Raw genomic sequence first — 56,798 nt, 5'->3', positions numbered from 1 at the left:
TGCTGCCCATCGGCACCGAAGGGCGCGAACCCGATTGGCTGATGGCCGCCCGCGATGCACTCGAAGACGTCCTGCAGGATAGCTTTGACGAACTGGATCAAGCGCCTTGGGTGGCGCAGTTTTTCTGCCAGGACGACAATGACTTCACCCCCTACCTAACCCAGCTAACTGGCTATATTCGGGACAGCGCGCGAGGCACGGTTTTCACCGAAGCGTACCTGGAACTTACTCGCCGTCATCTGAAGACCATCGCCAAGCCAGGAGGGCTGTTCGAGGACAAGACAGTCATGCGCCTGCCCTGGCGGGGCAACAACCGCCGGGTGCGCCTGGTGGTCTATCGTTGGCTCGAGTCTGATGCTGAGGAGACCGGACTTATCCCAGTGCAAGCCCTGCATCAGGCTTGCGAACGTATCGCGGCTTCGTTGCAAGCGTGTGGGGTGAAATCGACGCGAGTCGATGGCCGAGGCTTGTATGCCTGGTTGCTGCCTTGGTTCAATCCAGCCCCCAAGCTCACCGATGAATCGCCCGAAGATTTCTACCACCAAGTGGCCTATCCGGAGTCGGGCGACGGTGAGTCGCTGGAACTGCCCTTCGATCACGACTTTGCCGAGCGTCTGTTCTTCAACGAACCGCATTCGGATGTGCAGCGCGGACTCTGGTTTTTCGATGGTCAGCCCCATCGGGTCATGGTGGTGGACAAGCTGCGGCGGGCTCCCTTAATTGGCCAACTCACTGGCGAAACCCGCAAGGGTGACGCGGTGAATGCCCTATTCGACCAGTTGCCCGAAGGCACGGTGATGAGCCTGACCTTGGTGGTCAAACCCCAAGATGCGCTCGAGGAGCAGTTGAACCGTCTGGCGCGCAAAGCCATCGGTGAAAACCTGGCCTCGACCCAAACCCGTCAGGATGTCGAAGAGGCTCGCGCGATCATCGGCCGCCAGCACAAGCTGTACCGAGGCACCCTGGCGTTTTACGTGCGCGGTCACGATGAGCAACAATTGCACCAGCGCTCGGTCAGCCTGGCCAACGCTCTGCTTGGTGCGGGACTGCAACCGGTGCGCGAAGGCGATGAAGTCGCCGCCTGCAACAGTTACCTGCGTTGGCTGCCGATGGCTTACAACCCGGCCCGCGACACACGCAACTGGTACACCCGCCTGATGTTCACCCAGCACCTGGCAAACCTGGTTCCGGTGTGGGGCCGTAGCACCGGCACCGGCCACCCGGGTATCACTCTATTCAATCGTGGTGGCTCGCCGTTGAGCTTTGATCCGTTGTCTCGACTAGACCGGGCCATGAACGGACATTTGCTGCTGTTTGGCCCGACCGGCGCCGGTAAGTCGGCCACCTTGGTCACCCTGCTGATGCAAGTCATGGCGGTGTACCGCCCTCGCCTGTTTATCGTCGAGGCCGGTAACTCATTCGGCTTGCAGGGCGACTACTTCGCAACCCAGGGCCTGTCGGTCAATAAGGTCCAATTGAAACCAGGCTCCTCGGTCAGTCTTGCCCCCTTTGCCGATGCCTGGCGCCTGGTCGAGCAACCGGATCAGGTGGCGAGTCTGTCGATCGACGAGTGGGACGATGAGGCGATAGCCAGTCGTGAGGACCAGCGCGATGTTCTCGGCGAGTTGGAAATCACTGCCCGACTGATGATCACCGGTGGCGAGGCCAAGGAAGAAGCCCGCCTGAGTCGAGCCGATCGCAGCTTAATCCGCGAGTGCATTCTCGATGCGGCACAGATCTGTGCCGCGGCGATTCGCCAGGTACTGACCCGCGACGTGCGCGACGCGTTGCTGCGAGTCGCCGCCGACACGCACTTGCCGGAGAAGCGTCGAGAGCGTGCCCAGGAAATGGGAGAGTCCATCGACCTGTTTTGCCAGGGTTTCGAGGGTGAACTGTTCGATCGCGAAGGCACACCTTGGCCCGAAAGCGATGTGACCATTGTTGATCTCGCCACTTACGCTCGCGAAGGCTACGAGGCGCAGATGTCCATCAGCTACATCAGCCTGATGAACACCGTGAACAACCTTGCCGAGCGCGACCAGTACCTGGGCCGACCGATCATCATGGTCACCGACGAGGGCCATATCATCACCAAGAACCCGTTGCTGGCGCCGTTCGTGGTCAAGGGCACGAAGATGTGGCGCAAGCTCGGCGCTTGGTTCTGGCTGGCGACGCAAAACCTTGCCGATTTCCCCTCTGCCGCGCAGACCATGCTCAACATGATCGAGTGGTGGATTTGCTTGAATATGCCGCCCGCGGAAATCGAAGAGATCGCACGATTCAAGAAACTCACGCCGGCACAGAAAGCCTTGCTGCTCTCCGCCAGCAAGGAGCCGGGAAAGTACACCGAAGGGGTCGTACTATCGAAGAAGCTCGAAACGCTGTTTCGGGCCGTGCCGCCGAGTCTTTATCTCGCCCTTGCCATGACGGAGCCCGAGGAAAAAGCCGAGCGCTGGACATTGATGCAGGAGAACGGCTGCTCAGAGTTGGAAGCGGCTTACCGGGTAGCTGAACGGATCGATAGAGCACGAGGAATAAAATCAACATAGGAATAGCTATTCAGTTACTGCTCTTTCAGAGATTGAACTCCGAAACTGCATCGCAGCTGACCAGGCGCTTGCACGACAACTGAAAAGCCGATTGTATTCGTATTCTACACTTTGCAGGCCGGTCTGTTACTGGCCACCGCGCGCGGGGCGTTTTCAGCATTTTTAATATCTGTCAGTTCAATATAAATTTTCCGCCGTTAATAATGAGACCCTGGCTGCACTCTTGCTTTCGCAGCCTTCTTCACTTCTGATTCCAAGCTGTTTATCAAATAACTCAGATCATGCTTCGAGATACGCTTCGGTCTGGCTATACGTACTGGGTCATTAATTCGCATCTTTGTTTTATTCGAAAGCGCGCGATCTAGGCAAGTAGAAAACTCAATTTCATCGTCAAATATCGCTTCTACTTTTCGTGCCTCATCGTGAATCAAAAGCGCCCTTAGAGGACAGCTCTTAATGGCTTTTAACAAACCATCATCAAGCGTGGTTACAACAGGAATCATGAACTGATTACCCTTCCTTTCTGTCATCAGCGTTTCACAATGTCGAAACATATAAAGATCCCACGCAAGCGCAGAAATCCTGTCAGTCGAATCCGCGTTTGGGTTCCGCAACGCGGGCTCGTCAAAGATGGGCATTCTAGTCTGCTTATCAGCGAATCCGCTCAGAGCCTTCCAGCCAAAGTAAAGCTCCTTCAAGGGCATGGCGTCAAAATTATCAAGACAGAAATCCACTAGGCAGCGAATACCATCATCTACGCTTCGACCATTCCAGCACTCCAGCAGCGCACGTAACATTATCGATTGCATCATATCTCGCCGTTGGATGCAGGCCCATACTTCCCGATTGGTCAGGAATGAATCCCACATTTCCTCAGCTGCGGATATGTAATCTTGAATCTGCTCAGCGTGCCCCTTTAGCACCCTTTCCCTGACCTCAGGGACATGCATCATGGCATCAAACATCTTTGCAGCCGCAACTTTCTGGTACGGCCATGGATTATTAGGCTTTACCACTTCACGTAGGTTTTCCAACGATGCAAACATCCAATCGAAACCGCGTCCGCCCTGATCTCCAATAAACTGTAGGGTGGCCCGCACCTTTTCGCGGTGCTTCGAATTCTCATGACGAAAAAAGCCTGGTAATTCGGTAAGAAAATTTGTATCCAGTAATGAGAAGAATGGAAACTCCAACGGCGCACTACCGCTGCTCATTTGCTTCTCGATAGCATCGGAAAATGCAAAAATTCCCTTTCCAGCAAATAGAGGAACCACGGGCACATTTGGATTATCTGACCGGCCCAAACCTTGCAATGGAACCCCTCCCTCATCGCTCGCGAACAACACACGAATGCCCGAGAACGCTTCACGATCAGAAGCGACGATGTCTAAGAGGGAGTCACCTGGTGAGCGACCGAGAATGGCAGTTTTTACGCGTAGCATCTTTTTCATTTCAAAATGCAAATCGAGCTTGTTTACCATCGTGTTGTGCCCTCTTGAAGATATGCTGGTGCGGTTGCCGCGCGGAAAATAAGAGAAATCGGTGGATTGCTCCCATATGTGGACTAATTGCGTAACCCCATACCCACTCGCTTTCGTCGAGGGCAGCGCGAGTCTCAGAGCAAACATCGGACAAAGACGCTGCACCTAAAAACCAAAAGTGATTCAGGACCGCATCCTGCTGGCCTATTCCAAGCGATAGGACAGGCTAAATGCAAACGGGTAGTCAAGTCGATACAGGTATCCGTGTACCGCGCTGAAGCCGCTGCTGAATCCTCAACAAGAATCCGGCTTCAAAAGCATCCTGGCAGTCACCGACAGGAAAGGTCTTGCGTGTTTGGGCCAGCTCCCACCACAGGGGAATCTCGCCGGGCGTATCGAGCCAAGCCTGGGCGCATTGCACGCCACGCTCGATCATTGGGGCAAATTCGTTGCCCCAAGGTGTCAGAAGACTTGGGCAACCATCCGCCGCAGGAATTGAAACGTAATTTTCGGTCATAGACACCTTAGCTTTCGATTATTTATTAACGCTGGGTCTGTTCAAGCAGCATAGAAACAAAATTGACACTCGGCTTAAGCATAAAAAAAGCCCGAATCAAAGCCAATGTAGACTATATCCCGTGGATTGAGAGTCCCTCAAGGCGCAGTTTGCGCGCATGACTCAAGACTTCGAACAGCTCCGTCTGCAACTTGCGGAAAACATCCGCTCGATGCGACGCGTGAAGAACCTTACCCAGGAGCAATTGGCGCTCATGGCCGAGGTGGATCGTACGTACGTGAGTCAAATCGAGCGAGGGGTAGGCAACCCGTCGCTATTGGTTCTCTGCAAACTCGCCAACATTTTCGAGATCAAAACGGATCAGTTGCTCATCGAATCTGACGCGCTTGCTCGTACACAGAACGCTTAATGACCATCTGCCGATTTAGAAGGTCGCTGTAAACCGACGATCCCGCGCTCGGCTTTCTCACTGACACCCCTCTCTCGATTGTTGAACCTGTCCAGGCCATACACCCAGAGCCTGGATCATGTCTGCTGCCTGCCCGCACATTTCGCCCCAGAAATTACATCCGTTGGTGCTGAGCATTCTGCTGGCATCCGGGTCAAGCGTAGCGCTGGATACCGGCAACATTACCGCCTCCGTACTTTCTCCAGACTGCCTCGAGTACAGAGTCGTCGGCATCTGCTTTTGGTTGCTCTGCACCCCCTTCGGCTGCACGGTTAAAACCTCAACCAAGGTTCGTCACTTCATTCCTGAGCTGGTGGTCTCGAGCTATGCCACCACCGGTGCCAATCCTTGGACCGAGATGGCCGCCCTATCCTCTCCTATCAGTGGTGCGGAAGGAGGCGGTAACCTGATCACGCCGAACACTCAGCGCGATAACCTGCCTCGTTTCAAAAATGTTGATGGCATTGGCCATCCCGGCGGCTGGGCCGCCACGCAACTTGCCTCGCAATCCGGCTACGCCTGCGCCAGCGGCGCCACTGCGTTCATGCCCTACTACCTGAGCACTTTGGACTCACTGGCCTGGCGTCATGGCATCCCGGAAAGCCTTTACCCCGAGTCGCTCCTGCCGGGAGTCCGTGAGATCGGACGTCAGCTCACGGGAAACATGTGGGGCAATGTCTATCCCCGGCAAGGATTTTTGGTGCAACCCGACGATTTCAAAGCCGCTGCGGTGATGGCGCAGCGAGCGGGTGACGTCATTACCCGCAACTGGCAACCGCACGTGTATGTCCCGCTCACACCCGTACCACGCGATGGTTATTGGCCGCCTGGCCCAATCGTTGAAAACGACGCTTCGACCCACAAATGGCAATTGCTCTCCCCCGGGGTTCAACCCAAATGTGCCATCTTCCCCAGTGAACCGGTGCAGAGCGTGGATGGCGGCTACTCCTGGTCGCTGTGGCGTCCCTATAGCTGCTGCAAGCGTGAGGGACAGACCTTCCTGTTCAGCATCGACTTCGAAGGTGGTACGTCATGAGTCGACTTCTCGCAGGATCATGGTTGGGCCCGATGAGTTTTTTGTTCTGCGGGCTGCTCGCCGTGGTCACGCATACCCATGCCGCCGAGGACGATTACCGTCTAGGCACTCAAGGCGAAGTGCTCGACGACCGGGTGATGTACACCATCGGTGGCGGCTCGGCAGCGGGCTCGCCGAGCTCGCTCTATCGCCCCAACGGGCTCGGCGTCGGCGGCTCATGGCAAGCCAACATGATGTGCGGAAACATGAGCCTCACCAACACCCTGCAAAACCAGCTAAACGGCGTTACCGAAGGTTTCCAGCAGATTATGGGCAGCATTGTGCAGAACGCGACCCAAGCCGTGATGTCGCTGCCAGCATTGATCATCCAGCGCGCCAATCCCGGTCTCTACGAGTTGTTGAGTAACGGGGTGATGCAAGGACGTATTGACTTCGACCGCTCCAAACTGACCTGCCAGGCCATGGCCGAGAAGATGGCTGACAAGGTCGGCCAAGCCGGCTGGGGCGCATTGGCCAAGAACCAGGAGATGCAGGGCAACCTCGAACAAACCGGCGGTGATGCGGTGGCCGCGGTGAAAAACACCGAGGCCCGTAACGGCAATAATGGGGTGTCATGGGTCGGCGGGCAGAAGGCTGGAGGTAACGGACAAACACCCATCCGGGCAACCTCCGATGTGGTGCGCGCGGGCTACAACCTGCTGCATAACCGGTCCGTGGATGACAGCGCCTCGATCAGTAGCAGTGATTGCCTGGGCGGCGCTATTTGCCAGGCATGGACCTCACCCCAAGAGGAATCCGAATGGGCTGTTCGCGTGTTGGGCGAGACCGAAGTCGCAACCTGCGACACCTGCGAGACTCTGCGGGCTACCGCTGGCAGCGGACTGACGTCGCTGATCCAGGAGGCGTACAGCGAACGTCTCAAGGCCCTGCAAGGATTGCTGTCCGGCTCTCTGCCGCCTACCCCTGACAATCTGAGCAAAGCCTCCAGCCCGATGCTGCCAGTGACCCGTGGTGTGATCGAAGCCCTGCGCGACGATCCTGATCAGGAACTCCTAGCGCGGCGCCTGGCTAGTGAGACGGCCCTGTCCAGCGTGCTCGACAAAGCGCTCCTGCTATTGCGCACGCTGCTGGCAGGCAGCCACGAACCTAACGTCGCTTCCGCCGAACCGGCCCAAACGGCCTTGACGAAAAACATCGACACACTGGAGCGCGAGATACGCCTGCTGCAGACCGAGTTGCAGGTCCGGCAGATGCTCACCACCAATACCGCCAGCCTCGTGCTCGATCGACATGCCGGAGGTGCCGATGCGTCGCGCACCGTCGAGCAAGGCGACCCTGAACCTGGCCGACTCAACGACGCTGACGCCAGGCGCAAGTGAGCCATGAAACGCTCACTGCTATTCACTTTGCTTTCAAGTCTCTGGATTGCAGCAGTGATGATCCTGACCGCCGCACTGGTCGCCTGGATCGGCCGCACTGCGCTGGGCAGTTTCGAGGTCTGGCAGCAAACCTTGGAATCGATACGGCCTTATCTGCGGTGGTGGCGCGCCCTGCTCTACTGCGTCCTCTTTGCGCTCTGGTGGGACCTGCAAAGGCGCTACCGACATCGACCGCAGGACCGACTGCGCGTGAAACGCGCCGGGACATTAGGGCTCTTACTCTTTACCTGCGTCGAGCTCACTCGATTGTGAGGTCACCACCATGCTCATGAGCACCAACAGCTACCTGGAGTTTTACCTCTCCCTGCTGGCATGGATCATCAACAACGGTATCTGGAACGTCCTATCCGATACTGGGCTGTTCGCCGCGCCCTTTGGTGCAATCATCTTGCAAGAATGGTTGTCGGCCCGTCAGCAAGGCGCGGATGAAGGCAACAAAGGATTGCTCTCTGTACCGCGGATAGAGAACCGGCTGTGGCTGGCCTACATCGTCGTCTTGTTCGGCTGCGCGCCGGTCTTTCCATTGAGCCTCACGTCAATGACGTTCGATGATGCAGCGAGCCAGCGCTGCGGTATCAGTGTGGCTAAGCCAGCAGAAACCGCCTGGGGGATCACCTTCAATACCATCGGCGAACGCTCCGCCAACGTGCCAATTTGGTGGTTTCTGGTGCACGCCTTGAGCAAAGGGGTGACGGCGGCGGCAACCGCCTCCATTCCCTGCGCACCGGATATCCGGCAGATGCGCATGGAGATCGACAGTTCGCGCATCGATAACCAGGTATTGCTGCAGGAAGTCGCCGACTTCACTCGTGACTGCTACGGCTATTCCCGCTCTCGGCTGTTCACCAATCGTCCGCAGCTGGATAAGGCGCAAAGTCATGATGCGTCCTGGATCGGCTCAAGCTATTTTCTCGACACTCCCGGCTACTACGACACCGATCGCTCACGGACACCGCGAGTCAGCTGGCCCTATGATGAAACCCGCGATATATCCTTGCCACGGCTGGAGAGTGGTGCAGGCTATCCCACCTGCAAACAGTGGTGGAGCGACAGTGGTGTCGGGTTGCGCGAGCGCTTGATCAAGCAGGTCGATCCTTCGCTGCTGACTCAGCTAAAAGATTGGTTGACTGGCCGTTCGAGTAACGAGATTGAGGATGCCACCCTGCGCGAACTGGTCAGCCCGCGCCAACAATCGATGTCTATGTCGCCCGGACAGGTGTACCAGGACTATGGCTCCAGTGCTCGCGGTGGGTCGATCAATCAGGGGCTTAATAACCTGGCCACCAACACTGGGCTGGCTCTCGGCTCCTTCAGCAATTTCCCAGCGATGAACGCGCTACGCGCCGCTCTGCCGATGGTGCAGGCTTTCCTGATCATGGGCGTCATCATCAGCTTGCCGCTGATCCTGCTGGTCAGTACCTACCAATTGAAAACCGTCATGACGGTGACGTTCGCGCTGTTCACGCTGCACATGCTGACCTTCTGGTGGGAGTTAGCCCGCTGGGTCGACTCTAGCATGCTCGATACCTTGTACAACCAAGTGTCTGCGTCCAATCAGGTGCTGCTGTCGCTGCCAACATCCGGTTTTATGGACGGAACCGTCACGGCACAGGTGATTGAGTATGTGATGGGGGCGATGTTCATCGTACTGCCGATGGTCTTTCTAGCCGCTATGAGCTGGGCTGGGTATAGCGTAGGTTCAGGTGTAGAAGGAATGCTCAGCCGTGGAACCCAGGCTGCGCAGACAGCGAGTTCTAACGGGACCTCTCAGTTGATGAGCGGAGCAAGAATGGTTTCAGGTAAATCGGGCTCAAAGTAACCAGGGAGGTTACTTCAGTGAACCCCATTTATCGTACCGCTCAGGCCAAGACGCTCTGTGAATTGGATCATCGAGATCATCAATATCTGGAGTGTCTGGACCTTGAACTGGGATAGCTGCTAATGCGACGAATGTGCACACCAGCAGAAACAACCAAAAGCTAACAAAAAGAAGTGCACCGAACAGGGCCACCTGGGCAAGCAGAAAGATCCCGCGAACAAGTAAATTCCCCGCAGGCAAACCTGCCGTCACTGCACGCTTGGCCACACGAGACTCAAACCCTTTCAACCTGCGATAACCACGTTTGGCGAACATACCGCATGCATATGCCCAGCGGTGTGCGCGGGAGATTTGAAGTGGCTGCTGAGCCGGCATGATTGCGCCCTCTTCTGAGCGTATTCCTGTAGAAATCGAGATTACAGCCTACTACTGAAAACCGCCCATGCTTAACCGTTTATCAGCTTGTTCGGTCGAAAACTCTTCACTGGAAGGCAAAAGACGCACCTCGTACAACAGCGCTTCTCTGGCCGTTGACCCATCCAAATCATCCAGCTACATAGAGGATACGGATCGCTGTTATCGACAGCACCTTCCCAGGTAGCCAGAGCCTTTGAGGCTACGTCACTCCAGTGATGGTTCCCCCCAAGTGCGATTAGCGTTCGGTAGCTCGCACGATCACCGTTTCTACGGTGGTGAACGCCTACTGCTCTTTCCGAGCGCCGTTCGAGCTCAGCTCGTCCCAAACCCTCTTGTTTTTCTTCAACCCACTGCGGGGAAACACTTTCCCCAATGGGACAGGTTTCTTCGCGCTATCAACGGAGGCACACCATGTCCGACTCACTTACAAGCGAAGCACTGAACACTCTGCGCTTGTCCGTTGTGTTCACTCCAGAGGCGTGGCAACACGCAGTACTGCTCGATGGTTCAAATCATCCTGAAAAACTGCAGCTCGACAGGCTGAGCAACATCGTACGCGCAGCCTTCAAAGCTCACCTGGCCGATCCAAACGCACCCTACGTGGTGTTTGAAGTAGCCAAGTTCGTCTCAGCGAGTGATGCAGATCATGAACCATTGCTGCGACTGAGCCTCAGCCTACTTCAGGCATCAGACCAACCTAACGCGTTACTGATAGCGCTTGCGGAAGAACAGCAACGCTAAACGCAAACGGCCATACCCGGCCACTGATCCAACTCAGGCTATACGCAGTCCTGCACCAATCCAACCAATACCCACCGGGGAACCCTCCCCGACGGGCAAGGCGTTCCTCCGGTTTTTCGAGGAAAATGCCATGCGCAATATCTACCAAGACGTGACTGACAAGATCGTTACCGCGTTAGACCAAGGCGTAGCGCCCTGGATCAAACCCTGGTCCTCAAATGGCTCAACTGACGTCGCTCATCACCAACCCTACCCGATCAACGCCATCACGCAGCGTCCCTATTCAGGCATCAATTTACCGTTGCTCTGGGCCGAGGCCAGGTTGCAGGGGTTCACTCAAGATTGTTGGCTGACCTTCAACCAAGCCAAAAAAGCCGGCGGGCACATCCGTAAGGGTGAGCACAGCACCCTGGCGGTGCTCTACAAACCGATGGAGCGCGAGGAACAGAACGAATCAGGCCAACCCGTACTCGATGAAAACGGCCAGCCCAAGGTCGCTCACTTTGGCATCCTCAGGACGCACTTTCTGTTCAACATCGAGCAAACGGAGGGGCTCGAAACGCTCAACGAAAACTCACTCGAGACGGAACCGAGCGATCCCTTCTTCCCCAACAGCGCGGCGGAAAATCTATTGTTAAGTTCGGGCGCAAACATCATTCATCGAATTGCCGACGAAGCTTTTTACCACCCGATCAGGGATCTCATCCAACTGCCAACAAAAGCGCAATTCCACGATCAAGGTGGATACTACGCCACCGCACTTCACGAGCTGACGCACTGGACCGGGCACCACTCTCGATTGCAGCGCGAAGGCGTGACCTCTCCGTGTCCATTTGGCTCGCCAGGCTATGCATTTGAAGAGTTGATCGCCGAAATGGGCGCCGCTTTTTTATGTGCCTACGCCGGTATACGGGGAGAGCTTCGGCACGAAGGCTATATCGACTCCTGGCTCGGCCTGCTCAAGGCTGACAACCGCGCGATTTTCCGCGCCAGTGGCCAGGCCCGATGCGCTTCGGAGTATGTGCTCAACCTGGAGCAGCAACGGAAGCAGACGGTAATGGATGACTCGCGATGCATGAACGATGGAGCTTGATCGTTACCTCACTGCTGCAAGCGCTTCACAGGGTCCAACACGAGTTGGACCCTTTTTCTATACCCAGGACAATCCCCACACTGCGGAGCTCTGACGCAAAGAACATGAGGTAATCCCGTAACCGCAGTACGCCGTTACGTATCCAGATTCTCAGCCAGGTAATCCACCAGCTCGAGTGGACTTCGGCTGTCGATCACCTTGTAGATCAGATCGCGTTTGCTGCGCGGCAACTTCTTGACCACGCTCTTCGCCGAGGCCCTGACGGCTTCGTCTGTTCCATGGATACGTGCCGCGAGCAGCAGTATGAGCGTGGCGTCAGTGAGGTTCATGGCAAGACCCAATAAAATTCGCACCGCAGTGTACCGACACTTTCCTTTTTCGTACCAGCATGCGCATCCAACAAAACGGCGCCAGGACAAATCGATATTCCGATTGCCGCACAAAGGGAAACGCGTCAAAAGGACCGGTAAGGGTTGGAAGGGAATGGGGAGTCAAGGGTAAGAGCCCTATCCGAAAAGGCTAAAAGGTCACTGACTCTGCCAGTTCCCGGGAGGACGATGATGCTCAGTCTGTTTCGGCACAAAAGGCAAAAGCCTCCTCCGCCACCAACCGTAAACGTCGCCGATGGGTACCTGCCCATCGAATCGTCCCAGAGCTTGTTAGCAGCCGAGCATCGCCGCCAGTTGCTTGATCGCATTTGGCAGTACACCGCCCTCTCCCATCCGCAATTCAGCCAGCTCTATTTAAATCCGATCCATCGATACGCCGAGCTGGTCCAGCAGCTTCCAGCCAGCGAGACGCACCACCATGCTTATCTTGGCGGCATGCTCGACCATGGCCTCGAGCTGGTTGCTTGCAGTTTGAAATTGCGTCAGTCGTATCTGCTTCCCACCGGCGCCGCACCCGAAGACCAAGCAGCCCAGACCGACGCTTGGTCCGCTGGCATCGCCTATGGTGCATTGCTGCATGACATCGGCAAGATCGCCGTGGACCTGCTGGTCGAACGCCAGGATGGCCGTGTCTGGCATCCCTGGCAGGGCCCCCTGGATCAGCCTTACCGTTTTCGCTACTTCAAGGATCGTGACTACCACCTGCACGGCGCAGCCGCGGGCTTGCTCTACACCCAGATTCTCGACCGCTCAATCCTCGACTGGCTCAGTGGATTTCCATCGCTCTGGGCCAACCTACTGTATGTCCTAGCAGGTCAGTATGAACGTGCCGGCGTGCTCGGTGAGCTGGTAATGCAGGCAGACCGTGTTTCCACCGCGCAGAACATCGGTGGTAACCCGAGCAAGGCACTGCAAGCACCGATTCATTCGCTGCAACATCACTTGATCAGCGGACTGCGTCATCTGGTTCAGCACGAGCTCAAACTTAACCAGCCGGGGGCCGCGGGATGGCTGACCCCGGACGCGCTCTGGCTGGTCAGCAAGACGGTCACGGACAAGCTGCGGGCCTATCTGCTGTCGCAATCGATTGAAGGCATTCCCTCGTCCAATCTCGCGGTGTTTGACGAGCTGCAGTCACATGGATTGGTTGAGTCCACGCCGGAAGGCAAAGCCATCTGGACTGCGCTTGTCGCGCAAGGCAACTGGCAGCAAAGTTTCACTTTTCTGCGCCTTCAACCGGCGTTGATTTGGAGGAACGAAAACCGGCCCGAGGTTTTCAGCGGAACGGTGAGCTTTACAGCCCATGAGCACTCAACTGACATCCCGGCACCGACACCAGCGCCCGAGACAGTCAGTGCAGGATCAGGTCAAAGCCAACCGCAGCCGGATACCTTGACAGCAGAGGATGCCGATTACCTCGGCACGCTGCTGGACATGTTCGAGTTGGACGAGCCTGAGGCCAACGATGCACTGTCAGAAAATGCTGACGATACTTCAACGCTTCAATCGGATAACCCAGGCCTGGCGTTCCTGAGTTGGGTCAAGGAAGGCATTCTGAGTCACAAGCTGATCATCAATGACAGCAGGGCCAAAATCCATACGGTGGGCGGTACTGTGTTCCTGGTCACGCCTGGCCTTTTTCAGCGCTACGTTCAGGAGTTTCCGGGCATCTCACTGGGGGCCGATTCCGCAGGTGAGGAATGGCGCTGGGTGCAGAAGCAGTTTGAAAAATTGAAGGTTCACAAAAAGCGTGATAATGGTCTAAACATATGGACTTGCCAGATCCAAGGCCCCCGCAAGAGGGCAAAACTCAAAGGTTATCTACTCGAAGATCCCGAACTAATCTTAAAATCACTCCCCCCGGACAACCCCTACCTCATGCTAGAGATAAGGTAATGGTACAAAGAAAATCGTTCCCTAGTGTTCCGTCACCCTGGAATGGCGGTTGCAGTCGTAACGATAATGATCGTCTTGACTCCACGAGTCAGAGCGACATGGAGCTCTTTGTACGACAAAGACTCCGCTTCTAATATGATCGCGTGATGATACTCAATGAATCGCCCCTAGTTCCGTGGACGTATCCCATTGACTTTGGCCGTTTTCTGCCTCTCGCGATACGCAGAAAACCGCTCGAACTAGCGCCTGTACGAGGAACGTTGGCTGGCTCACCATGACATTCACTGAATGACCCAGCCTCATCTCAGTATTTTCGATCCCTGTCAGAGTACGGAGATAATTGCAGAAGCCAGCGTGGCGATGCTTGCTAGGTTGGGCAACGCTTTCAACAAGGAGGATACGACAGCCTTACTGGGTTTCGGCGAGGCAAGCTGAACCTCAACTGCATTAACAATTTCCAGCGCATCCTGCTTTTGCTGGGCGTCAGTCAGACTCTGTATGACTTGACGTAAACCTTCGATGTACTCCCCCAGGTCAGCGCCCATATTCACTGTGTTCGTCGATTGGTCGACCGAGTGATTATTGATACGGGCGTTATGACCGCTTATGTTGTAAGTAATACTTTCAACACGTTGCTTGGCCTCCGGAAGACCTAATTTACGCACCGACATCTGATAGTGCGCCTGAAACCCCTGAAAGGCTTCGAAAAAGCCAGGGTCAATTACTTCGAAAGTTTCAACGGCGCCATTGGACATACGCCGCTCGATCAAATCCCTGGGCTCAATGAGTACATCCGAACGCTCTAGGAAAATTTTGTCGCTCTGTACGCTAGCTTTTAACCCTTCGAGCAGGTCACCGTTCTGTTTTCGAACGATGATGTTATCCGTCATAAAGTCATCAAAAGACATGCTTGCTCCTTACAGCGATGAAAGAAAGTCCGAAGTTTAGCAACCTCTCTTGAGTTCAAGATTGCACTTTTTTCCCAGTGACTCGGAAGCAGCCCTGCGAGCAGCAACTTTTAGCCGGAAGCGGTGTTTGATGGATCGCTCAATGTTCCCGTCGGAATGCCCTTTGCTCAGACAGAAGCGGCCAATCAAGGGCGTCCGACGGTAATTTTAGCTTTGAGCTACGGCCCGCTCTGCTTGCTGGATTTCGGGGTTGGGCAACGCCATTCGAAGGCTTTCGCGATACTGCTCAGCCGGCGCCTCGTGGCTAACCTCGACAGCAGCATCGTAGTTTTCTCGAATAACCGACTCGATCTCAGCAATGTCCGCACGGAAGAACTCCTTGCGACCGTTGACCTTGTTCAGGCGACCGGCCGCAAAGCGTTCATGCAATTTCGCCTCCAATGCCGGGGCATTGTTTGAGAAGACCATCGCATGGACGTCAAACCAAAACGGCACCGATGCGTCTCCCAACTCATCGACGCGGTCCATGGGTTCCAGGCGGCGTGTCATGCCAATCTTGAAGACCCCTTCCCCAAACGCACCGACGTTGGAGATCACGTACACATAGCCGGCTTTGGCATTCTGTTCGCGATAGTCAATCAGCTTTTCTTCGCTTTCCAGCTCGGCCCGGCCCGCTTCAACCTCTGCCAGTTTCGCCAAGAGGGTAGCCCGCTCTTCTTCGGACTCGGTTTTGTCCAAGCGCGCTTGAAGGTCACGCATTGCCGCTGTGAAGTGTTTGCGCTCCTTGGCGATTTTTTCCCGCGCTGCGCGAATTTCCTGCTCAAGCTTCTGTTGTTCCCGCAGCTCTTCTCGGGCGCGCTTTGCCTCTTCCTTCTCCTCCTGCTTCTTGATCTGAAACTCGTGGGCTAGGTGCAGTTCATCAAGTTTGAGGTTCATGTATCGGCGTGATATTTCCACGCTCATCACCTTGCCGAGGCGGTTGCAGGCTTCGAATGATTTGAGAATTCGTTTCTCGCCCAATTCGACGTTGTCGAACTTTACGTTGTCTACGCAGCTGTCGGCTTCGTTATTGAACGAGCGAATCACCAGCTTGATCATATCGTTGACCAGCTTGCGCCCTTGCGCCTCACTGTTGTTAACCGTCCAACCCATATTCCCGGTCGCAGCCTCTGCGCTCTTGATCATCGCCTTCTGGCGCTCTCGAACACTGTCGAGGCGGGATTTGTATTCATGGCTGGTGGTCAGCTTGAACTTGGGCTGATACAGCGCAAAGCTTTCCAGAAGCAGCACTTCTTCCCAGACAAGAATCTCACCCTTCAATTCAGAGGAACGTTGCGCGAGCGCCGCCACGTCCCGCTCAGCACTGTGAGCCTCCTGGCGCACAGCTGAAAGCTTCGCTTTCTCTTGTTCGATCAACCCTCGGACTTCCACAACTTCCATGGCGCCGAGCGCCTTGGAGAGCGCCTCCAGTTCCGCATAACGCACCTGTAAGGCTGCAAGCTGCCTTGCCAGATCATCCGCCCGCTGCCGATGCGCTGGGCCCTTCCAATAGTCACTTATAGGCATAGATTCCTTCCATATTCCCGAGTTAAGGGCTGCTAAGTGTGAATCAAACTGGATGTCTTTATAACGTAATCCGACGCAAATATGGATCCGATCCAGCACGTTGTCCTTGGCCAGAACCAGCAGGCTGGCCGTCATGCACTTGCTGGTTTCATCGAAACTGCAACCTTGCTTGGCATCCAGCTCTCACATACTCGCGGATCTGCTGGCAGAGCGCATGGTCATCGGCGTCCCTTCCAGTTAGTGGGGCGCCGTGTCCATCGACCTGCTGATGGGCGAGCCCTCCGCCCGAAACCTGATCCGCTCAGGCGGCCTGCGGCCCACCGGTACTGATGCAATCGTGACGGCCCGGCGCACTGTCACACCGTCGGGAGGGGGCACCACCACCGCCGCGCGATTAGAGGTGAAACACGCCATTGCCCGCAGCGGGGGCGGATAGTTGGTGGTTCCTCCACCGCGATGGTGTTGGGCGGCGAGAGGTAACTGCCTGCGCCACGTTGACCGCGTCCCAGGCAATCTTCTGTCGATGCTGACCTCCAGCAACCTCAGCGCCGCAGCCTGCCGCTAGAGGTCATTATCGACCCCAACGACACGCATCCGACCATGAATATCGAAAAGACCAAGCACCCCGGACATGTGGTGTTATATGTGCTTGGACGCGATACCCGACCGGGCGGTGGCCTCAGCCATCGTACTGACGCGGGTCGACCTCGCCACTGGTCGAGCTGTTCAACAAGGGTGCGAAGGGCGACATCTACTGGCATCTGCTGTTGATGCCGCAGCTGCCACTAGGGTGGGGTTTTGGGGCAGTCGGCCGTAAGGGCATCATCGGCGGGCGTAGGGCCTCCCTGAGTCATTGTTTGACGAAAGTAGGGCTGGTAAAAAAAACCGCTAATGGCATAGTGGCAAGATGCCTTTCGAAGACTAAGAATATCACCTGCAAGGAGCGCCAGCGTTGTATATAGCCAAAGTTAATATTGAGAATTTTCGTCTTTTTGGGTCCGGCGACAAAAAATTCGAGCTTTCTCTAAACCCCGGGCTAACAGCACTTGTGGGTGAGAACGATGCAGGAAAAACAGCATTTATCGATGCACTCAGATTCGTGCTGGGCACCCGGGATCAAGAGTCATTACGCCTCGAGTTCACCGACTTCCACAACTGCGCAGTCAAAGGCCATTCACGTGAAATAAAAATACAACTGACGTTTTCTGGGCTGACGAAAAGTGACCGCAGCGCCTTTGCCGAGTACCTCACTTATGAAGATGGCCCCCATACGTCACTGATCATCACTTGGATTGCACGGCGCAGCGAGTTGGGCACCTCGACGCGAAGGTACATACCGATCGAGTGGCGGACTGGCAGGGACAGCGACGGCCCACTAATGGACTCAGGGGCGCGTTTTATGCTGCAAGCCACCTACCTGAGGCCATTACGCGATGCCGAGCGCGCAATGGCTGCAGGTCGCGGCTCACGCCTCTCCCAGATACTTCAGCACACCAAGGACATAAAGGATCACGGTGACAAATTTGATGCAAACACCAACCCCACTCCGGTTCCCGAAGATCTCAGCGTACTTGGTATCGGTGACTATTCCAGCCACTTAATCGCGAATGCACATGGGGTGAAAACAACACGCGAAAAACTAAACCAGGACTATTTGCAGCCTCTCTCATTCAAAGACGATGACCTGATCGCCAGAGTACAGATCAGCGGGCACAGTGATGACAGCGTTCGGCTTAGACAGCTTCTGGAAAAGCTAGAGGTCAACCTCAGCAATGATCAGGAAGAGTCCTATCTACGCGGCCTTGGCTCAAACAACATTCTCTTTATGGCCTGTGAGTTACTGTTGATGGGAACCGAAGCAGACGGCTTCCCCCTGCTTCTTATTGAGGAACCTGAGGCGCATCTTCATCCACAGCGCCAATTACGGCTAATTTCATTCCTACAAGCACAGACTGAAAAGAAAAGAATCGACGACCAACAGATACAAATCATCGTCACAACGCACAGCCCAAATCTTGGCGCAGACGTCAAACTCAACAACCTCGTGCTCATCCGAGAGGGGCGCGCCTACCCTCTGACGGAAGGCCATACGAAGCTCACTTCATCGGACTACCGTTTTCTCCAACGCTTTCTTGACGTCACAAAAGCAAATCTATTTTTCGCACGCGGCGTAGTTATTGTAGAAGGCGATGCCGAGAACATCCTACTGCCTGTAATCGCCAAACTTATTGGTAGAGACTTTGAACATTACGGCGTCTCGGTTGTAAATGTCGGGGGCGTGGGGCTCGGGCGTTATGGGCGCATTTTTATGCGCAAAGAACCCGAATTGACGGGAGAACTTCGAATTCCTGTTTCGTGCATTACAGACCTTGATGTCATGCCAGATTGCGCCCCGCAGATCATCGGAAAAGTAGAAAAAGGCGCGCCCACACCTCCCCTGACTACTTCAACCCGCCGCTGGCGGGTAAAGTCTGACTTTACAGCTGTCGAGCTTGAAGCGAAAAAACTCACCATACGCGACAAGGCGAACGAGCAATGGGTCCGAACGTTTGTGGCAGATGAGTGGACGCTTGAGTATGACCTGGCATTCTCGGGGCTTGCACAACAATTATATCTTGCAGGACAACTCGCGAAGAATGATGACAAGCTAAACGATGCATCCACCACAAAAGCGGACGTAATCAAGACTGCAAACTTAGGATACAACGCACTGAAAGCACTTGATCTACCAAAGGATGCCCACTGCTCCAATATCTACGGACCATTCACCGGCTCAAGTGTATCAAAAGCAATCGCCGCACAATATTTGTGTGAAATACTTGAAGACTCAATCTCTGAAGGTTCTTTGACTGCAGAAGTGTTAATCGTGTCTCTGCCTGAATATGTTAAACAAGCAATCGCTCATGTTACCGAACCCCTGCCAACGGTACCTCAATCGGAAAGTAGCGCGCCACCGTCACCAAGTGCAGATGTAAACGCGGCGGCGTTAGCTTAGCCTGCCCACAAAACCTTATAGCGTAGCACTTATACATTATCGAAATGGATGACCGAAAGTGGCATATGGAATAGAACGTATAGGCACGATCTCCCAGGCTGACGTTGAGCGGGCATGTCTTAGTATGGGCCTGCCATCTGACGCATTTTCCGGACCCGACGGAGATGATCCCCGCCTGGAAGTCATCCGCTCCTTAGATACACTTGATGTCGAAGCTTGCCCAGGCAGCGGGAAGACCACTCTGCTCGTCGCGAAGCTTGGAATCCTTGCCGATCGTTGGCAGCAAAAAGGGCAGGGAATTTGCGTAATCTCCCACACTAATGCTGCTCGTGCAGAAATTGGCGCACGCCTCAGCACCAATAGCACATCTTATAGCCTCCTTCAGCACCCACACTTTATAGGCACGATTCATTCGTTCGTGAACGAATTCTTGGCGCTTCCCTGGCTTCGCTCAAACGGCAAGAACGTCAAGATCATCGATACAGAGCTTGCCGAGAAGGATCGTCGGTGGCGGCTACCGTATGGCACAAGGACGTACCTTGAGAATCAATATGAATACACACCATTAATCTATACAAAACCCGATTTTTCGGGGAATAGGCATCCACCCCATACAGCAACAGCAAAATCAATCCAGAAAGCCTGCCGGGAGTCCACAGCAGCAGGCTTCTATTGCTTTGACGAAATGTTTGTCTGGGCTTATGAGTTGATTAACAAACACCCCGAAGTGATCACTACAATCCGACAGCGATTTCCACTCGTGCTTGTAGACGAAGTGCAAGATAACAGCAGACTCCAATCTGAGTTCATCCACAAACTCTTTTGCGATGGAGACGCGCCCTCCATCTGGCAACGTTATGGCGACTCAAATCAGGCGATCTACGGTGGCACCTCGACTGATACCGGTGGTACAACACATCCATTTCCGGGCACAAACAAAATAGATCTGCCGAACAGTTTCCGATTTGGTCAGTCAATAGCCTCCATTGCAGCACCACTCGGATTAAGGCCGCAACCACTGATTGGCAGAGGTCCGACGACGAGCAAAATTAATCACCCAAGCTGTCAAAACGCCATTTTTCTTTTCGATGATCAATCCATTCTGCAAGTACTTCCCACATATGCCCAGTACCTCATAGACGCATTCACTCCAGAAGCACTGGTGCATGGCGATTTCACAGCCGTAGCAGCCGTTCACCGATCAGATAAGACCGATAAGCTTCCGCGATTCATGGGTCACTACGCACCCGACTATACTTCGCAATTGGCTGGACAACAGCCCAAGCCAAGCACACTTGGCATGTACCTCGCTTGCGCCAGAATGGAACTATCCACCGCTGGCAGCACCAGCCCCGTAGTAAATAGATTTGCTGAGGGCATTCTTCACGCGATCCACCTGAGCACGAGCGACTTTGCCACTCAGACGAGAAAATCCCCGCACAGACATGTTCTCGAGTTGCTATCCGAACATGATGCAGCCCGTCATCAGTACCAAGACGCTCTTGAATATCTGATCGCCTGCAAATCCGCACCCAAGAAATCGGAATGGCCAGAATTCACATCCGCCATAAAAGCCATCGCCGGAACCATTGCACGTGTCGAAATCGCAGAGCACGACAATTATTTTGAATGGACAGACTCAGAAGCCTTCACAGATGCAATCGCAGTCGGCCCGTTAGGCAGGGAGAATAGGTTTCTATACCCTGGAATCGATCCGAAAGTAACCATACGCCTAGGATCAATCCACGGTGTAAAGGGTGAAACTCACACGGCAACACTGGTGCTAGAAAGCTTTCAAAAGGCTCACCAATTAAAAACTCTAATTCCATGGCTAACAGGTAAAAAACCCAAGATCTCCACCGATAACACAGGCGAGAACTCAGCTTTAATGGAGCGCCTCAAACTGCACTACGTTGCAATGACGCGCCCGTCTCACTTACTGTGTCTTGCCCTGCGAAAGGATGCCCTGAAAGATAGAGAACTCGACCTCATTCGCAAGACGGGCTGGACCATCATCGATTGCACTTCATCATAGGCTCTGTTTTTTCGACATTTGCTGACGCAATCTCCCACCGGGTAATTTCAGGAGGATAACTCCAGTGCTGCGCATCGATAACCTTCCCTCAAGCACCCGCTGGATTATCCGCCAGGCGATGCCCGACGATGTTCACGCATATTGATCGAACTGGATACCTACGCAACTTCCCTCTGCACTCGTCACGTCTTTATCTATGAAGCCGTCTTTCGTCAGCAGTGCCTGATAGCAATCGATGCCGGACATTGCGTAGGCTATATGGTACTCACTCACGACTTCTTCAACCACGCTTTTGTGGCGCTGATGATCGTGTCACCGGCTCATCAGCGTCTGGGTGTGACGTCTACGGTCTGCAGCCGAAGCCATGAGCAAAACACCCAAGCTGTTTATTTCAACCAATGCCTCCAACAGCACTTCACAAGCGCTGATTGCAAAGGCCGTTTTTATGCCGAGCGGACGAATCGAAAATCTTGACGAACATGATCCTGAACCCGTGTGCGTCAAGTTCCTTCGGGATGAAGAGCTGACAAGAGAGGGCGGGAGCAAGATGCCAAAAGGATGTATTCCTGCGTAATAGACGCCTCTTGCCGACCATCTCCGCCGCACCTCAGGCAACGCGTGAAGTCCACGCATTTAGGGCAGCCCGAGCTAGATGGACCCAAGCAAGCAGCGACATCCGTTATCACAGCACGAAAACAGCACCTCAGCTTGAACCCAGCGCACTGCAAACGATTCGCACAGTCACGTCGAAATTCTCCAGAGTGAGCGCATCGATTGGCGAACGACCCTTAAATCGCTCATGAGGCTCACAGACCGTCCGATAAAGCCGCCACGCATCGACATCCGGAAACCGCTCTAATGCAGCAAGTACCAACTTGTGCCGCAATGGATCAAGCTGCCAATCGGGAATGCGCTGACCGCGATTCCCCAGGCTCAGCGACAGCAGGCGCCGAGCCTTGATATCGCGGTTGATCTGATCTCTGGATTTGCCTGCCAGTTTGGCGAAGACAAGCAGCGGCAAATTATTCAAAGCTTCATAAGTGGCTAGCATCTCGGCACGTTCGCGCTGGATGTCAGACACGTGAGATTGGTGCGGTTTTTCAGTCGGCACCGAAAGAGGTACGACAGGCGACTGGTGCGACGCGACAAGAGCCGGCTCGTTGTTAATCGACGCTTTGGACGCCGAGACGGTTGTCATTGGAGAGGTGACGTTGAACTGAATGGAATTCGCGCTCGCGTTTTCAAGCGACGGCAACGAAGGGGCCCCTTCCAAACGGATGGTAAGCGGAGAGCTTGCCGCTTTCAGCTGGCCCTGCCCCCACAGATCCAGACGGTTCGCCCAATCCTGCATCATGGTCCGGCGCTGCTCGACATATTCCGCGTGATTGTAGGCCGCACTCACCTTGTCCGGATCGGCATGAGAAAGCTGAGCATCCACCCAAACCTTCGGGTATCCGATCTCGTTCAACGCCGTCGAGATCGTCGCCCTCATCCCATGCCCGGTAAGTTGATCGGCGTACCCCATCCGACGTAACGCGCCATTCAGCGTGTTCTCACTGATACGCTTGCTCAGGTCGCTTCGATGCGCAAACAAGTAGCGCTGTGCGGGGACAACCTGGTCCAGCAAGTGACGCACGATCTCCAGCGCCTGAACTGACAGCGGCACTATATAAGGTGGTACATTTTGAGTCTGCTTACCAGGCTTCCGCATCGCTAGCTGGAGTTGTTTCACCACTTCCGCCGGTATGACCCACAAGCGCTTCTCCAGATCGAACTGGTCGGGTGTCGCCAAGCGCAATTCGCCCGTGCGGACACCGGTCAGCAACAACAACCGAAGGCCAAGCCGAGTTTGGTTGGCGCCACCGTAGTTTCGAAGAGCAGCCATCAATGCCGGAAGCTCATCCATTCGGAGAAATGGATTGTGCGTCACGGGAGGTTTGGGAAGTGCGACCACATCAAGGTCTGAAGCTGGGTTGTGTTCCAGCCCCTCGATCTTCACCAGCGCATAGCGGAACAACTGGTTGAACCAGGTCCGGCATTTTTCGGCGGTCGTTAAGGCCTTGCGCTGCTCAATCCTGCTCAGCAAATCCAACAGATCGTGACGATTGATATCGTAGATGGACCGCCCACCCAGCGTGGGCAGGACGTCTTTATTGAAGATTCTCAAGATTTGCGAGAGCGTGCTCTGGCGGCCTTCCTTCAGGCTCAGTTTGCGAAACTCCACCCACTGATTGAACACGGCCTCGAAGGTATGCTCTGCCGCAAAACGAACAGCACGACGCTGTTGTTTACGGTGCTCATAGGGATTGATGCCTTGGGCGACCAAGGCGCGCGCCTCGTCACGTCGAGTACGGGCTTCTTTGAGACTGATTTGCGGATAACTGCCGAGAGACATGCGCTTCTGCACACCCGCCCAGTAATATCTGAAACGCCAGATTTTCCCGCCGCGTGCGGTCACGTTGAGCGCGAGCCCATCCGTGTCGCCTATCGTGTAGTCATTGCCGGTGATTCGGGCTTGCCGAACGGTGGTATCTGAGAGTGCCATCGCGAGCTCCTGAACAGAGTCAGGGCCAGATGCTCGTCTCGCTATCCAAGCTGCTACAGCAAAAAACCGATTCAGTGCACATCCAAATCCAAGATCCTCATTCGGGACTTAAATCGGGACTTAAAAGCACTGGATGGAGCTGGATTTCAGTGGTTCCCGCTGGAACGAAAAAAGGGCCTAAAGGCCCTGATTTCAATCACTTACAGAATTCAGTGGAACTCTGTAGCGCAATATTTGGAGCGGGAAACGAGACTCGAACTCGCGACCCCGACCTTGGCAAGGTCGTGCTCTACCAACTGAGCTATTCCCGCAAATGGCGTCCCCTAGGGGACTCGAACCCCTGTTACCGCCGTGAAAGGGCGGTGTCCTAGGCCACTAGACGAAGGGGACACGCTGCCCGGAACACATGGTGTGTGTTCCAGTGCCCAGATCCGTACCCGAAGATATCGGTTCTGGTTTCACTCAGCCCTGCCCGAAGGCAACGCTGTTTAAAATTGGAGCGGGAAACGAGACTCGAACTCGCGACCCCGACCTTGGCAAGGTCGTGCTCTACCAACTGAGCTATTCCCGCATTGGCGTCCCCTAGGGGACTCGAACCCCTGTTACCGCCGTGAAAGGGCGGTGTCCTAGGCCACTAGACGAAGGGGACACACGTACAACATTCACTGCTTATCGCGTTTGGCTAAGTGCTTTACGCTGTAAGTGGCGCGCATTCTATGGATGGATTGCTGGGTCGTCAACCCCCAGATATAAATTTATTTAAATCAATGACTTCGCCCGGTTTAGGGGCTGTTCGCACATTTTGCCCGTCCGGTCTCTGGCGCCTATATTCTGTCATCCGCCAAGACGTTATAGTCGTGTCCGACAAATAGTGGCAATGTGCATCCATATTCGCCGCACTTCCATACGCAGCGCCACGCCTGTCTAATCGCATCGCACAGGCCTATGCGCTTAAAAGCCAAGCCACTACACTCTTGATATGCGAACCCCAATAAAGAGGTCTTACCGGTGACACCACTCATGATCACCCTGCTCGTCGTAGCCGGGATCGCACTGTTGATCGCCATTGGCTACATGAACCATGTGGTGGAAAACAACAAGCTGGAAAAGGCCCGTACCAAGATTGAACTCAACGACCGCTTGCGTCGTTGTGGCGAGCTCACTGAAACCTTTCCCGGACAATTGATGACCCCGGCCCTGAAGCTGTTGATCACGCGTCTTGAGATCAACGTCTGCCAGCGCCTGCTGAACCTGGAGAAAACCAATACAGCGGTCAAGGCGCGCCTGGACGAACTGAATGCGCTGGCCGCCCAGGGTGAATCGATTCCGGTGAACAACCCACCGGCACCGATCCAGACCGAAGCCAAGGCCAAGGATGTGCGGTTTCTGCTCGAGGCCCTTCACGGTCAGATTACCCGCGCCGCCCAGGATGGTTTCCTGCCGCCCAACGAAGCCAAGCGCTGGATCCGCGAAGTGCGACACATCCTGGTGCTGTTGCACATCGAGTTCTTCAATAATCTCGGCCAACACGCCTTGCAGCAAGAACAACCGGGGCAGGCCCGCCTGGCGTTCGAACGGGGTGTGCAGTACCTGCGCAAGCAACAGGAACCGCAGGTCTATGCCGAACAACTGGACTACCTGGAAAAACTCCTGGCCCGCGCCAATGCCATGGTTCTGGCCAGCACCCAGCCGGTCGAAGGCGAAGTCAACCAGTTGACCGAAGGGCTGAAGGACGCCGAAGTAAACGACGAGTGGAAGAAGAAGAAGGTTTACGACTGATATTCGGGTTAGGCTCTCAAGCCTGACTCCTGTGTAGCGAGGTGATTTATCCCCTCGCTACACAGGGTCCGTCGACAGCTCACAGCCTGAAATGCCCCACCATCCCCTTGAGCTCAACCCCTAGCTGCGCCAGCTCAATGCTCGACGCGGCATTGCCCTGCATCGCCAGGGAAGATTGATCGGCACTGGCGCGGATGCTGGTGACACTGCGGTTGATCTCTTCAGCCACCGAACTCTGTTGCTCGGCCGCCGCCGCAATTTGCTGATTCATCTGCTGGATCAGCGACACCGCCGCCGCAATGCTCCCCAGGGCGCTTTCGGTTTGCAGGGCATCACTGACCGCCATCTTCACCAGCTCGCCACTGCTCTGGATCTGCTGCACGGAGGTCTGGGCTGCTGAGCGCAAGGCGCTCACCAGGCGTTCGATTTCCTCGGTGGACTGTTGCGTGCGCTTGGCCAAGGCCCGCACTTCATCGGCCACCACCGCAAAGCCCCTGCCCTGCTCACCGGCCCTGGCCGCTTCGATGGCCGCATTGAGCGCCAGCAAGTTGGTCTGCTCAGCCACGCTCTTGATCACGCTCAACACCGTGCCAATGTTCTGGATCTCAGCGCTGAGGCTTTCGATACTGCTGCTGGCTGAAGTGGCCGAGTCGGCCAATTGTTCAATGCGCACCATGCTCTGACGCACCACCTGCTGACCGCTTTCAACCTTATCGTCGGCGGTCTGGGCCGCCTGGGCCGCCTCTTCGGCATTGCGCGCCACGTCGTGCACGGTGGCGGTCATCTGGTTCATGGCCGTGGCGACCTGTTCGGTCTCCTCCTTCTGGCTGCTGACCTCCAGGTTGGTCTGCTCGGTCACGGCCGACAGCGATTGGGCGGAGTTGGCCAACTGTTCGATACCGGCCTGCAAACCGCTGACGATACTGCTCAGGCCCGCCCCCATCTGTTGCATGGCGAGCATCAGTTGACCGATCTCATCCTGGCGCGTCACCTGCACCGTTGCACTCAAGTCGCCCGAGGCAATCTGCTGTGCAACACGGATGACGCTGCGCAACGGCCCGACGATCAACCGGGTAATGACCCAGGCCGCAATCAGTCCCACCAGCAGCGCCAGGGCCGACGAGCCGATGATCAGCAGCGAATTCTTCTTCAGTTCCGTCTGCATGGCACCGTCCTCGGCGGTGTAAGCCTGGTCAACCCGCTCCACTACCTGGGAGGCACGCTCGTGCAGTTGCTGGTAGACGATTTTCTCCTGGGCCAGCAGGCCGGTGTATTCAGCGAGTTTTTCGTTGAAACCAGCGATATGCCCGGCCACTTCGTTAAGCACGGTCTGGTATCCCGGGTCCTTGACGGCGGTCTTGAGCACCTCGGCCTGCTTCATGGCTTGCTCGGCCTGTTCGATAGTGCCCTGGCCGCCCTCTTCAGAGCCTTTGCGGCTTTGATCCAGGCGTACCCGCGCTTCGTTCATGGCCTGCAACATCAACCGAGACACTTCGCTGACCTGATTGGCTTGCTCAATGAACTCGCCGCCCTCCTTGCCTTCGGACTCTTTCAGGGTATAAGCGCCATCATCTGCCAGGCCCGCTTGCAGCACATCCAGGTTATTGGCAACGCTGGACACTGACCAACTGGCCATTTCCAGTGCCAGATCCTTGCTCTGGCTCAACTCAACGAATTCGTCGAACGCCTTGCGATAAGCCGCCAAGGCTTGCTCCACGTCGTTCATCACCGGCACGTTGGCCGCCGATTGCGCCTTGAGCTCGTTGGCCTGGGCAATCAGTCCGTCCACGCCCAGCCGCAAGGCATCGACCGTTTTCGGGTCCGAGCGCAAGGCGTATTCCTGCTCAAGCAGGCGGACCTTGAGCAAGCCGCTATTGAGGGATGACATCTGTTTCAGGCCATCGAAACGATAGCTGATGGTCTGCAGGGACCAGACACCGATGGCCGCCACCACGGCGGTAAGCAGCAGCACCAGGACAAACCCCAGGCCCAGTTTCTTTGCCATACCCAGGTTGGCAAAACGTCTTTGCACGGCCGAAATCATTGCGCCCAGTCCTCTGCCAGTGTGTGTTGATTGCAGATTCGCAACGAGATGCCCTGTAACACAAGATGCTGGCGTCGGAATAATGGCAAAAAGCTACAGCGCCGTCGTTTTCAGGACAATTGAGGTCGATCCAGAGCCGCCGCGCGGAAGAATGCCTGGGCCCTCGAATCGCAGGCGTGGGCCACGTTGATCCGCAGCCAGTCGCTGACAGCACCCGACGGGCTGAACGCTGTACGAGAAGAAAGCACCACACCGAACCGCTTGGCCAAGCGCTGCAATGCAGCGTAGTCGCATAACGGTGGACGCGCCCAAATGAACAGCCCGCCGGCCGGCCTGCCAAACACTTCCCAATCCGCATCCTCTAGCACCTCCAACACCGCTGCCATGTCGGCACTCAAACGCTGGCGCTGACGCTGGACCAGTTTGCGATAGGCGCCGCTGGCCAGAAGATTGGCCAGCACTGACTCACAGAAGCGTGAACTGCCCATGCTGGTAATGCCCTTGACGTCCCTCAAGCGTGCGATGACAGACGATCCGGCCACGACGAAACCGACTCGCAATGAGCTGCTCAGGGTTTTCGAGAAGCTGCCCACGTACACCACGTCGGTATCCAGCGCTGCCAGTCGGGTCCGGGTTGAGTTCTGGAAGTCGGCATAGACATCGTCTTCGACCACCAACATGGCGTGCTTTTTCGCCAGTTGCAGCAGTTGCTGGGCCACGACCGGGGCCAGGCTGCTGCCGGTCGGGTTGTGGCAGGCGCTGTTGACGAACAGAGCGCTGGGCCGATGCGTCGCCAAGAGACATTGGAGTGCATCGACGTCCGGGCCGCGCGGAGTCCTGGGCAGTTCGATCATGTCGATGCCATGAAACCTGAGCAGGTCGAACAGCTTCGAATACCCCGGACTCTCCACCACAACGCAGCATCCAGGCTCAAGCAGTGTGCGCACAATCAGGTCCAGACCGTGGGTCGCGCCCGTGGTGGTCAGGATCAGGTTTTTATCGGCGTGGATATTGAATTGTTTCAGGCGCCTGGACAGTTGCTCCCGCAGAGCGGGCAGCCCCATCGGCGTACTGTAACTGAACAGCCCTGCCATATCGGTGCGGGTGACCTGACGGATCGCGTAGCCCAGATCATCGCTTTCGCGCCAACTCTCGGGCAGCCCGCCACAGCCCAGCGTCAGTTCCCACTGCGAACTATGGGGCACGCTTTCCTGGGTGATCTGCGTGTCTTCCAGCCAGTCTTTGTCAGAGGGCTCGTAGCTGGACGACGGGGGCGGCGCGACAAAAAAACCCGAACCATGGCGCGCCGCCAACACCCCTTGGGCCACCAGGCGTTCACACGCCTCGTTGACACTGGACTGACTGAGCAAATTCTCCCGGGCCAATTGGCGAATGGAGGGCAGTCGGGTTCCCGGTTGCACCGCATCCTGTCGAATCCAGCCGGCCAGCGCGTCGACAATTTGCTGCACGACAGGCACCAGGGCCTGCCGGTCGATTCTCAACTCCATGAGTAACCAAGCTCCTAAGCAACTGTTTTATCTCTGGAAACAGTTAAGCACAGGCCGTCTCTAGACGATGTACGACAACGTCACCAAAACGGTCGATTCTCACCCTTTGAAACACATTCAGGGGCTGACACGGGGCATTTTTAACCCCCAAAGAAAAAGCCCACAACAAGTGCGGGCCTAGTCCTACACGCTAAATACAACGTTCTTCAGAAAGCCGTGACGCCGCCGTCCACCGCCAATGAATGACCGGTGGTGAATGCAGCGCCATCGCTGCACAAATACAGCACCGCGCTGGCGATCTCCTCGACCTTGCCGATGCGTCCTACCGGGTGCATGGCGTTGGCGAACTCACCTTTTTTCGGATCCGCTTCATAGGCACGACGGAACATGTCGGTGTCGATTACCGCCGGGCAAACCGCGTTCACGCGGATTTTCTTCTTGGCGTATTCAATCGCCGCCGATTTGGTCAGGCCGATCACCGCGTGCTTGGACGCTGCATAAATGCTCATCTTCGGCGCCGCCCCCAGACCCGCCACCGAGGCGGTATTGACGATGGCACCGCCCCCTTGGGCCAGCAGCAAAGGCAATTGATACTTCATGCACAGCCAGACGCCCTTCACATTGACGCCCATGATGGCGTCGAACTCATCGAGGGTGCCGTCGGCCAGCTTGCCCTTTTCGATTTCGATCCCGGCGTTATTGAAGGCGTAATCCAGGCGACCATAGGCATTGATTACTTCGCTCATCAGGTTCTGCACGTCGCTTTCCAGCGTTACGTCGCAGCGCACGAACAGCGCTTCACCGCCCGCCTCACGAATCGACTGCACTGTGCCCTCGCCACCCGCCACGTCCAGGTCGGCCGCCACCACTTTCAGGCCCTCTGCCGCGAATGCCTGGGCGGTCGCACGGCCAATGCCCGCGGCTGCGCCCGTGACCACGGCGACCTGTCCGGAAAACGTCATGCTCATTGTCAAATCCTCGAAGAGTGCGGGAGATGACGCCAGTCTAGTCACAGGTCCGGACGATGCGGCAGCACTATCCAATTACCGTTTGAGTATTCATGGGCGCCAGTGATAACGGCCCCGGCGCCATTATCACTGGGCTCGATCGAACTGCATTCGCTGCATCAGCAAACCTTGCGACAAACGCTTCGAAGGTCTATCAACAAGGCTTCATTCATCTTGAGTGCCAGCCATGACTGCCCAGACCAATCGCCAGTTCCTGCTCGCCAAACGCCCGGTAGGCGCTGCGACCCGCGAGACTTTCACCTATCAGCAAGTACCGGTCGGCGAGCCGGCAGCCGGCCAGATTCTGGTGAAGAACGAATATCTGTCCCTGGATCCGGCCATGCGCGGCTGGATGAACGAAGGCAAGTCTTACATCCCGCCGGTAGGCATTGGAGAAGTGATGCGCGCCTTGGGCGTAGGCCAGGTAGTCGCCTCGAACAACCCGGCCTTCGCGGTCGGTGACTACGTCAACGGTGCGCTGGGTGTGCAGGATTATTTCCTCGGCGAGCCGCGTGGTTTCTACAAGGTTGATCCGAAACTAGCGCCATTACCGCGCTACTTGTCAGCATTGGGCATGACCGGCATGACCGCCTATTTCGCCCTGCTGGACGTGGGCGCGCCCAAGGCCGGCGAGACAGTAGTGCTCTCGGGTGCCGCCGGTGCGGTGGGCAGCATCGCCGGGCAGATCGCCAAGATCAAAGGTTGCCGCGTGGTGGGCATCGCCGGCGGGGCCGACAAATGCAAATTCCTGATCGATGAACTGGGCTTCGATGGCGCCATCGACTACAAGAATGAAGACGTCCATGCCGGTCTCAAGCGCGAATGTCCCAAAGGCGTGGATGTGTACTTCGATAACGTCGGCGGCGACATCCTCGATGCGGTGCTCAGCCGCTTGAACCTCAAGGCTCGCGTAGTGATCTGCGGTGCCATCAGCCAGTACAACAACAAAGAAGCGGTGAAAGGCCCGGCCAACTACTTGTCGCTGCTGGTCAACCGGGCGCGCATGGAAGGCTTCGTGGTCATGGACTACGCCTCTCAGTTCGCCGCCGCCGGGCAGGAAATGGCCGGCTGGATGGCCAAGGGGCAGCTCAAGAGCAAGGAAGACATCGTTGAAGGACTGGAGACATTCCCCGAGACGCTGACCAAATTGTTCAGTGGGGAGAATTTCGGGAAGTTGGTATTGAAGGTCTAGTCACAAAAACACCTGTGGGAGCGGGCTTGCTCGCGAAGGCGGATTGTCAGGCGCCATTTTTGCCAACTGACACACCGCTTTCGCGAGCAAGCCCGCTCCCACAAGGGATCTTCAGGTCTGATCAGGCCAGTTCGGCGACTACGGCCGCCAGTGCCTTGGCAGGATCAGCCGCCTGGCTGATCGGTCGGCCGATCACCAGGTAGTCGGAACCGGCATCCAGTGCCTGACGCGGGGTCAGGATGCGGCGTTGATCGTCCTGGGCGCTGCCCGCCGGACGAATCCCCGGGGTCACCAGTTGCAGCGACGGGTGCGCCGCTTTCAGGGCGCTGGCCTCCAAGGCCGAGCAGACCAGACCGTCCAGGCCAGCCTTCTGCGCCAGCGCCGCCAGGCGCAGCACCTGTTCCTGAGGCTCGATATCCAGGCCGATACCGGCCAAGTCCTCGCGCTCCATGCTGGTCAGCACGGTCACGCCGATCAGCAACGGCTTCGGCCCGCTGCGCTGATCCAGCACTTCACGGCAGGCCGCCATCATGCGCAGGCCGCCGGAGCAATGCACGTTGACCATCCACACCCCCATTTCGGCGGCCGCCTTGACGGCCATGGCGGTGGTATTGGGAATATCGTGGAATTTCAAATCCAGGAATACTTCAAAACCCTTGTCACGCAGGGTCCCGACAATTTCCGAAGCGCAACTGGTGAACAGCTCCTTGCCGACTTTGACCCGGCACAGCTTGGGGTCCAACTGGTCGGCCAGCTTCAGGGCGGCGTCACGGGTAGGGAAATCCAAGGCAACGATGATGGGCGTCTGGCAGGCGGACATGAGTGGGCTCTCAGGCAAGTCGAAATCGGCGCGCATTGTAGCGGAACCAGCGCCCGTGCGGGACCCGATGATCGGTAAATCCTCATCGCGTCCGGACAGCATGGACGATGCCGGCCTTTGTGTCGAAGTCGATACACTCATGACACGCGCACAACACGCCGGCACGCTACCGTCTGGCGCCGCACCCCCGTCCTTTCAGCGCTTCACGCCTAGCGGCACGAAGCCTATGCTGAAGCCTCAACCTCGCCGCCTTCTTTGCGGTTGGCAGCCTATCTGGCAGATGATGCATCCATGCAGAACACCCCTGTTGCAAATTCTGACGATCAAAAAGCGCCCGACGATGACAAGCGCTGGAGTACCCGGGCGTTGATCGTCGATGACGATGTGCCGATCCGCGAGCTGCTGATCGACTACCTGGCCCGTTTCAACATACGCGCCAGCGGCGTGAACGATGGCGCGGCCATGCGCCGGGCGATGCAGGCCGAGCATTTCGACGTGGTTGTGCTCGACCTGATGCTGCCGGGCGAAGACGGCTTGCAATTGTGTCGCTGGCTGCGCGCCGAATCGGACATCCCGATCCTGATGCTCACCGCCCGGTGCGAGCCCACCGACCGCATCATCGGCCTGGAACTGGGCGCCGACGATTACATGGCCAAGCCGTTCGAACCCAGGGAACTGGTGGCGCGGATCCAGACGATCCTGCGCCGGGTACGCGACGACCGCACCGAGCAACGGGCCAATATTCGCTTCGATAACTGGCGACTCAACAGCGTACTGCGCCAGTTGATCTCCGCCGACGGGCTGGTGGTGCCGCTGTCCAACGCCGAGTTCCGGCTGTTGTGGGTATTCATCGAACGACCGCGCCGGGTACTGAGCCGCGAACAGTTGCTGGACGCCGCCCGTGGGCGCTCCATCGAGGCGTTCGACCGCAGCATCGATCTGCTGGTGTCGCGCCTGCGCCAAAAGCTGGGTGACGACCCCAAGGCGCCGCAACTGATCAAGACCGTGCGCGGCGAAGGCTACCTGTTCGACGCCCGGGACATCGGCTGATGCGCTTGCGCCTCGACACCTTGTTCGGCCGCCTGTTTGGCGTGCTGTTACTGGCGATCGTCCTGGCGCACCTGTTGGCCTTTGCCTGGTTTTCTCAATACGACAAACCGCCTTTGGGACCACCCCCCGAATTTTCCCGGCAAGGCCAGCACCCTGGGCCCACGGGGCCCCCACCCAACCGCCCTGCGCGCCCATGGTTCGGTGGGCCGGTGGTACCGCTGACGTTTCAGTTTGTGTGCCTGATCGTCGCCGCCTGGTACGGCGCCAAACTGCTGACCCGGCCAATCCAGCGCCTGAGCGATGCCGCCGAACGCCTGAGCGAAAACCTCGACAGCCCACCGTTGGAAGAAACCGGCCCTCGGGAGGCCCGCCAGGCTGCCCATACGTTCAACCTCATGCAACAGCGAATTCGCGAGCAGGTGCAGCAGCGTTCGCGCATGCTCGGTGCGGTATCCCATGACCTGCGCACTCCGCTTTCACGGCTCAAGCTGCGCCTGGAACAGATCGATGACATCAAGCTGCAGGGCCAGATGCGTCAGGACCTGAACGATATGATTGGCATGCTCGACGCCACCCTCACCTACCTGCACGAGCAGCGCACCAGCGAAGCGCTGCAATGGATGGACGTGCAGGCGTTGGTGGAATCGCTGAGCGAAAACGCCCAGGACCAGGGTGCCGACGTGCAAGCCAGCGGTGGTTGCGCGCCGTTACAGGTGCAGCCGATCGCGTTGCGCTCGTGTATCAACAACCTCATGGACAATGCCTTGCGCTACGCCGGCCATGCGTTGATTACGCTGCAAGACCAGCGCGACCAGGTAGTGATTCGGGTGATTGACCACGGCCCCGGGATTGCGGCGGATAAACGCGAAGCAGTGTTCGAGCCCTTCTATCGCCTGGAAGGCTCACGCAACCGCAACTCCGGCGGTGTCGGCCTGGGCATGACCATCGCCAAGGAAGCCGCCGAACGCTTGGGCGGGCAATTGAGCCTGGAAGAAACGCCAGGGGGTGGATTGACGGCAGTGATCCGCTTGCCCCGCGCCTGAAACAACCTCAATCCCATGTGGGAGCCGCGCCGGGAGCTGAGTTTGTACACCCGCCGGTACAAACTCCACACACCCACGACAACTGCCCCGCCGACGCTGCATAAGCCGGTGCACCCACCGGCATTCCAGCCCAAGGAGAGCGCCCATGATCGGTAGCGTCAGCAGTTACTCGCCCTATACCAGCACCAGCAGTACCGCGACCAGCAGTGCCCGCAGCCAGCAGTTTCAAAAGGAGCTGCTCAGCAAACTCGACAGCAACGCCGACGGCTCGGTCGATCAGGAAGAATTGAGCACGGCCCTGTCGCAGAAGAGTGACGACGGCATCCTGGTCAGCCTGAGCGACAATTTCAGCGACCTGGACAGCGACAGCAGCGGTGACCTGAGCAGTGATGAGATAGCCGCGATGGCGCCACCGCCTCCGCCGCCACGGGACCAGGCGCCGACGACTGAACTGGCCGATGCGCTGCTCAGCGCCCTGGACGCCGACGGTGATGGCGAGGTCAGTAGCGAGGAGCTGAGCAATGGTCTGGCGAGCGCCGGCAGCACTGCCGACAGCCAGGAACTGTTCTCGGCCCTGGACGAGAATGAAGATGGTACCGTCAGCCTCGACGAACTCGCCGCCAGCCTCCCCCCGCCACCGCCACAACAGGCCTCCATTGAGGCGTTGTTCAGCCAGCTCGACGCCGATGGTCAGAGCAACACCGGCACCAGCGAACTGACCAGCGCGGTACAGGCCAACCGCACCAGCGACAGCTCCACCGACCAGACCAATGTCAGTGAAGCGCTGAACAGGATGATCGCCAACCTCAGTCGACAATACTCGCTGGATGATGTCGCCCCCGTGGGGAAATACCTGAACGTGGCGACGTGATTGACCGGCAAGCCTGGTTTTTCAGAGCCAGGCTTGCCTGCTGGATAGAAGCCCATTGGTGGCGAGGGGATCTATCCCCTCACTACAAAAAGGTTGGTGCTGGTCTCAGGAGTGGGGTTATCGCGCCTGGCTCTTGCTCCAGTCCGTCAGCAAGCTGTAGGCCACCGCCAGCAGGGTCGGGCCAATGAACAGTCCGATGAAGCCGAAGGCAATCAAGCCACCGAACACCCCCAGCAATACGATCACCAACGGCAGGTTTCCGCCACGGCTGATCAGGTAGGGTTTGAGCACGTTGTCCACACCGCTGATGATGAAGGTGCCCCAGATCCCCAGGAACACCGCCATCCCGTATTCACCCTTCCACACCAGCCACGCCGTGGCGGGGATCCAGACCAGGGGCGGCCCCATGGGAATCAGGCTGAGCAGGAAGGTGACGATGCCCAGCACCAATGCCCCCGGTACGCCCGCGATCAGGAAACCAATCAGCGCCAGCACCGCCTGGGCCGCCGCGGTGCCGATCACGCCGTTGACCACACGCTGCACCGTACCGGCCACCAGTTCGATGTAGTAACCGGCACGGTCGCCGATCAGACGCTCCAGCAACCCGTGCACGAACACCGCCAGGCGCGGGCCGTCACGGTAAAAAAAGAACACGAACACAATGCTCAGGGTCAGTTCGAGAATGCCACCGCCGATTTGGGCACTGCGAGCCAGCAGCCAGTTGCCGACCTGACCCAGGTACGGCCTGACGGACACCATCATGGCTGCACCTTGCTGATCGATGCTGTTCCAGATGCCCACCAACCGCCCCCCCACCAGCGGTAAGCCCGCCAGCCATACCGGGGGATCAGGCAGGCCATCGACCTGCACGTTCTTGATAAATGCCGTGGCGTCGCGTACATGATCAGCCAGGTTGAAGCCCAGCCACACCAGCGGCACCGCCACCAGCACCATCCAGCCTACGGTCAGCAAAGCCGCCGCCAGCGACTCACGACCATTGACCCAGCGGGTCAACAGGCGCATCAGCGGCCAACTGGCAAACGCCAGCACCGCGCCCCAGAACAGCGCCGACCAGAACGGAGCCATCACCCAGAAGCTTGCACCGAACAACACCAGGAGCAGGATCTGCACCAACAGCCGATCGTTATTGAGCATGTCAGGTCTCGAAAAAAAAACAGGGCCGGGCTGACGGCGTGAAGCACGTCACCCGAGACAGCTTAACGCAGCAGCTCAAGATGCAGGCCCGCCGCATCGCCCCTGGCGGCCTCCATTCGCGCCGCCCGGACACCCTGATCGATCAATGCTTGCCGCCAGGCCTCGGCCTGGGGTCCGGCGACAGTGACTCGAAGACCCGTGTCCAGGTTCAGCGCCCGGGATAGCAGGCGCAACCAGGTTTCGTCCGGTTCGCCGACCAGACGCGGCAAGTCCAGCACGCCGGTGTCCTTGAGCTGGCGCAACAGCGTGGCCGATGTGGGCAGCAGGTTCCCCAGCGAGGCGTTTGCCTCGAACTGCTCGACATGCAGGTAAGCCTTACGATTGCCGCGAGTAATGCCATACAGCGCAATCAGTGTGTTGTCCGCGGGCGGCGCCAGGCGCAGCAGCAGATAAGACTGACCGTTATCGGCACCATAGAGCTTGGCATTGCCGAACACTTCGTTGGCCCACAGGCTGCTTTCGCCGCAATCACGAGCCTGGCACCAGAACAACAGTTGCGCGTCCTGCTTCTGCAAGGCTTCGCGGGCAGCGGTAAAGGCCTGGATGGCGGAGTGTTCCGGCGGAAGTTCGTAAGTCACCGACGTGGTGTTCCCACGGGCATCGACCTGCCCATCGAAGCGCAACTGGCCGCTGATCTTGCGGATCGAACCCAGGGGATAAATTCGTTCCAGGTCAGTGGTTTGCCGGTAATCGACAATTTGCGCGTCGGGCATGCGGGGCACCCGCTCCAGGTCCCGGCTGCCGGGAACATCGGCGGCAAACGATGCCGGGCTGAAGCAGGCCAGCGTAAGCAAGGCGAGTGAATGAATGGATAATTTCATCGGATCGGCATGGCCTGGGTCTCTGGGGTGAGGCCGGTGTCATCGATGCACTGCGAGGCCGCTAAACAGAGATCTGTCATGGTTGTCTCCCTTTTTCAACCCGCCCAGCCTCGACAGTTGCCAGGCGCAAGTCAAGAAACGGTGAAGAACCGATTGAAACAGTCTGCTACAAGCGCGGCGCCAGCCTCGTCGTTCAGGTGCAGATGATGACCGCCGGGCAACCGTTCATGACTGAAGGGTAGACGCTCCAGCAACTCGGGGTGTCGGGCAAGCATGCCGTCAGCAGCCACCACCAGATGCGCGGGGCAAGCGACTCGCGCCACGAAGGCCATGGCCTGCTCATCGGTCAGGCGAAGCGGCGATGGCAAGGTCAGGCGATTGTCGGTGCGCCAGGTGTACCCTCCCGGCACCGGCATCAGGCCGCGCTGGGCCAGCAATTCGGCGGCTTCGCGACTGACCGCCACCAGGCCTTTCATCCGGGCCTCAATGGCCCGGTCGAGGGTTTTGTAGACCGGTTTTCGTTTTTGTTGCAAATCCAGCTGCGCCTGCAGGGCCATGCCCATGCGTTCGGCGGCGTTGTCGCCTTTGTCCGTGGGAGGGATCACCCCGTCGATCAGCCCCAGGTGCGTGACCCGGTCGGGCAGGGCTCCGGCGAGCACCAGCGAGACGATGGCGCCCATGGAATGCCCCAGCAGGGCGAAACGCGCCAGGCCCAGTTGTTCGGCGACTTGCAGCACATCATGGGCATAGTCCCACAGGGCATAGCCAGCACCGGGTGGGCGATGCCCGGAGTGACCGTGACCGGCCATGTCCAGTGCAATGACCCGCAGGCCCTCAAGCCGTGGAGCCAGCCGGGCGAAGCTGTTCGCATTGTCCAGCCAACCGTGCAAGGCGATCACCGGCCGGCCATCCTCCGGCCCGAACAGGTGGGCCGCCAGTTCAATGTGGGGCAGGCTCAGACGGACTTCTTCAACCCCACTCATAAGCTGCGCCCTTCCCAGCGCTGAAAGAGATCCTTGAGCAACCTGGCCGTGTCCTGCGGACGTTCCAGGGGAAACATATGGCTGCCGGGCATGCTCAGGGATTCGCCATGGGGCATTCGACCCACCGAACGGGTGTGATGGCGCATCACCACGCGACTCTGCCGGCCGCGCACCACCGCCAACGGCACTTTGAGCATACGGGCCCGGCCGGGACTGGTGTGCGGCACGCCGCGGTAAATGCTGATCTCCGTGGCCGGATCGAAGCGCAGCCGCAAGCGGTCGCCGACTTGCTGCAAGCCATGTTGCAGGTAGGCGTCGAAGCATTCCGGGTCAAACCCGCGGAACAGCGTCTTGGCGGAAAAATACTGCCGGGCCGACTCCAGGTCTGCGAACTCTTCACGCCGGCCCAACGTCCGTCCCGCTGGAGTCAGACGATCGATGAACCCCAGGCGCTTGGCGGCCAGGATCACCCACTGATCGGCGCGGGTCAGCACGGGCGAATCGAGCATTACCACGCCACGATATAACTGTGGACAGCGCAATGCGGCATGCAGATGCAGAACGCCACCCAGGGAATGGCCGACGCCCCACACCGGTTCAGGTTGTTGTTCCAGGTGATGGATGAGCTCGTCCACCAGGTTGTGCCAGTTATCGTCTGCCGGAAAACGCGGGTCATGGCCGTGCAATTCCAGATGCGCGACCTCGTACTGCGGCGCCAGCGCGGCGAACAGCTTGCCGTAAGTGGCCGAGGGAAAACCATTGGCGTGGGCGAAAAACACCTGTTGCGACATGACAGTGGATCCATGGGGAAACTGGAACCGATTGTCCGCACATCCCGGTGGCGCGGCAATGACCGTAACTGACAGCAATGATGACAGTCGGGCTTGGGCTATGGCGTTGTATGAGCGATGTAAACCCGTGGCGAGGGAGCTTGCTCCCTCGCCACAAGAGCGGCCCATCAGTCACAAACATGCATTCGGGTTTCAACGCGCCGGCGGCTGTTCACCCAGCGGCACCACGGCCATGGTCAGGCGCGACACGCAGTTGACTTTGCCTTCGTCGTTGGTCAGGCGGATATCCCAGACCTGGGTGGTGCGGCCCAGATGGACCATCCGGGCCGTGGCCGTCACCCGACCGCTGCGCACAGCACGCAAGTGGTTGGCATTGATCTCCAGGCCCACGCAATAGAACTTGCTGGTGTCCACGCACAGATAGGCCGCCATGGACCCGACCGTTTCAGCCAGCACCACCGATGCACCGCCATGCAACAGGCCGAATGGCTGGTGGGTGCGGTGATCGACCACCATGCTGGCGGTCAGGGACTCGTCGTCGAAAGATTCGAAACGAATGTCCAACACTTCGCTGATGGTGTTTTTACCGGCGGCGTTCAGTTGCTCGATGTTGGGGGTGGTGCGCCACAGACTCATCGTTGTCCTTCCTTTATGTTTTTTGTTGTGCTCAACCCTGCGACCAGAGACCTCTCAGGGATGCTGAATGCCCTTGAGCTGCATCGCCCCGGCCAGCGGCAGGTCACCCTCCAGCTCGGCCAGGCCAGCCGTTTTAACCTGTTCGGGTTGTTGCAGGTGACCGTGTTGCAGAAAGCCCAGCAGGCTGCCCACCAGCGGGTTATGGCTGACCAGCAGCACGTCGCCCTGATCAACCAGCTGTTCCAGGACTTTTTGCGGGCGGGTTTCCGGCGTGAGCCAATCAACAGTGATCAACTCAGGCGCGAAGCCCAAGGCTTCGCGCACCAGTTGGGCGGTCTGTTGGGCGCGCAGGTACGGGCTGGCATAAATGGCGCTCAGCGGCTGGCCGATCAGCGCGGCGGCACTGCGCAGTGCTTCTTCGCGACCGTGAGCGGTCAGCGCCCGCTCAGGGTCGGGACGGGCACCGTATGGCTCGGCTTCCCCATGACGCAATACCCACAATTTCATAGCTTGGGCTCCTCGTCCCGGACCGGATGCGGAGCCGGCGCCACCACGTGAGGCGCTTCACCTTCCGGCGTGCGCGGGGTGGGCCAGTCAGCGAATGGCCAGGGTTTCTGGTCGCTGTGGAAGGTGCCGAAACGGCCGATCTGCGCCAGGAACTGGCTCAGGCTGTCACCAAAGTTCATCAGGCTGGCACTGGGCGCGCCATAGATCAGCCGGTAGATCAGTTGCACCAATACCACCGCGCCCAGGATGAACTGCGCCACCTGCCAGACCAGCAGGTAAATCACCATCCACAACACACGCAGCAGGATGGACTCGTATCGGGCCTGCTCTTTTGGATCGCTCATGGTTTGCTCCCGCTTCTGATCAATAGAGGCTCAGTTGAAGCCACTGGTGGAAATGAAATCGACGTCGGTCTTGGGCTCGCCGCGCATCAACAGTTCGATCACCTGCTCCAGCGTGCGCCCTTCGAACAGAATCGCATGCAGCCCCGCGACCAGTGGCATGTAGACCCCGGACTCCTGAGACTTGGCCTTGAGCACCTTGAGCGTATTCACTCCTTCGGCCACTTCACCCAGGCGCGACACAGCCTCGTCCAGGCTCAACCCCTGACCGAGGGCGAAACCGACCTGGTAGTTGCGGCTTTTAGGCGAGGAACAGGTGACGATCAAATCGCCGACCCCGGCCAACCCCAGGAAGGTCATCGGATTGGCACCCTGGCTGACGGCAAAACGGGTCATTTCCGCCAGCGCCCGGGTAATCAGCATGCTTTTGGTGTTCTCCCCCATGCCCAGCGCCACCGCCATGCCGGCGATGATGGCATAGACGTTCTTCAGCGCCCCGCCCAGTTCCACACCGAAACGGTCGGCACTGGCGTAGACCCGGAAGGTTCGCCCATGCAGCGCGGCCTGGACCCGCTGGCACAGTTCTTCGTCTTCACTGGCGACCACGGTGGCGGTCAGCGCATGCTCGGCGATCTCGCGCGCCAGGTTCGGCCCGGAAATCACACCGATTCGAGCCTTTGGGGCGATTTCTTCGAGAATCTCGCTCATCAGCTTGAAGGTCTGGGCTTCGATCCCCTTGGTCAGGCTCACCAGCAATTTGCCGCTCAAGCGTTCGGCATGGGGCGCCAGGACCGAGCGCAGGGCGCTGGACGGCAAGGCGACGAAAAACAGGTCGCAGTCCTGCAAGGTGGCCTGCAAATCAGTCACCGGTTCAACTTCAGGGCGGATCTTGATGCCCTTGAGGTAACGCGGGTTCTCGCGATTGACCCGGATGGCCTCGGCCTGCTCCGGGTCACGCATCCATTGCCGCACCGGGTGGCCGTTCTCGGCCAGCAGATTGGCCACGGCGGTACCGAAACTCCCGCCCCCCAGGACCGCAATCGGGCGCTGTTCAGTCATATGCAATCCGTTCATCCATACCAAGTGGCAATGCCGGGCATTATACGGAGCGGCCACACCGCGACCAGCCCCGACTACAATTACCGGCAGTTGTAGGAAGCTGACCATCAATTCCTAGGAAAATGCTGTCAACGTGAATGGAAAAGTCGCTCACCTCAGTTAACATGCCGGCCATCCTTTCCCTAATCAAAGGCTGTGCCGTGTTCGTTGGCCCTTCCCGTTCAGGTTCGTCGCTCGTATTGGCGCTGTTCATCAGCCCGCCAGTGCTGGCCGACGACTTGTTCGTCGACAGTCAGCCCCTGCCCCAAGTGTTGACGGCCACGCGCCTGAAACAATCGCCGGCGGCGGTCCCCGGCAGCATGACCGTGCTGGACAGCGAATTGATCAAGGCCAGTGGCGCCCGGGACATCAGCGAACTGCTGCGCCTGGTGCCGGGCATGATGGTCGGTAATATCAGCGGGAACCAGGCCGCCGTGAACTACCACGGCACCAACGCCACCGAAGCGCGGCGCATGCAGGTGCTGATCGATGGCCGTTCGGTGTATCGCGCCGGCCTGGCCACGGTGGACTGGAGCGATATTCCAGTGGCCATGGAAGACATCGAGCGGATCGAAGTTTTCCGCGGCCCCAACACCGTCAGCTACGGCGCCAATGCACTGATGGCGGTGGTCAATATCATCACCCGCGCTCCGGCCGACAGCCACGGCACCCGCCTGAAAATCACCCGAGGCCAGCGTGGCATCAGCGACTGGTACGCCAGCCAGGGCAGCGGTTGGGAGAGCGGTGACCTGCGGCTGTCACTGTCCGGCCAGGAAGACGACGGCTTTGACAGCAACCGCACCGGCGCCGATTACCGCGACAGTCGACGCTTGAACCGTTTCAACCTGTCCGTCAGCCAGACCCTGAACGAACAGCAGAGCATCGACTGGCAACTGAACGCCAAGGACGGGACCAATCAGCGGCCTTATACCTACCGTCCAGTGTTCGCCGGGATTACGGCCGCCGGGGATAACTCCGATGTCGTCGCCAAGGACTACGCCGGTTCGCTGCGCTGGAACCTGGACCTGAACCCCAACCACAGCCTTTATGTACAAGGCTCGCTCCAGCATTGGGATCGCCAGCAGACCTGGCGCGCCTGCGATGCCGAGGTCTCCTTCAGCCCGCAGTTGACCGATCTGTGGTTGCTCAACCCTAACTACGCCGAGAAGCTGGCGCGCAATATTCCCAGCTTCACCGGCACCGGTGCGCCGCCCGGCACCCCGCAAGAACAGGCGCTGGCCAATCAGGTGCTCGATCAATGGCGCAACGGCGCCTCGCAAACCTTGTGCGGCGATATCGACCAGAGCGCCCGTGAGTCGCGCTACGACCTGGAAATCCAGGACACCCTGAGCCTGTCCGACAGCCTGCGACTGGTCACCGGGGCAAACTATCGCTACGACCGGGCCGACTCCGAGACGTACTTCAACGGCACGCTGGACGACACCACTTGGCGCCTGTTCGGCCAACTGGAGTGGCGGGCCAGCGAACATTGGCTGGTACAGGGCGGTGCGATGTTCGAAGACACCCACCTGACCGGCAGCTCGCTGACGCCGCGGGTGGCGGTCAACTACCTGATCACACCACGCCATGGCCTGCGGGCGGTGTACTCCGAGGCGGTGCGCTCGCCGGACATGTTCGAGAACAATGTCAATTGGAGTTATCAGGTCACCAACCTCAAGCCCACCGCCTTCGGCCAGAGCAGTGCCCGTTATTTTGTCCAGACCCGAGGGCCGGGAAACCTGGACCAGGAGCACATGCGCTCCCGGGAACTGGGCTACAACGGTTATTTCATGAACCTGGGGCTGAGCGTCGATGTGAAGCTGTTCCATGACGAAATCACCGGCATGATCAGCGAACCCCTGCGCAACAATCAGTACATTGCCAGCAACGCCAATGAATCACAGTTTTCCGGGGCCGAAACCCAGTTCGACTGGCGCATCACCAGCGCCGACCGCCTGCGCCTGACCTATGCCTACGTCGATGCGCTGGCCAGCAACGCCCTCGACGAACAGCCCACCGCCCGCAATAGCGGTTCGGCCGGCTGGCTGCGGGACTGGGGCCGAGGCTGGAACAGCGCGGTGTTCTATTATGGCGCCGACGACCTCAACGGCTATCGCTTTGAACGAGTCGACACCCGCCTGGCCAAACGCATTTCTTTGGGCAAGGCCAACCTGGAACTGGCGGGCATCCTGCAACAGCGTCTCGACAACCAGCCCACTACGTTTGTCGACAACCGCTACGACTCCCGTCACGTCCTGTATTTCACTGCGGAGTTGTCGTTCTAAATGTTCCGGGGTCAATCGCGCAAGACGCCCTTTCGTGGCCGCCTGCCGCTGGCGCTGTGCCTGGTGTTTGCAGGCTGGCTGGCAACGATCGAGGCCCAGGCCGCCGAGATTGTACTGACCGGCGTGCGTAACAGTCCTGGCGTGCAGTCTTTCACCCAGGCCCTGAAAGTCCTGCGCCCCGAGGACGACGTCAGGTTTACTCCGCTGGCCAGCCTGCCGGCGCCCGGCAAACTGCCACGCAATGTCCGCCTGATTTTGCTTGACCTGCCCAGCCTCGACTGGCGCCTGCAGGAAACCCACGGGCCCGCCACCCTGGTACTGCGAATCAGCCGCCAACAAGCCAGGGACCGCCTGGGCCAGACAACGCCCGATCACCTGAGCCTGTTGTGGAGCGATCCGCCGCTGACGCGGCAATTGCGCCTGATTAGCGCGATCCTTCCGCAAATGCGCAGGGTCGGCGTGCTGTTCGATGGGCACAGCGAGTTCCTGCTCAAGGAAATCCGCCAGGCAGCAACGCCGTTGGGGCTGGAGATCGTGAGTGAACGCTGGGACGACACCAGTGACAGCCGCCCTCTGCAAAAGCTGTTGGGCCGCAGCGATGTGCTGCTGGGGCTCGACGACCCCGATCTGTACAACCCCAAGACGGTAAAAAACCTGTTGCTCAGCAGCTACGCCCGGCAACGTGCGCTGATCGGGCCCAACGCCGCTTTCGTCAAGGCCGGCAGCCTGGCCAGCACCTACAGCGACCAGGAGGACTGGCTGGCAATTCTCGACGATTTGCTGGACCGACCCGCCGCCACCTGGCCCCGCACCCTGTATCCGGCCCGCTTCAAAGTCCTGAGCAACCAGCAGGTCGCCCGCTCACTGGGGATCGAGCCGATTGACGCCGAATCCGTCGCTGCACAGTTGGCCGAAGGAGAACAACGCCCATGACCTTGCGTCGCCGCTGGGACATCAATACCCGCACCCAGCTTATCGCCCTCGGCCCGGCCTTGCTGCTGACGGTGCTGTTGATCAGCTTCTTTACTTTTGTGCGAATCCAGGACCTGCGCCAGGAACTCAACCACACCGGGCAGTTGATCGCCAACCAACTGGCCCCGGCCACGGAGTATGGGGTGATATCGGGCAATAACGAGGTGCTGGAAAGCCTGCTCACCGCCACCCTGGCCACGCCTCATGTGCGTTTTCTGGAGGTGCAAGACAGCAAGGACCGGGTTGTGGTGTATGTCGAGCAGCCCGCGCAAGGCCGCAAGCATTCCCAGCAGATCGAAGTTTTCCAGGCGCCGGTTCGCCTGCAGCGCATTGCCTTGAACAATGATTTCCTGCAAGGCAACAGCATGACCATCGAGGCGCCCGATGAGGATTACCTGGGCCGGGTGATCGTCGGCATGTCCAGTGACGCCTTCAGCCAGCGGCAGCAGGAAATCCTCCTCAAGGCCGCGATCCTGGCGCTGTTCGCCCTGCTGTTCACCTTCTTGGTGGCACGTCGCCTGGCGTCCAACCTGTCCCGGCCGATCCGCGACATCGGCAACGCAGTCATGGCGATCCAGCAAGGCGACTACGGCACGCCGCTGCCCATCGTCGACGATGCCGAACTGGGGGCCTTGTCGCGGCATATCAACAATCTGGCCGACGGTCTCGAGCAAGCCAGCCGTGAACAGCACCAGGCCATGGCGCAACTGATCAAAACCCGGGAAGAAGCGGAGAAGGCCAACAGCGCCAAGTCCGAATTCCTGGCGATGATGAGCCATGAACTGCGCACCCCCATGAACGGTGTACTGGGCATGCTGCAACTGCTGGAAACCACCGAAATGACGGAGGAGCAATTCGAGTACACGGCGCTGGCCAGCGAATCCACCGAGCACCTGCTGAAAGTCATCAACGACATCCTCGACTTCTCGCGCATCGAACGCTCGGCCCTGGAGCTGGAACACATCCCGTTCAATCTGGCGGAGCTGGTCGCCAGTTGCGCCCAGTCGTTCCAGCACAGCGCCGCGCAACGCAAGCTGGGCCTGGACCTGCTGATCCCTGATGACATGCAGCCCTTACAGGTGCAAGGCGACCCGACGCGGATCCGGCAGATCCTGGTCAACCTGATCGGCAATGCCCTGAAATTCACCGAACAAGGCCGCGTCACCGTGCAATGCCAGTGGCAGGCACTGGATCACGAACTCCTGTGGTTTACCTGCACGGTGCGCGACAGCGGCATCGGGATCGCGACCGAAAGCCTGGAGCGCATGTTCGATGCCTTCCAGCAAGCCGACAGTTCGATTTCCCGGCGCTACGGTGGCACCGGCCTGGGGCTGCCGATTGCCCGCACCCTGGCTGAGCGCATGGGGGGCACATTGCGCGCCCAGAGCGAAGAAGGCCAGGGGTCGGTGTTTACCCTGGAGATCCCTCTGGCCCTGTCGAAAAAGGCACCGATAGCCCTGGCGCCAAAGCTCCCCGACGGCATCGGCAGCGGTCATGGCGAGGGCCGCAACGTGCTGCTGGTAGAAGACAATCCGGTGAACCAGACCGTGATCGAAGCCATGCTGCGCAGCCTGGGCTTCACCGTCAGCATCGCCGCCGACGGCGCCCAGGCCATCCGCAGTGCCGAAAGTCTGATTTTCGAGGCGATTCTGATGGATTGCCGGTTGCCCATCATCGATGGCTACGAAGCCACGCGACAGATCCGCCAGTTACCCGGCTGCGGCGAGGTGCCCATCATCGCTCTGACGGCCAATGCGCTACAGGGCGATCGCGAAGCCTGTCTCGCGGCGGGCATGAACGATTACCTGGCCAAACCGTTCAAAAGAGCTGATCTGCAGCAAATTCTGCAGCGCTGGGTGCGTTAGTGCAGGCGTTTCGACCATCTGCGACTGGCGTGAAAGGCGAAAGTGCGGCAGTCTTAACCACCCGAACAAGTCCCGATTGGGGCTTGAATAAAAATTTCAGTGCACAGGTGTACATTCATTTCCCGTGTGCTGTGACTTTCACTACAACGCAATAGTCTATGAGTAGGCTGTCGATTCGAGGCATGAACGCTTCGATCGGCCGGGAAGATTTGCCCCACCCTGCCGCATGGGACTATTGAGGAGCTCGCATGACCAAACAAAACGCCTTTACTCGGGAAGACCTGCTGCGCTGCAGTCGCGGTGAGCTGTTCGGCCCAGGTAACGCGCAACTGCCCGCCCCGAACATGCTGATGGTGGATCGCATCACCCATATCAGCGAAGAGGGTGGCAAGTACGGCAAAGGTGAATTGGTCGCCGAGCTGGACATCACTCCTGACCTGTGGTTTTTCGCCTGCCACTTCGAAGGTGATCCGGTGATGCCGGGCTGCCTGGGCCTGGATGCCATGTGGCAATTGGTCGGTTTCTTCCTCGGCTGGCAAGGCCTGCCAGGCCGCGGTCGCGCCCTGGGTTCGGGCGAAGTGAAGTTCTTCGGTCAGGTTCTGCCGAGCGCGAAGAAGATTACCTATAACATTCATATCAAACGCGTCCTCAAGGGCAAGCTGAACATGGCCATTGCCGATGGTTCAGTGGCTGTGGATGGTCGCGAGATCTACACCGCCGAAGGCCTTCGGGTCGGCGTTTTCACCTCCACTGACAACTTCTAAGGGTTATCCGCATGCGCCGCGTCGTTATCACTGGTCTGGGCATCGTTTCGTGCCTGGGCAATGACAAAGAGACCGTCTCCGCTAACCTGCGTGCAAGTCGCCCTGGCATCCGGTTCAATCCGGAATATGCCGAAATGGGTCTGCGTAGCCAGGTTTCCGGCTCCATTGACCTTCCCCTCGAAGAGCTGATCGATCGCAAGATCTACCGTTTCGTCGGCCATGCGGCGGCTTACGCCTACCTGGCCATGAAGGACGCCATCGCTGACTCCGGCCTGACCGAAGAGCAGGTGTCCAACCCGCGCACCGGCCTGATCGCCGGTTCCGGTGGTGCCTCGACCTTGAACCAGATGGAAGCGCTGGACATCCTGCGCGAAAAAGGCGTCAAGCGCGTCGGCCCGTACCGCGTCACTCGGACCATGAGCAGCACCGTTTCCGCCTGCCTGGCCACGCCATTCAAGATCAAGGGCCTGAACTACTCCATCGCCTCTGCCTGCGCCACCAGTGCGCACTGCATCGGTACTGCCATGGAGCAGATCCAGATGGGCAAGCAGGACATCGTGTTCGCCGGCGGTGGTGAAGAAGAACACTGGAGCCAGTCGTTCCTGTTCGACGCCATGGGCGCCCTGTCCAGCAAGCGCAACGACACCCCGGAAAAAGCTTCCCGCGCCTACGATGCCGACCGTGACGGCTTCGTCATCGCTGGCGGCGGCGGCATGGTGGTGGTCGAGGAGCTGGAACACGCTCTGGCCCGTGGCGCGAAAATCTACGCGGAAATCGTCGGCTACGGCGCCACTTCCGATGGCTATGACATGGTCGCCCCAAGCGGCGAAGGCGCCATCCGCTGCATGCAGATGGCCATGTCCACCGTCGACACGCCCATCGACTACCTGAACACCCACGGCACTTCGACCCCGGTCGGTGACGTTGCGGAAATGAAAGGCGTGCGCGAAGTGTTCGGTGCCAACGCCCCGGCCATCAGCTCCACCAAGAGCCTGTCGGGTCACTCCCTGGGCGCCGCGGGCGTTCACGAAGCGATCTACTGCATGTTGATGATGGAAGGCAACTTCATCGCCGGCTCGGCCAACATCGACGAACTGGACCCGGAAGTGGCCGACCTGCCGATCCTGACCAAGACTCGCGAAGACGCCAAGATCGACACCGTGATGAGCAACAGCTTCGGCTTCGGCGGCACCAACGCCACCCTGGTATTGAAGCGCTGGCAGGGCAAGTAAGCCCCGCCGCAACGCCACACACAAAAACGCCCCGACTGGTTCGGGGCGTTTTTTTTGGCTGCTCTGCACACCACATTCCCTGTGGATAATTCCCTTGTGGGAGCGAGCCTGCTCGCGATGAGGCCCTGACATTCAACATCTATGTTGGCTGACAGATTGCTATCGCGAGCAGGCTGGCTCTCACAGATTCAGCGCACGATAAACCGTTGCTGCGCCAGCAATCGATCGCCCTGGAACACCATGAACCGCCACTCCCCCGGCACCACTTCGTGGCTTTCGGTGAACTCGTAGGCCATCACATCCTGCGGTGCACCGGGCACCAGTTTCTGGGTGACTTCGAATTTATCGTGGCGCACGCCATCGGGGGTGCGAATGCCTGGGGTGAAATACAACAGGGTCAAAGGCTGGTCGTCAGCCACCTTGCCCGCCAAGCGGTAGCGCAAGCCAAATTTGGTGCCCAGCTTGGCCGGTACACTTTCAGTCTGCCGGATCTGCTCGTTGCTGCGGCGCAGAACCCGCTCCCCTGATTGCAGTTCGGCTTGGGGCCCTTCGAAGATACCGTACTCCACCGGGCCTTCGACACGGACTTCCGCCTGGGCCAGGCCGCAGACCGACAACAGCGCGACCAGTGCGCTTGAACGGGTGAGGTGCATAGTGCGCTCCTTGATTGTGATGAGCGCGAGGGTATGACGCGGCGGTGACAGGCTGATGACAAGGCGATGGTCACCTTGTGCACTGAGAGCTTCTGTGGGAGCAAAGCTTGCTCGCGCTGCAGGCGCCCTCAATTGCGAAATTGCAATACCTTCATTGCGGGCAAGCCTTGCTCCCACACAACACCGCCAGGAAATTATCCCGAGCTACGTTCTTCGCCACCTCTTCCGGCAACGCATCCAGGAACGGATCGAAGCTGCGTAATTCCTTACCGACATTGTCGAAACGCCCCACTACATCCGACCCCAACATAAAACGCTCCGGGAAGCGCTCCACCAGCTTGAGCCACGCCTCGCGGGGTTTGCCCGCCTCGTCCAGCAGGTAAGGCGTGAGCACGCTCCAGGACAGGTCGATGTACAGGTTCGGATAGGTCTCCAGCATCCGGGTCAGTGTCGGCAACAGAAAATCCAGCCGCGTCTGGTGACGATGGATCTCCATGCTGGTGCCGGCATGGGCCCAAATGAACCGCGTGTGGGGATGGTTGCGCAACGGCTCTTCAATTTCCGGCAAATACAGCGCGTTTTTCTCACGCTTGGAGGTGATGTTGGAGTGCAGCAGCACCGGCAGATCGTTCTCCGCCGCCAGGTGATAGATCCGCGTCATGGCCTCGTTGTTGGCCCGCGGGGTGTCCCCCGACGTCAGTGCCGTCAGGTCGTCATGGCGGGTGAACACCTCACCAATGCCTTGCCACAAACCCGGATACAGATCGAGCATGCGCTGGATGTGCATGGCGGAGTTTTTGTCGTTGGGGTTGAAACCGGACAAAAAAGGATGAAAGTGCTGGCGTTGTTCAGCGGTCAACTTGCTCACCGCCGCCGCGACAATTACATCGGTGGCGCTGTACCAATAGGCGTCCGCATCGTCACCGGCGTAGTAACGCGGGCGCTTGGGCTCATCCTCATGCCATTTCTTGGCCACCGGTATGCCTGAAATCATCACATGCTCGATGCGATTGTCGGCCATCGCCTTCAGTAACTCGGGCATGCCGGCGGTTTCCTGAAAGAAATCGACGTAATGCAGGTGTGCATCGCTGTAGGCATATTCGCGGGCCATGACGCCACTGCTCGAAACGGCCAGCAGCCAGGCGAAGATCAGACGGGTCATGGGCACGGGCGGACTCCAGAAAGTTATGAACAGGATAGACCCCGACCGTCGCGTCCGGGTTCACGGCGCATGTGCCGTCAGTTGTCACGGCGGGTTATGCTTTGCCCATCCGTTGCTCAACCTGGAAGACATCATGATCACGCCCCTGACCATTCGCCCACGCGCAGAAGATGTGGAAGGCCAGCCGATTCTTCGCCCGCTGCCGTCCGCCAAGTGTCGCAGCGTCGGACCGTTCGTTTTTTTCGACCACATGCTGCAAACCTCCTACAAAGCCGGTCAAGGCATGAACATTCGTCAGCATCCCCATATCGGGTTGTCGACCCTCACCTATCTGTTCGAAGGGCAGCTCCAGCACAAGGACAGCCTTGGCTCCGATCAAGTGGTGGACGCCGGGGACGTCAGCTGGATGACGTCGGGCAGCGCCATCGCCCATGTCGAGCGCACGCCCGAATCACTGCTGGGCAGCGACTTCGTCATGCACGGCTTGCAAGTCTGGTTGGCCTCGCCCCAATCCCACGAACAGGGGCCTGGACACTACAGCCATCATCCGGCGCACACCCTGCCGGTCAGCGATAACCTGGGGGTAAAGATCCGGATGATCGCCGGGTCGGGTTTTTGCCTGGAATCACCGGTGCCGACGCTGTCCCCGACCCTGTACGCCGAACTGAACCTGCAAACCGCAACGACCCTGCTGATTCCCACCGAGCATGAAGAGCGGGCACTGTATGTGCTCAGCGGCGAGGCGCAGCTGGACGGTAAACCGCTGGAGCGCCACTCGTTGGTGGTGCTCCCGGCCGGGGAACAAATGACACTGTTCGCCGACAGCGACTGCCATGCGGTGCTGTTCGGCGGCGCGCCGCTGGATGGGCCACGTCGGATCAACTGGAATTTCGTCTCCAGTGATCCGGCGCGAATAGACGAAGCCCGCCGGCGTTGGGCGGCCGGGGACTGGCCGACCGTGCCGGGGGAAAGTGAGCGGATCGAATTGCCCTGAATTCAGCGGTGTCTGACAGGCCGCCATCGCGAGCAGGCTCGCTCCCACACTGGATCGTTGCCATTCGCAAATGGCGCGAACACCTCGGTCAAATGTGGGAGCGAGCCTGCTCGCGATAGCAGTCTGGCAGGCGACAGCCTATTCAGCACCAGGCCCGATCTCAGCCCCTGAGCACTTCATCCAGCAAATTATGCATCGACCGGAACGCCCGTGCGGCAACCTTGGCGTCGTACATCATCTTGCCCGGGACATTGGCCTGTGGATCGGTGAACGAATGCACCGCACCACCGTAGCTCAGCAGTTGCCAATCCACCCCGGCGGCGTTCATTTCGTCTTCGAAAGCCGGCAGTTGCTCCTTGGGCACCAATGGGTCCGAGGCGCCATGCATGACCAGCACCGCCCCCTTGATGTTCTGCGCATCCGCCGGATTGGGTGTGTCCAGGGTGCCATGGAACGAAATAGCGGCCTTCAACGGTGCGCCTGTGCGTGCTAGCTCCAGGGAGCAGCAGCCGCCGAAGCAGAAACCGAACGTAGCAAGTCTCGACGCATCGACCTGCGCCTCACTCTGACTTTGCAGTTGCTCGAATGCCGCCTGCATGCGCTTGCGCAACAAGGCACGATCATTCTTGAGCGGCATCATCGCAGCCCCGGCTTCATCGGCATTGGTCGGGCGCACGTCCTGGCCGTAAAGATCGGCGATCAACACAACATAGCCGTTGGCCGCCACTGACCTGGCGATTTCCTCGGCCCCTGCCCCTACGCCCATCCAATTGGGCGCCATCAGCAAACCCGGGCGCGAGCCCTGCTGGCTAACGTCGAAGGCCAGGCGGCCCTCATAGGTTCGACCATCGATCTGATACTCCAGCGAACTAACCGTAACCTGACTCATGACGGACTCCTCTTGAAACGGAACACCAGAAATGAAAAAACCCGCCGAAGCGGGTTTTTCCTGCACTTGATTAAGCTGACAGTTCAACCAACAGCTTGTTCAGGCGGCGCACATAGGCCGCCGGGTCCTTCAGGCTGTCACCCGCCGCCAGGGCGGCCTGATCGAACAGGATGTGCGACAGGTCGCCGAAACGCTCTTCGCTCTGCTCGTTGTCGAGCTTATCCACCAGCGGGTGAGCCGGGTTGAATTCGAAGATCGGCTTGGAGTCCGGGACTTTCTGGCCGCTGGCTTCAAGGATCTGCCGCATCTGCAAGCCCAGGTCCTGTTCACCGATGGCCAGGATCGCCGGGGAGTCCGTCAGGCGGTGAGAAACCCGCACTTCGCTGACGGCATCGCCCAGGGCAGTCTTGATCCGCTCAACCAGGCCTTCCTTGCTCTTGGCAACTTCTTCGGCGGCTTTCTTGTCTTCTTCCGAATCCAGGTTACCCAGGTCCAGATCACCACGGGCCACGTCGACAAAGCTCTTGCCGTCGAACTCGCTGAGGTAGCTCATCAGCCATTCGTCGATGCGGTCGGTCAGCAGCAGCACTTCGATGCCTTTCTTGCGGAAAACTTCCAGGTGCGGGCTGTTCTTGACCTGTGCATAAGTTTCACCGGTCAGGTAGTAGATCTTGTCCTGACCTTCCTTGGCGCGGGCCAGATAATCGGCCAGACCAACGATCTGTTCGCCATCGTCACCCTGGGTCGAAGCAAAGCGCAGCAGGCCAGCGATTTTTTCTTTGTTGGCGAAGTCCTCGGCAGGGCCTTCCTTCATCACCTGGCCGAAGTTCTTCCAGAAGCTCTTGTACTGCTCGGGCTCGTTTTTCGCCAGTTTTTCCAGCATGTCCAGAACACGCTTGGTCAGCGCCGACTTCATGGAGTCAATGATCGGGTCTTTCTGCAGGATTTCCCGCGAAACGTTCAGGGACAGGTCATTGGAATCGACCACGCCCTTGATGAAACGCAGGTACAGCGGCAGGAACGATTCGGCCTGGTCCATCACGAACACACGCTGCACGTACAGCTTCAGGCCGCGTGGTGCTTCGCGCTGGTACAGGTCGAACGGCGCACGGGCCGGCACGTACAACAGCGAGTTGTACTCCAGCTTGCCTTCGACCTTGTTGTGGCTCCAGCTCAGCGGGTTCTCGTAGTCATGGGCGACGTGCTTGTAGAACTCCTGGTATTCCTCGTCCTTCACCTCAGTGCGCGGACGGGTCCACAGGGCACTGGCGCGGTTGACGGTTTCCCATTCCACTTCGGGCTTTTCTTCGCCTTCGGCAGCGGCGACTTCCTTCGGCAGCTCGATCGGCAACGCGATATGGTCGGAGTACTTCTTGATGATGTTGCGCAGGCGCCAGCCATCGGCGAACTCGTCTTCACCGGACTTGAGGTGCAGCACAATGCGGGTACCGCGATCAGCCTTGTCGACGGTGGCGACTTCAAACTCGCCCTCGCCCTTGGACGACCAATGCACGCCTTCGCTCGCAGCGAGGCCGGCACGACGGCTGAACACTTCCACCTGATCAGCGACGATAAACGCGGAATAGAAACCGACACCGAACTGGCCAATGAGGTGGGAGTCTTTTTTCTGGTCGCCGGAGAGGTTCTTCATGAAATCGGCGGTGCCGGACTTGGCGATGGTGCCCAGGTGAGTGATCACCTCTTCGCGACTCATGCCGATGCCGTTGTCTTCGAGGGTGACGGTCTTGGCGTCCTTGTCGAAGCTCACGCGGATTTTCAGTTCGGCGCCGCCTTCCAGCAACTCTGGCTTGGACAGGGCTTCGAAACGTAATTTGTCGACAGCGTCAGAGGCGTTCGAAATCAGCTCGCGAAGGAAAATTTCCTTATTCGAATACAGCGAGTGAATCATCAGGTGCAGCAGTTGCTTCACCTCGGTCTGGAAGCCCAGGGTTTCCTTTTGAGTTTCCACGCTCATGGTCATCAAACTCCAAGTGGATGGTGGTGTCCGCCTCGCAGAGATTGGCGGCGGGATGTCCTCAAGGTGGGGGCAACGCTGATGATTTCAAGGGCTATGCGCTTTTGAAGACTCCTGAATCTTGAAATGCGCCCGGGCGGTGGCAATGGGTTCGGCCTCTAGATCCTGCCAGGCGGTGATCGCAACATTGGCTACCCGGCGCCCCTGCCGCCAGACCTGGCATCTGGCATAAGTGTCGCGAAACTGCCCGGCGCGCAGGTAATCCAGGGAGAAATCGATGATTTTCGGCACGCCCGTCGCACGGGTGGCAATCAACAGATACACCGCGGCCGACAACTCCATGAAACCGGCGATGACGCCGCCGTGGATGGCCGGCAATAAAGGGTTACCAATGTTGTCCTGGTTGGCCGGCAGGCGAAACAGCAGCTCCTCGCCCTGACGCGAGCATTCCACGCCGATCAACCGCGCATAAGGAATCGAGGCCAGCAGCAGCGCGTAGTCGCCCCGCTCGCAGGCGTGGCGCAGTTGTTCCTGAGTGATATCGCTCATGGCTTGTCTACGGCAGCCATCGGGCCACCCCTTTTGATTCCCTTGGCGTGCTGGCCCAGGCGCATGAAGGTGCCCACCACATGGGCGATGGGTTGTTCGGGGTCGTCCTGATAGGCAAATCCACGGCTGAAGATCACGTCCTGAGTGACCCGATAGCATTGGGCAAAGCCATAGACGTCCTTGTTCGGCTCAGCGGCGTGCATGTAGTCGATGCGCAGATCCAGGGTCGGACAGACCTCGAACTGCGGCAACACGCACAACGTCGACATGCCACACGCCGTGTCCATCAATGAGGTCAACGCGCCACCATGGATGATGCCCGTAAGGGGGTTGCCGACGATCTGGGGGCTGTAAGGCAGGATCACGGTCAGCCCCTCGGGACTGGCACTGTGCAACTTCAAGCCCAGCACCTGACAATGTCGCAGTGCGGACAGAAAGCGTGTCGCACGCTCAAAAACGGGGTCTTGCGCCATTGGATTTAACGCCTTTATTAATGAGCAGTCGCGGTAACGAGCATGCCCTGTAAAGTTCCGTTCCCATGCAAAGTTATATATCTGTAGCAAAAGAGGAACTTAATCCAAGGGGGGGCGTTCAAAAGGCCAGTAGTTATTTCCATAAGGAGAAACACCCCATGCGTAAGACTTTAGCTATTGCCTTGATGTTGGCCGCCTCCCTCGGTCTCGCTGCCTGCGATAAAAAATCCGAGGACAAAGCTCAAGATGCCGCCGAACACTCTGAGCAAGCTCAGGAAAAAATGAACGAAGCACAGGATAAAGTGAACGACGCAGCGAAAGAAAACGCCGAAGCCGCCAAAGATCAGGCCGAATCGAACGAAGCTGCTACACAGGAACAAGCACCTGCAACAGCGCCCGCCACCGCACCAGCTACCAACTGATACGGTTTGGGCTTAAAAGAAACCCGCCTGGCGCGGGTTTTCTTTTGTCTGCAATTTGGTAGTGACCGTCCTGTCAGGCCGGGTCCTTGCTTATATCAGGCAATGGCGCTTCGGTGGGGGTGTAAACCATGACCTGCAGCACGTCGGAATGAAACTCCCGGCGGTACAGCACCAACACCACGCCTGCACTCATCAACATGAACAACCAGGGGCTGACGAACCACGCCAACATGGTCATGCCGAAATAATAAGCGCGCAGGCCAAAATTGAACTGGTTGGCCGCCATGGAGATCACCCGCGCCGCCCTGAGCGCGAAGGCCTTGCGTTCCTGCGCCGATACATGTCGCTCGCCGATCATTGGCGCCGATCCCACCAGAACCGCCGCGAAGTTGTATTGGCGCATGCACCAGCTGAAGGTGAAGAAGGCATACACAAACACCAGCGCCAGGCACAGCAACTTGGCCTCGGACATGCCTTGGGACGCCTGCTGCACCATCGGCAAGTCGGCCAACAACGACACCGCACGATCGGACGCCCCAAGCACCGTCAGGATGCCCGCCAGGATGATCAGCGTGCTTGAGGCGAAGAAGGACGCGTTGCGCTCCAGGTTGCCGATCACGCTGGCGTCGGCGATACGGTTTTCGCGCAGCAACATGCGGCGCATCCAGTCTTCGCGATACAAGTGCATGACGCTGGCCAGACAGGCCGTATCGCGGGCTTTCAACGACGCATAACGGGTGTAGCCGCCCCAGCAGACGACGAACCAGACCGCGGCCAGAAGATGGATCAGATTGGCTTGGATGAATGACATGTAATTCCTTATCTGACGAAGAACATGGAGCAGCTTGCGATTGACCCTGCTCAGTCCACAGGGCCGGCACAAGCCTTTCAAGACAATGCTTCGACGTTAGTCCAAGGAAAAAGACACTGCACCCGCGCCATAAAAATCTATGGTCACCCCCATTTTTGCAATACTGATTAAT

The 56,798-nt window shown here is 58.3% G+C and carries 50 protein-coding genes, 4 tRNA genes and 1 pseudogene (1 of these 55 running past the window's edge); 24 read left to right on the top strand and 31 right to left on the bottom strand.

Going from position 1 to position 56,798, the window contains the following annotated elements; all coding sequences use genetic code 11:
• On the top strand, positions 1-2,549 hold the 3' portion of the coding sequence (locus tag MKS85_RS07540) for a conjugative transfer ATPase (RefSeq protein WP_188251066.1). It extends 205 nt beyond the left edge of the window; the window shows 2,549 of its 2,754 coding nt (coding positions 206-2,754); the start codon falls outside the window, past its left edge; the stop codon is at positions 2,547-2,549.
• Positions 2,550-2,746: 197 nt separating this feature from the next.
• Here the strand turns inward: MKS85_RS07540 and MKS85_RS07535 are convergent, their stop codons facing one another.
• The gene (locus MKS85_RS07535) at positions 2,747-4,030 is read right to left on the bottom strand and encodes a hypothetical protein (RefSeq protein WP_188251065.1); all 1,284 of its coding nucleotides are present in this window, start codon (positions 4,028-4,030) and stop codon (positions 2,747-2,749) included.
• A 244-nt stretch (positions 4,031-4,274) separates the two neighbouring features.
• Positions 4,275-4,547 (bottom strand): LasR-specific antiactivator QslA, encoded by a 273-nt coding sequence (locus tag MKS85_RS07530; protein WP_047882218.1) that lies wholly within the window; start codon positions 4,545-4,547, stop codon positions 4,275-4,277.
• Positions 4,548-4,704: 157 nt separating this feature from the next.
• Here MKS85_RS07530 and MKS85_RS07525 point away from each other — a divergent pair, with 157 nt between their 5' ends.
• The 5 genes from MKS85_RS07525 (at position 4,705) to MKS85_RS07505 (ending at position 9,289) form a co-directional block, all read left to right on the top strand.
• Positions 4,705-4,956 (top strand): helix-turn-helix domain-containing protein, encoded by a 252-nt coding sequence (locus tag MKS85_RS07525; RefSeq protein WP_047882219.1) that lies wholly within the window; start codon positions 4,705-4,707, stop codon positions 4,954-4,956.
• Between the two features lie 118 nt (positions 4,957-5,074).
• Entirely contained in the window at positions 5,075-6,031 is a 957-nt protein-coding gene (locus MKS85_RS07520) for a TIGR03756 family integrating conjugative element protein (protein ID WP_047882220.1), read from the top strand.
• Entirely contained in the window at positions 6,028-7,410 is a 1,383-nt protein-coding gene (locus tag MKS85_RS07515; protein ID WP_047882221.1) for an integrating conjugative element protein, read from the top strand. The genes MKS85_RS07520 and MKS85_RS07515 overlap by 4 nt, the downstream gene beginning before the upstream one ends.
• Before the next feature lie 3 nt (positions 7,411-7,413).
• Positions 7,414-7,722 (top strand): hypothetical protein, encoded by a 309-nt coding sequence (locus MKS85_RS07510; RefSeq protein ID WP_047882222.1) that lies wholly within the window; start codon positions 7,414-7,416, stop codon positions 7,720-7,722.
• A gap of 10 nt (positions 7,723-7,732) precedes the next feature.
• On the top strand, positions 7,733-9,289 hold the full coding sequence (locus MKS85_RS07505; protein ID WP_047882223.1) for a conjugal transfer protein TraG N-terminal domain-containing protein: 1,557 nt from the start codon (positions 7,733-7,735) through the stop codon (positions 9,287-9,289).
• Positions 9,290-9,298: 9 nt separating this feature from the next.
• Here MKS85_RS07505 and MKS85_RS07500 read toward each other — a convergent pair whose 3' ends face one another.
• Positions 9,299-9,664, bottom strand: coding sequence for a DUF3742 family protein (locus tag MKS85_RS07500; protein ID WP_082136166.1), 366 nt, complete (start codon positions 9,662-9,664; stop codon positions 9,299-9,301).
• Between the two features lie 453 nt (positions 9,665-10,117).
• On the opposite strand from MKS85_RS07500, the gene MKS85_RS07495 reads away from it, so the two are divergent.
• Both MKS85_RS07495 and MKS85_RS07490 read left to right on the top strand, forming a co-directional pair.
• Positions 10,118-10,447, top strand: coding sequence for a hypothetical protein (locus MKS85_RS07495; RefSeq protein ID WP_047882224.1), 330 nt, complete (start codon positions 10,118-10,120; stop codon positions 10,445-10,447).
• Positions 10,448-10,577: 130 nt separating this feature from the next.
• The gene (locus tag MKS85_RS07490; RefSeq protein WP_047882225.1) at positions 10,578-11,540 is read left to right on the top strand and encodes an ArdC family protein; all 963 of its coding nucleotides are present in this window, start codon (positions 10,578-10,580) and stop codon (positions 11,538-11,540) included.
• Positions 11,541-11,674: 134 nt separating this feature from the next.
• Here MKS85_RS07490 and MKS85_RS07485 read toward each other — a convergent pair whose 3' ends face one another.
• On the bottom strand, positions 11,675-11,869 hold the full coding sequence (locus MKS85_RS07485; RefSeq protein ID WP_027912535.1) for a hypothetical protein: 195 nt from the start codon (positions 11,867-11,869) through the stop codon (positions 11,675-11,677).
• Between the two features lie 231 nt (positions 11,870-12,100).
• Here MKS85_RS07485 and mobH point away from each other — a divergent pair, with 231 nt between their 5' ends.
• Positions 12,101-13,825: a MobH family relaxase gene (gene mobH / locus MKS85_RS07480; protein ID WP_047882226.1), complete on the top strand. Its 1,725-nt coding sequence runs from the start codon at positions 12,101-12,103 to the stop codon at positions 13,823-13,825.
• Between the two features lie 323 nt (positions 13,826-14,148).
• On the opposite strand, the gene MKS85_RS07475 is transcribed toward mobH, so the two are convergent.
• Positions 14,149-14,733 (bottom strand): hypothetical protein, encoded by a 585-nt coding sequence (locus MKS85_RS07475; RefSeq protein ID WP_047882227.1) that lies wholly within the window; start codon positions 14,731-14,733, stop codon positions 14,149-14,151.
• Positions 14,734-14,940: 207 nt separating this feature from the next.
• On the bottom strand, positions 14,941-16,434 hold the full coding sequence (locus MKS85_RS07470; protein ID WP_223194373.1) for a DUF4041 domain-containing protein: 1,494 nt from the start codon (positions 16,432-16,434) through the stop codon (positions 14,941-14,943).
• An 817-nt stretch (positions 16,435-17,251) separates the two neighbouring features.
• Between MKS85_RS07470 and MKS85_RS07465 the strand changes: the two genes are divergently transcribed.
• The 3 genes from MKS85_RS07465 (at position 17,252) to MKS85_RS28925 (ending at position 21,903) form a co-directional block, all read left to right on the top strand.
• The gene (locus MKS85_RS07465; RefSeq protein WP_047882228.1) at positions 17,252-19,294 is read left to right on the top strand and encodes an ATP-dependent endonuclease; all 2,043 of its coding nucleotides are present in this window, start codon (positions 17,252-17,254) and stop codon (positions 19,292-19,294) included.
• Between the two features lie 124 nt (positions 19,295-19,418).
• On the top strand, positions 19,419-21,329 hold the full coding sequence (locus tag MKS85_RS07460) for a UvrD-helicase domain-containing protein (RefSeq protein WP_144419303.1): 1,911 nt from the start codon (positions 19,419-19,421) through the stop codon (positions 21,327-21,329).
• Positions 21,330-21,693: 364 nt separating this feature from the next.
• Positions 21,694-21,903 carry a hypothetical protein gene (locus tag MKS85_RS28925; RefSeq protein ID WP_371263997.1) on the top strand — a complete coding sequence of 70 codons (210 nt, stop codon included), beginning with the start codon at positions 21,694-21,696 and terminating at the stop codon, positions 21,901-21,903.
• A gap of 129 nt (positions 21,904-22,032) precedes the next feature.
• Here the strand turns inward: MKS85_RS28925 and MKS85_RS07450 are convergent, their stop codons facing one another.
• From MKS85_RS07450 to MKS85_RS07430, 5 genes are all read right to left on the bottom strand, one after another.
• A complete protein-coding gene (locus MKS85_RS07450; protein ID WP_047882230.1) occupies positions 22,033-23,874 on the bottom strand; it encodes an integrase arm-type DNA-binding domain-containing protein in 1,842 nt (613 codons plus the stop codon).
• A gap of 235 nt (positions 23,875-24,109) precedes the next feature.
• Positions 24,110-24,185, bottom strand: a tRNA-Gly gene (locus tag MKS85_RS07445).
• Between the two features lie 3 nt (positions 24,186-24,188).
• A tRNA-Glu gene (locus tag MKS85_RS07440) sits at positions 24,189-24,264 on the bottom strand.
• 105 nt (positions 24,265-24,369) lie between these two features.
• Positions 24,370-24,445: transfer RNA gene (locus tag MKS85_RS07435), tRNA-Gly, on the bottom strand.
• A gap of 2 nt (positions 24,446-24,447) precedes the next feature.
• Positions 24,448-24,523: transfer RNA gene (locus tag MKS85_RS07430), tRNA-Glu, on the bottom strand.
• A gap of 371 nt (positions 24,524-24,894) precedes the next feature.
• Here MKS85_RS07430 and MKS85_RS07425 point away from each other — a divergent pair.
• Positions 24,895-25,653, top strand: coding sequence for a hypothetical protein (locus MKS85_RS07425; RefSeq protein WP_076383820.1), 759 nt, complete (start codon positions 24,895-24,897; stop codon positions 25,651-25,653).
• A 79-nt stretch (positions 25,654-25,732) separates the two neighbouring features.
• On the opposite strand, the gene MKS85_RS28920 is transcribed toward MKS85_RS07425, so the two are convergent.
• From MKS85_RS28920 to MKS85_RS07410, 4 genes and pseudogenes are all read right to left on the bottom strand, one after another.
• Positions 25,733-26,596 carry a methyl-accepting chemotaxis protein gene (locus MKS85_RS28920; protein ID WP_371264151.1) on the bottom strand — a complete coding sequence of 288 codons (864 nt, stop codon included), beginning with the start codon at positions 26,594-26,596 and terminating at the stop codon, positions 25,733-25,735.
• Positions 26,594-26,818 (bottom strand): annotated as a pseudogene (locus MKS85_RS28915) (HAMP domain-containing protein); the annotation flags it as partial. The gene MKS85_RS28920 and the pseudogene MKS85_RS28915, both read right to left, overlap by 3 nt.
• Before the next feature lie 989 nt (positions 26,819-27,807).
• Entirely contained in the window at positions 27,808-29,205 is a 1,398-nt protein-coding gene (locus MKS85_RS07415; protein ID WP_188252033.1) for a PLP-dependent aminotransferase family protein, read from the bottom strand.
• Positions 29,206-29,411: 206 nt separating this feature from the next.
• Complete coding sequence (locus tag MKS85_RS07410) at positions 29,412-30,173, bottom strand: SDR family oxidoreductase (RefSeq protein WP_047230352.1); 762 nt, start codon at positions 30,171-30,173, stop codon at positions 29,412-29,414.
• A 226-nt stretch (positions 30,174-30,399) separates the two neighbouring features.
• Here MKS85_RS07410 and MKS85_RS07405 point away from each other — a divergent pair, with 226 nt between their 5' ends.
• Positions 30,400-31,404, top strand: coding sequence for an NADP-dependent oxidoreductase (locus MKS85_RS07405; protein ID WP_047230351.1), 1,005 nt, complete (start codon positions 30,400-30,402; stop codon positions 31,402-31,404).
• A 121-nt stretch (positions 31,405-31,525) separates the two neighbouring features.
• Here MKS85_RS07405 and pyrF read toward each other — a convergent pair whose 3' ends face one another.
• A complete protein-coding gene (gene pyrF, locus MKS85_RS07400) occupies positions 31,526-32,224 on the bottom strand; it encodes an orotidine-5'-phosphate decarboxylase (protein WP_160893102.1) in 699 nt (232 codons plus the stop codon).
• Positions 32,225-32,515: 291 nt separating this feature from the next.
• On the opposite strand from pyrF, the gene MKS85_RS07395 reads away from it, so the two are divergent.
• From MKS85_RS07395 to xopAW, 3 genes are all read left to right on the top strand, one after another.
• Positions 32,516-33,274 carry a response regulator gene (locus tag MKS85_RS07395; protein ID WP_047230350.1) on the top strand — a complete coding sequence of 253 codons (759 nt, stop codon included), beginning with the start codon at positions 32,516-32,518 and terminating at the stop codon, positions 33,272-33,274.
• Entirely contained in the window at positions 33,274-34,317 is a 1,044-nt protein-coding gene (locus MKS85_RS07390) for a HAMP domain-containing sensor histidine kinase (protein WP_188252032.1), read from the top strand. Before MKS85_RS07395 ends, MKS85_RS07390 begins: the two co-directional genes overlap by 1 nt.
• Positions 34,318-34,462: 145 nt before the next feature.
• Complete coding sequence (gene xopAW / locus MKS85_RS07385) at positions 34,463-35,188, top strand: EF-hand domain-containing protein (RefSeq protein WP_188252031.1); 726 nt, start codon at positions 34,463-34,465, stop codon at positions 35,186-35,188.
• 117 nt (positions 35,189-35,305) lie between these two features.
• Here the strand turns inward: xopAW and MKS85_RS07380 are convergent, their stop codons facing one another.
• The 8 genes from MKS85_RS07380 to MKS85_RS07345 form a co-directional block, all read right to left on the bottom strand.
• A complete protein-coding gene (locus MKS85_RS07380) occupies positions 35,306-36,343 on the bottom strand; it encodes an AI-2E family transporter (protein ID WP_047230347.1) in 1,038 nt (345 codons plus the stop codon).
• 62 nt (positions 36,344-36,405) lie between these two features.
• A complete protein-coding gene (locus MKS85_RS07375; RefSeq protein ID WP_047230358.1) occupies positions 36,406-37,212 on the bottom strand; it encodes a DUF4892 domain-containing protein in 807 nt (268 codons plus the stop codon).
• Between the two features lie 143 nt (positions 37,213-37,355).
• The gene (locus tag MKS85_RS07370; protein ID WP_047230346.1) at positions 37,356-38,207 is read right to left on the bottom strand and encodes an alpha/beta hydrolase; all 852 of its coding nucleotides are present in this window, start codon (positions 38,205-38,207) and stop codon (positions 37,356-37,358) included.
• Complete coding sequence (locus MKS85_RS07365) at positions 38,204-38,998, bottom strand: alpha/beta fold hydrolase (RefSeq protein WP_188252030.1); 795 nt, start codon at positions 38,996-38,998, stop codon at positions 38,204-38,206. Before MKS85_RS07365 ends, MKS85_RS07370 begins: the two co-directional genes overlap by 4 nt.
• Positions 38,999-39,190: 192 nt before the next feature.
• A complete protein-coding gene (locus tag MKS85_RS07360; RefSeq protein WP_047230344.1) occupies positions 39,191-39,634 on the bottom strand; it encodes a hotdog fold thioesterase in 444 nt (147 codons plus the stop codon).
• A gap of 54 nt (positions 39,635-39,688) precedes the next feature.
• Positions 39,689-40,141 carry a phosphohistidine phosphatase SixA gene (sixA, locus tag MKS85_RS07355; RefSeq protein ID WP_047230343.1) on the bottom strand — a complete coding sequence of 151 codons (453 nt, stop codon included), beginning with the start codon at positions 40,139-40,141 and terminating at the stop codon, positions 39,689-39,691.
• On the bottom strand, positions 40,138-40,485 hold the full coding sequence (locus MKS85_RS07350) for a DUF4389 domain-containing protein (RefSeq protein ID WP_047230342.1): 348 nt from the start codon (positions 40,483-40,485) through the stop codon (positions 40,138-40,140). Before MKS85_RS07350 ends, sixA begins: the two co-directional genes overlap by 4 nt.
• 30 nt (positions 40,486-40,515) lie before the next feature.
• A complete protein-coding gene (locus tag MKS85_RS07345; protein WP_047230341.1) occupies positions 40,516-41,541 on the bottom strand; it encodes an NAD(P)H-dependent glycerol-3-phosphate dehydrogenase in 1,026 nt (341 codons plus the stop codon).
• Between the two features lie 200 nt (positions 41,542-41,741).
• Here MKS85_RS07345 and MKS85_RS07340 point away from each other — a divergent pair, with 200 nt between their 5' ends.
• From MKS85_RS07340 to fabB, 5 genes are all read left to right on the top strand, one after another.
• The gene (locus MKS85_RS07340; RefSeq protein WP_139049441.1) at positions 41,742-43,865 is read left to right on the top strand and encodes a TonB-dependent siderophore receptor; all 2,124 of its coding nucleotides are present in this window, start codon (positions 41,742-41,744) and stop codon (positions 43,863-43,865) included.
• Complete coding sequence (locus tag MKS85_RS07335; RefSeq protein ID WP_188252029.1) at positions 43,866-44,798, top strand: ABC transporter substrate-binding protein; 933 nt, start codon at positions 43,866-43,868, stop codon at positions 44,796-44,798.
• On the top strand, positions 44,795-46,702 hold the full coding sequence (locus MKS85_RS07330; RefSeq protein ID WP_047230339.1) for an ATP-binding protein: 1,908 nt from the start codon (positions 44,795-44,797) through the stop codon (positions 46,700-46,702). The genes MKS85_RS07335 and MKS85_RS07330 overlap by 4 nt, the downstream gene beginning before the upstream one ends.
• 248 nt (positions 46,703-46,950) lie before the next feature.
• Entirely contained in the window at positions 46,951-47,466 is a 516-nt protein-coding gene (fabA, locus tag MKS85_RS07325; protein WP_047230338.1) for a 3-hydroxyacyl-[acyl-carrier-protein] dehydratase FabA, read from the top strand.
• An 11-nt stretch (positions 47,467-47,477) separates the two neighbouring features.
• Positions 47,478-48,698 carry a beta-ketoacyl-ACP synthase I gene (gene fabB, locus MKS85_RS07320; RefSeq protein ID WP_188252028.1) on the top strand — a complete coding sequence of 407 codons (1,221 nt, stop codon included), beginning with the start codon at positions 47,478-47,480 and terminating at the stop codon, positions 48,696-48,698.
• A gap of 188 nt (positions 48,699-48,886) precedes the next feature.
• Here fabB and MKS85_RS07315 read toward each other — a convergent pair whose 3' ends face one another.
• Both MKS85_RS07315 and MKS85_RS07310 read right to left on the bottom strand, forming a co-directional pair.
• The gene (locus MKS85_RS07315) at positions 48,887-49,351 is read right to left on the bottom strand and encodes a DUF3859 domain-containing protein (protein WP_188252027.1); all 465 of its coding nucleotides are present in this window, start codon (positions 49,349-49,351) and stop codon (positions 48,887-48,889) included.
• Between the two features lie 151 nt (positions 49,352-49,502).
• The gene (locus tag MKS85_RS07310; RefSeq protein WP_047230335.1) at positions 49,503-50,513 is read right to left on the bottom strand and encodes an amidohydrolase family protein; all 1,011 of its coding nucleotides are present in this window, start codon (positions 50,511-50,513) and stop codon (positions 49,503-49,505) included.
• A gap of 133 nt (positions 50,514-50,646) precedes the next feature.
• On the opposite strand from MKS85_RS07310, the gene MKS85_RS07305 reads away from it, so the two are divergent.
• Positions 50,647-51,507, top strand: a complete 861-nt coding sequence (locus MKS85_RS07305; RefSeq protein WP_188252072.1) for a pirin family protein — start codon at positions 50,647-50,649, stop codon at positions 51,505-51,507.
• A gap of 160 nt (positions 51,508-51,667) precedes the next feature.
• Here the strand turns inward: MKS85_RS07305 and MKS85_RS07300 are convergent, their stop codons facing one another.
• The 4 genes from MKS85_RS07300 to MKS85_RS07285 form a co-directional block, all read right to left on the bottom strand.
• Positions 51,668-52,396, bottom strand: a complete 729-nt coding sequence (locus MKS85_RS07300; protein WP_188252026.1) for a dienelactone hydrolase family protein — start codon at positions 52,394-52,396, stop codon at positions 51,668-51,670.
• Positions 52,397-52,466: 70 nt separating this feature from the next.
• Positions 52,467-54,371, bottom strand: a complete 1,905-nt coding sequence (htpG, locus tag MKS85_RS07295; RefSeq protein WP_047230356.1) for a molecular chaperone HtpG — start codon at positions 54,369-54,371, stop codon at positions 52,467-52,469.
• 87 nt (positions 54,372-54,458) lie between these two features.
• Entirely contained in the window at positions 54,459-54,920 is a 462-nt protein-coding gene (locus MKS85_RS07290) for a PaaI family thioesterase (RefSeq protein ID WP_188252025.1), read from the bottom strand.
• Positions 54,917-55,393: a PaaI family thioesterase gene (locus MKS85_RS07285; protein ID WP_188252024.1), complete on the bottom strand. Its 477-nt coding sequence runs from the start codon at positions 55,391-55,393 to the stop codon at positions 54,917-54,919. Before MKS85_RS07285 ends, MKS85_RS07290 begins: the two co-directional genes overlap by 4 nt.
• A 158-nt stretch (positions 55,394-55,551) precedes the next feature.
• Between MKS85_RS07285 and MKS85_RS07280 the strand changes: the two genes are divergently transcribed.
• Positions 55,552-55,815 (top strand): hypothetical protein, encoded by a 264-nt coding sequence (locus MKS85_RS07280; protein WP_139049437.1) that lies wholly within the window; start codon positions 55,552-55,554, stop codon positions 55,813-55,815.
• Between the two features lie 73 nt (positions 55,816-55,888).
• Here MKS85_RS07280 and MKS85_RS07275 read toward each other — a convergent pair whose 3' ends face one another.
• The gene (locus tag MKS85_RS07275; RefSeq protein ID WP_139049436.1) at positions 55,889-56,626 is read right to left on the bottom strand and encodes a DUF599 domain-containing protein; all 738 of its coding nucleotides are present in this window, start codon (positions 56,624-56,626) and stop codon (positions 55,889-55,891) included.
• Positions 56,627-56,798: the final 172 nt, after the last annotated feature.

Origin of the sequence: Pseudomonas sp. JL2 (genome assembly GCF_031570495.1) — a bacterium.
In the GTDB taxonomy this organism is placed as follows: domain Bacteria; phylum Pseudomonadota; class Gammaproteobacteria; order Pseudomonadales; family Pseudomonadaceae; genus Aquipseudomonas; species Aquipseudomonas rhizophila.
Note: the sequence above shows the minus strand (reverse complement) of the source record. Positions and strands in the feature narration are given on the sequence as shown.

What these genes read in the sequence shown, in the direction of transcription:
- MKS85_RS07535 (WP_188251065.1), bottom strand. Translation starts at nt 4,030, where the DNA reads ATGGTAAACAAGCTCGATTTGCATTTTGAAATGAAAAAGATGCTACGC.
- MKS85_RS07530 (WP_047882218.1), bottom strand. Translation starts at nt 4,547, where the DNA reads ATGACCGAAAATTACGTTTCAATTCCTGCGGCGGATGGTTGCCCAAGT.
- MKS85_RS07525 (WP_047882219.1), top strand. Translation starts at nt 4,705, where the DNA reads ATGACTCAAGACTTCGAACAGCTCCGTCTGCAACTTGCGGAAAACATC.
- MKS85_RS07520 (WP_047882220.1), top strand. Translation starts at nt 5,075, where the DNA reads ATGTCTGCTGCCTGCCCGCACATTTCGCCCCAGAAATTACATCCGTTG.
- MKS85_RS07515 (WP_047882221.1), top strand. Translation starts at nt 6,028, where the DNA reads ATGAGTCGACTTCTCGCAGGATCATGGTTGGGCCCGATGAGTTTTTTG.
- MKS85_RS07510 (WP_047882222.1), top strand. Translation starts at nt 7,414, where the DNA reads ATGAAACGCTCACTGCTATTCACTTTGCTTTCAAGTCTCTGGATTGCA.
- MKS85_RS07505 (WP_047882223.1), top strand. Translation starts at nt 7,733, where the DNA reads ATGCTCATGAGCACCAACAGCTACCTGGAGTTTTACCTCTCCCTGCTG.
- MKS85_RS07500 (WP_082136166.1), bottom strand. Translation starts at nt 9,664, where the DNA reads ATGCCGGCTCAGCAGCCACTTCAAATCTCCCGCGCACACCGCTGGGCA.
- MKS85_RS07495 (WP_047882224.1), top strand. Translation starts at nt 10,118, where the DNA reads ATGTCCGACTCACTTACAAGCGAAGCACTGAACACTCTGCGCTTGTCC.
- MKS85_RS07490 (WP_047882225.1), top strand. Translation starts at nt 10,578, where the DNA reads ATGCGCAATATCTACCAAGACGTGACTGACAAGATCGTTACCGCGTTA.
- MKS85_RS07485 (WP_027912535.1), bottom strand. Translation starts at nt 11,869, where the DNA reads ATGAACCTCACTGACGCCACGCTCATACTGCTGCTCGCGGCACGTATC.
- mobH (WP_047882226.1), top strand. Translation starts at nt 12,101, where the DNA reads ATGCTCAGTCTGTTTCGGCACAAAAGGCAAAAGCCTCCTCCGCCACCA.
- MKS85_RS07475 (WP_047882227.1), bottom strand. Translation starts at nt 14,733, where the DNA reads ATGTCTTTTGATGACTTTATGACGGATAACATCATCGTTCGAAAACAG.
- MKS85_RS07470 (WP_223194373.1), bottom strand. Translation starts at nt 16,434, where the DNA reads ATGACGGCCAGCCTGCTGGTTCTGGCCAAGGACAACGTGCTGGATCGG.
- MKS85_RS07460 (WP_144419303.1), top strand. Translation starts at nt 19,419, where the DNA reads ATGGGCCTGCCATCTGACGCATTTTCCGGACCCGACGGAGATGATCCC.
- MKS85_RS28925 (WP_371263997.1), top strand. Translation starts at nt 21,694, where the DNA reads ATGAGCAAAACACCCAAGCTGTTTATTTCAACCAATGCCTCCAACAGC.
- MKS85_RS07450 (WP_047882230.1), bottom strand. Translation starts at nt 23,874, where the DNA reads ATGGCACTCTCAGATACCACCGTTCGGCAAGCCCGAATCACCGGCAAT.
- MKS85_RS07425 (WP_076383820.1), top strand. Translation starts at nt 24,895, where the DNA reads ATGATCACCCTGCTCGTCGTAGCCGGGATCGCACTGTTGATCGCCATT.
- MKS85_RS28920 (WP_371264151.1), bottom strand. Translation starts at nt 26,596, where the DNA reads ATGGGGGCGGGCCTGAGCAGTATCGTCAGCGGTTTGCAGGCCGGTATC.
- MKS85_RS07415 (WP_188252033.1), bottom strand. Translation starts at nt 29,205, where the DNA reads ATGGAGTTGAGAATCGACCGGCAGGCCCTGGTGCCTGTCGTGCAGCAA.
- MKS85_RS07410 (WP_047230352.1), bottom strand. Translation starts at nt 30,173, where the DNA reads ATGAGCATGACGTTTTCCGGACAGGTCGCCGTGGTCACGGGCGCAGCC.
- MKS85_RS07405 (WP_047230351.1), top strand. Translation starts at nt 30,400, where the DNA reads ATGACTGCCCAGACCAATCGCCAGTTCCTGCTCGCCAAACGCCCGGTA.
- pyrF (WP_160893102.1), bottom strand. Translation starts at nt 32,224, where the DNA reads ATGTCCGCCTGCCAGACGCCCATCATCGTTGCCTTGGATTTCCCTACC.
- MKS85_RS07395 (WP_047230350.1), top strand. Translation starts at nt 32,516, where the DNA reads ATGCAGAACACCCCTGTTGCAAATTCTGACGATCAAAAAGCGCCCGAC.
- MKS85_RS07390 (WP_188252032.1), top strand. Translation starts at nt 33,274, where the DNA reads ATGCGCTTGCGCCTCGACACCTTGTTCGGCCGCCTGTTTGGCGTGCTG.
- xopAW (WP_188252031.1), top strand. Translation starts at nt 34,463, where the DNA reads ATGATCGGTAGCGTCAGCAGTTACTCGCCCTATACCAGCACCAGCAGT.
- MKS85_RS07380 (WP_047230347.1), bottom strand. Translation starts at nt 36,343, where the DNA reads ATGCTCAATAACGATCGGCTGTTGGTGCAGATCCTGCTCCTGGTGTTG.
- MKS85_RS07370 (WP_047230346.1), bottom strand. Translation starts at nt 38,207, where the DNA reads ATGAGTGGGGTTGAAGAAGTCCGTCTGAGCCTGCCCCACATTGAACTG.
- MKS85_RS07365 (WP_188252030.1), bottom strand. Translation starts at nt 38,998, where the DNA reads ATGTCGCAACAGGTGTTTTTCGCCCACGCCAATGGTTTTCCCTCGGCC.
- MKS85_RS07360 (WP_047230344.1), bottom strand. Translation starts at nt 39,634, where the DNA reads ATGAGTCTGTGGCGCACCACCCCCAACATCGAGCAACTGAACGCCGCC.
- sixA (WP_047230343.1), bottom strand. Translation starts at nt 40,141, where the DNA reads ATGAAATTGTGGGTATTGCGTCATGGGGAAGCCGAGCCATACGGTGCC.
- MKS85_RS07350 (WP_047230342.1), bottom strand. Translation starts at nt 40,485, where the DNA reads ATGAGCGATCCAAAAGAGCAGGCCCGATACGAGTCCATCCTGCTGCGT.
- MKS85_RS07345 (WP_047230341.1), bottom strand. Translation starts at nt 41,541, where the DNA reads ATGACTGAACAGCGCCCGATTGCGGTCCTGGGGGGCGGGAGTTTCGGT.
- MKS85_RS07335 (WP_188252029.1), top strand. Translation starts at nt 43,866, where the DNA reads ATGTTCCGGGGTCAATCGCGCAAGACGCCCTTTCGTGGCCGCCTGCCG.
- MKS85_RS07330 (WP_047230339.1), top strand. Translation starts at nt 44,795, where the DNA reads ATGACCTTGCGTCGCCGCTGGGACATCAATACCCGCACCCAGCTTATC.
- fabA (WP_047230338.1), top strand. Translation starts at nt 46,951, where the DNA reads ATGACCAAACAAAACGCCTTTACTCGGGAAGACCTGCTGCGCTGCAGT.
- fabB (WP_188252028.1), top strand. Translation starts at nt 47,478, where the DNA reads ATGCGCCGCGTCGTTATCACTGGTCTGGGCATCGTTTCGTGCCTGGGC.
- MKS85_RS07315 (WP_188252027.1), bottom strand. Translation starts at nt 49,351, where the DNA reads ATGCACCTCACCCGTTCAAGCGCACTGGTCGCGCTGTTGTCGGTCTGC.
- MKS85_RS07310 (WP_047230335.1), bottom strand. Translation starts at nt 50,513, where the DNA reads ATGACCCGTCTGATCTTCGCCTGGCTGCTGGCCGTTTCGAGCAGTGGC.
- MKS85_RS07305 (WP_188252072.1), top strand. Translation starts at nt 50,647, where the DNA reads ATGATCACGCCCCTGACCATTCGCCCACGCGCAGAAGATGTGGAAGGC.
- MKS85_RS07300 (WP_188252026.1), bottom strand. Translation starts at nt 52,396, where the DNA reads ATGAGTCAGGTTACGGTTAGTTCGCTGGAGTATCAGATCGATGGTCGA.
- htpG (WP_047230356.1), bottom strand. Translation starts at nt 54,371, where the DNA reads ATGAGCGTGGAAACTCAAAAGGAAACCCTGGGCTTCCAGACCGAGGTG.
- MKS85_RS07290 (WP_188252025.1), bottom strand. Translation starts at nt 54,920, where the DNA reads ATGAGCGATATCACTCAGGAACAACTGCGCCACGCCTGCGAGCGGGGC.
- MKS85_RS07285 (WP_188252024.1), bottom strand. Translation starts at nt 55,393, where the DNA reads ATGGCGCAAGACCCCGTTTTTGAGCGTGCGACACGCTTTCTGTCCGCA.
- MKS85_RS07280 (WP_139049437.1), top strand. Translation starts at nt 55,552, where the DNA reads ATGCGTAAGACTTTAGCTATTGCCTTGATGTTGGCCGCCTCCCTCGGT.
- MKS85_RS07275 (WP_139049436.1), bottom strand. Translation starts at nt 56,626, where the DNA reads ATGTCATTCATCCAAGCCAATCTGATCCATCTTCTGGCCGCGGTCTGG.